Genomic DNA, 57,671 nt, shown 5'->3' with positions numbered 1-57,671 from the left:
AACTGCTGAAGAAGAACGGCGCCGAGGCGCAGTCCGCCGTCATCTACGCGAAGTCCGCCTCGATCGTCGACCCCGACTTCGTGTGGAAGCGCACCGACCAGTGGATCGTCTTCCCCTGGTCCGCCGAACCCCCGGTCGAGCCCTCGAAGTAAGCCGATCTCGGAGCGACGTTTGCAGGACCGGGCAGCGATGAGTGCGCAGACGACAACGGCGCGGATCGACATCTCCGCACCGTGCGGAACCGTGCGCGCGGTCGTCGATGACGAGATCATCCGCGCCCGCGGAATCCGCTACGCCCGTGCCGAGCGATTCGCCCCACCGGTCGACGAACCCGCCGTCGACACCATCGACGCGACGCGCCCGGGACCGGCGAGTCCGCAGCACCGCATCGACCCCAACGCCGAGTTCCGGTTCGACCAGATCGGCGGCCTCGCCACCAGCGGGGACTGCCTGCGTGTGAGCGTGACGATGCCGGCCGACGCCCTCACCTCCGAGGAGGCGCTGCCCGTTCTCGTCTGGATCCACGGCGGCGCCTACGTCTCTGGTGCCGGGGACGCCGAGATCTACGACCCCCGCGCACTCGTCACCGAGCAGCGCCTCATCGTCGTCTCCGTGACGTACCGCCTCGGCGTCCTCGGCTACCTGGGCCAGGGCCGGCCCGAGCACTCGAACCTCGGCCTCCTCGACCAGATCTCCGCGCTGCGCTGGGTGCAGAGGAACATCGCCTCCTTCGGCGGCAACCCTGACAACGTCACTATCGCCGGCCAGAGCGCCGGTGCTGATGCGTGCGCCCACCTGATGATCGCCGAGGCGACCGCCGGCCTTTTCTCGCGCGTCATCATGGCGTCGGCGCCCTTGGGGCTCTCCGGCGGCACCGAATCGATGAACTGGGCCATGGCCCGCGTCGCCCAGCGCATCCCCGCCGACGCGAGCGTGCCGGAGATCCTCGCCGCCCAGGACGAGGTCCACAAGGCCGCGCTCGTCGGCGGACTCCACGCGGGCATGTGCTTCGGCGTCCACTACGGCGCCTACCCGCTGCCCTCGCGAGCTGAGGCCGCCGCCGCATGGAAGAGCGTGGCACCTGAGTACGACGTGCTCATGACCCGCACCGAACGTGAGATCGCCTTCTTCGCCGGGTTCGTCCCCGCCTTCCACCGCCTCCACGCACGCCGGCTGACCTCACCGATGCTCGAATCGCTCATCTCCGGCATCACCTCGGCGGTCTACACGCGCGCGGCGAAGGAGTTCTACGACCGGCACCGGATGTCCGGGGGACAGGGCTCCCGTCTCCTCATCGTCTCCCGCGGCGACGGCAGCTTCTTCGACGCCGCGCACTCCGGTGACCTGCCGCTGCTCTTCCCCGGTCCCGTGTGGGACTCGAGCTTCCTCGACTACGGGACCACCGCCGAGGTGGCCGGACCTGAGCTGCGCCGGATCTGGGGCCGCTTCGCGAGAACCGGAGCGCTGCCGCGGGTGCCCGTTCCCGGGCTCATCGACATTCTCGGCTGAGGCTCCGGGCCGTCGGATCCGGGTACGTGGCCCCGCCCGATTCCAAGCCCCGTACCCCGCCTGGGTGCGGCGTCCGTCACATCGGCGGCGAAGTCTGAGAACGGGCTCGCAGCAACCCCGGCGAAACCCAACACTTTCCCAACACCCAACCCGTCCATTCGGCCAGGGTGCTGCGCGCGCGCGATTCCTACACTCGAACAGTTGCCTCCACACACTGCTCGAGGAGAACCGTGAGAGACCAGCATGGATTCGCGCCCAGGCTCACCCGCGCCTGCGTCATCATCGCCACGATCCTGGTGATGATGTTCTCTGCCGTTCCCGTCGCCCACGCAGACCCGCAGGGCGAGGATGCAGCACCGACCCCCTCGCAGTCCCCGACCCCCACTGAGGCCCCGGCACCGGCGGCCGGCGAATCTCCTGAAGAGACGGAGTCTCCCGCACGAGCGCCGCGTGCCGTGGCCCCGCAATCGGTTCCCACCCCTTCCGGCAACAATGCCGTGATCACCGTCAAAGTAGGAGGAGACCGCACCGCAGCGAACTCCGTCTCCGGACTCGCCGGCGTCACGCTGCGCCTTTACGACGGCGACTCCCGTGGGCCGTCGACCCCCGTGCGCGACAGCTGGGCCACCTGCACCTCAGATGGAGACGGCGACTGTTCGTTCGTTGTGCCGCAGACGGGAAGAGGGCTCATTTTCGGGCAGGAGAACCGTGACAAGCGATTCTGGGTCGTCCAGGAATCGACGCCGAACGGTTGGTCAGCCAACGACAAGCTCGTCATCGGCTCAGCCTCGAGCAATTCGGCTCAGCAGTACACGTTCCGGACGGGCACTCAGCTGCGTGCGGGCAGCACCTACCGCTCCGGTTCGGACTTCATGACGTCCGGGTCGCGATCGAACTCCACGAACTCGACCGGCACCTGGCAGAACAGCCGCACCAATCCGGCGCTGGAGGCCTCGTGCACCGCCGGGCTGCGCGTCGCACTCGTCCTCGATCTCTCGGGATCCGTCGCGAATTCGGGAGCGCTCGGCACCCTCAAGGACTCCGCGAAGGGGATGGTCGACGCCCTCAAGGGAACGAACTCCTCGATGGCCCTCTACACGTTCGCCTCCAACGCGCCGCGCGACTCCACCGATAGCGGTCGCAACTGGCCCTCGATGTCGATCGATCCCGGTGACAACGCGAACACGATCAAATCGCGAATCGACGCCTATGTCGCAGAGGGCGGCACCAACTGGGACAGCGGTCTGTGGCAGGTCGCGGATGCCAACGAGCAGTACGACCTCGCCGTCGTCGTCACCGATGGTCTGCCGACCTTCTCCTCCGGCAACACCTCGACCTACGGCAACGTGACGAGCTTCGACGAGATCGAAGCCGCGATCTACTCCGCCAATGCCATCAAGGCCGGTGGCAGCCGCATCATGGCTGTCGGCGTCGGCGACGGCATCCAGGGCGGCGTCGAGAACCTCGCCGCGATCTCCGGTCCCGCCGGCTACAGCGACGGCGGATCGATCAACGACGCCGACTACTTCCAAGCCGGGTGGGAGGACCTCGCGAGCCTCATGGAGAACGTCGCCAAGGGCGCCACCTGTCGAGTGGACATCGAGATCGCCAAGCAGACCCTTCCCTACGGAGCCGACAGTGCATCGCCCGGAGGTGCCGGATGGACCTTCGGGGTGACCGCCTCGGCGCCGGGAACCCTGCAGCAGGACACCCGGCAGACGACCGGAGAGAACTCGAAGGTCGGCTACCAGGTCCGCTTCTCCACACCGAAGCCCGCACAGAAGTCGAGCGTCGACATCGAGGAGATCCTCACCGATGCCCAGACCGCCGACGGCTGGACGATCGACGCCGTCGAATGCACCGTCAACGGCGCCAAGGTCAATGTCGACAAGAGCGACATCAGCCTCGACGTGACCTCCGGGGACACCGTGAAGTGCACCGTGACGAACAAGCAGACGCTCGTGCCCGGTGTCTCGATCGAGAAGAAGGCATGGGACACCCCGACCGCTGACGGACTCGACGGTGCCAAGGAGATCCCCGCCGGGGAGCGGGTGGCCGACGGCACGACGATCACGTGGACCTACCTCGTGACGAACACGGGAAAGACCCCGCTCGACGGCATCAGCGTCGTCGACGACAGACTTCCGGGCACCGCAGTCACATGCCCGAAGACCAGCCTGAACCCAGGCGAAACCATGACCTGCTCCGCCTCCGGCGCAGTGACCAAGTAAGACAGTGCAGCCGAACGGCAGCCACCCCCACAAGGAGAGAACAGTGAAGAAGCAGACCCTCGGAATCATCGCCGGAGCGGCCGGAGCAGCCCTGCTCCTCGGCGGCGGAACCTTCGCCCTCTGGTCCGACAGCGCCGAAGCCGACGGCGGACAGATCACGGCCGGCAACCTCGATGTCGCCGTCACCGAATCCGGCTGGCAGGACATCTCGGCCGACCGCGCCGACAGCCCCCACGCGATCGACCTCGCGACCTTCAGGATCATCCCGGGCGACACCGTCCAGGGCAAGTACGGCGTCGATGTCGGCCTCGAAGGCGACAACATGGTCGCGAAGCTCCAGCTTGCCGGCGGCGGAGAGCTCGAAGGCGCACTGGCCGAAGGCCTCAGCCTCACCTACACCGTCGAGGATGCCAACGGCCAGCAGATCGCCTCGGGTGACAACGCCGGCGTCGAGGTCACCCTCGTCTCGCCCGACAACACCGCACCCGGCTCCAACCAGGTCGCTGCCGGCACGGCCGTCGACGGCACCGCCGACTTCAACGTCGTCGTCACCGCCGAATTCGACGAGTCCACCCCGAACCGGGAACTCGTGCAGCAGCAGGCCGCCCTCGCCGGGTCGACCATCCAGCTCAACCAGGACCGCTGAGCCGCTGCACAGCTGACACACCCCGCCGCGGAGACGCGGCACATCTGAGAGACGCAGAGAACACACGAAGAGGAGAGCACCATGGCCCGGACCACGGGATTCGCACGCGGACTGTCGTCCGGCGTGTTCGCCATCCTCCTCATCGGCTTCCTCGCTCTCGCCGTCGCGGTCGGCGTCGTTCCGAAGGTGATGAACGGCGCGGCGCTGACCGTGCTCACGGGTTCGATGGAACCCACCTACGAACCCGGCGACATCGTCGTCTCGGTGCCTCAGGACCAGTACCGCATCGGCGACCCGGTGACGTTCCAGCCCCGCTCGAACGATCCCATGCTCATCACCCACCGCGTCGTCGCCGTCACCGACTCCGCGGACGGCCGCACCTACGTCACCCGCGGTGACGCCAACGGCGACGACGACGAACCCATCGTCGAAGCCCAGGTGATGGGCAAGGTCCTCTACTCGATCCCCAAGCTCGGGTACGTCCAGCAGGCCGTCGGCGGCAACAAGGGTCTCCTCGTCGCCGGCATCGGATTCGTCCTCATCGCCTATGCCGCCTACGCCCTCGTCTCCGGCGCGATCGAACGCCGGCGCGAGAAGAAGGACGCGGCAACGACGGCAGCCGACGCGGGCCCATCGACGATCGAGCACTCACGCACCCCCGAGACGGAGAAGACGACATGACGAGGAAGAACTGGCGACTGCCGCTCCTTGCCGCCGGCGTCCTGCTCGCCGGAACCGCAGTCGGCAGCGGCACCATGGCGCTGTGGAAGACCACAGGCACTGCCGCACCAGCAGCGATCGTCTCCGGAGACCTCGACGTCACCGCCGGTGAGACCACGTGGCGTGAGACCTCACCGGACGTCACCGACAGCGGCCGGACGATCGACCCCGACGCCTTCCTCGTCCGCCAGGGTGATTCCGTTGCGATGACCCAGGACTTCACCACCCACCTCACCGGCGACAACATGGTCGCCGGCATCACCGTCAACTGGTCGGACCCGGCTGCTCTGCCCGACGGCGTGACGGCGACCTACGAAGTGCTCGACGCCACCGGGAACCGCCTCGGTGAACCCGCACCGATCGGCACTGTGACCACGCTTGACGACCCCAGCGAACTCCTCGTCACCGATGACGCGGGACGCTCCGACGACTTCTCCGTCCGCGTCTCCCTCGACTTCGCCGACCTCGACGATCGGTTCGGCGCCGAGAGCCCCGTCCAGGTCGCCGACCTCGGACGCTTCGCCTTCACCCTCGACCAGACCCGTGAGGAGGGAGACCGACCATGACGAAGCAGCGCACAGCCGCCGTCCTCAGCGCGTTCGCGGCCCTCGGCATCCTCATCGGCGCCGGCGGAACCTCCCTCGCCCTGTGGTCGGACACCGCGCACGGCGACGGGGAGATCTCGAGCGGCTACGAACACTTCGCGGCCGGTCGCGTCGACGACGCCCAGCCGGCGAACGACGGGCGCGTCACGGTGGGCATCGGTCCCGCCGATGCCGAGACCCTCATCCGCGACGGCGAAGTCGCCATTCCCCTCCAGACGGATTCGCTCAGCCAGGGCAACAAGGGCCTGCGCTATGAGCTCACGCCGCCCGCGTGGTCCGACGGCATCTTCGGCGCCTCCGACGTCATCGTGTTCCCCGTCAGCGCACCCGGCGACTGCACCGTCGCCAACGCTCCCGCCGCACAGGGCGAGCTCACCTCGACCCCGGTGAGCGCCGACTACTCGGACACGACGACTCCGACGACCGAATACTGGTGTGTCACGGCGACGCTGACCGACAACGGCACGGTCGGCGAGTACGAGAACACGGCGACCGTCACCGCTGAGGATCCGGCAGGCACCGAGGTCGAGGCGAAGGACTCCTGGTCAGCGACGGTCGGACTCGGCCTCGACCCGAAGAAGGAGCCGACCCACGAGATCACGTTCGCCTACGAGACCTTCCGCCCCGGGGGTGAGCAGCCGTGACGCGCACTCACCTCCTCGTGGCCGGAGCAGTCGTCGCAACGAGCCTCCTGGGCGCCGGCACGCCTGCGGTCAGTGCAACCGCTGTCAACGCACCAGTGAACTCTGCTTCCGTCACCGAGTCGACCGGACTGAGCGCGCCGACCGGACTGAGCGCGTCGCACGCAGCGACCACGGCAGCGCAGGTCAGCGCCGCGGGTGCTGACCACAGCGCCGCAAGCGCTGACTACAGCAGAGCCATTCAGCTCTCGTGGGACGGCAGCAGCTACCGCGACGCGACGACGGAGAGCTTCGTCGGCTTCCCCGTCACCGTCCCCGGCGACTCGACGTCTCGCACCATCATGGTCCGCAACGACGGACCCACCGACGGAACAATGACTGTGAGCATCGTCGACGTCGAACTGCTGACCCCGACGATCGACGACGACTTCTACTCGGACCTGCTCATCGACTGGCAGACCGGTCGGTCGTCGATCCGGGACCTCGAGAGCGCAGGCACGACCCGGATCATCGAGATGCCGCTGCCCCAGGGGGAGACGACCCCGGTGACGATCGGCTACGACTTCCCCCGCGAGGCGACCTCGGGCAACAAGTCCGACGTCGGTGAGCGGCAGGGCCGGTTCGACGTGCTCTTCCAGCTCGGCGGTGACGACGCCGGGTCGGCCGGGTCCGCCGGAGCGGAGGCGGACGGCAGTGCCGATTCCGGTGGGCAGTCCGACGCGAGTGGTCAGCCCGACGCCGCCGCCGACTCCGAGGCGGCGGCGAACTCGAACGCCGGAGCAGACTCGAAAACCAGAGCCGACGCGAACGCGCGAGCCGCTGCGGCCGGCTCGGCGAACTCAGACGGCAACTCCGCGGCCGCAGGAGGCAACGGCTCCACCGCGAACGCCGACGGCAGCGGCTCCGATGCCAGCAGCGACGGCGGGTTCCTCCCGCGCACCGGTGGTGCGATGTGGTGGATGGCCGTCCTCGGCGCCGTCATCGCCGGTGCCGGTGCCGCCATGGTGCGGTTGGTCCAACGTCGCAGCAATTGAGCTTGAGCACCTGAGCTCAAACGCGCCCAGGAGCGCGCCCCGAGTCGCGGCACCGGCAGCAACTCACCGGAACATCCTGGCCACCTCGCTGCGCCGATTGAGCTGGAGCTTCCGCAGCACATTCGACACGTGATAGCGCACGGTCGCCGTAGCGACGAACAGCTCCGCAGCGATCTCCTGGTTGCTGCGCCCCTGAGCGAGGAGACGACCGATCTCCATCTCCCGGTTCGTCAGCGACGCGAGCAGATCCTGTTCGCTCTCAGCAACCGTGCTCAGGGCATCCCGGATCCCCGGCTCGTACGCCCCTGCACCGATCCTCCGCACGATCGCGAGCGCCTGATCGAGCGCCTTCCTGGCCTCCTCGCTCCGCCCGAGCCCGGCGAGGACGACACCGTAGTCGCGCAGAGTGAGCGCCCGGGGAAGCGGGAACCGATCATCGTCGAGCGCGCCTCGAAGCGGCGGAGCGCCTCGGCAACGGCATCCGACCGGTCGGACGTCGACCCGGAGACTCCACTACCAACGACGATCCGCCGGGCGCGCAGCCAGTCGACCGACCCCCAGTAGGGCTGCCAGCTCGTGCCCTCCATCTCGCCGAGGCGGTCGATGAGTGCGTCGGCCTCGGCGAACCGTTCGAGGTCGAGGAGCGCATGCGCGCGATAGTTGAGGAATCCCCGCTGGGTCCCGATGAGGCTCTTGACCTTCTCCGGGGCCGACGCTGCCAGCACGCGTTCGGGATCACCGTGGCGCGCGCCCGCTCACACGACGCCGTGATGACCATGTCCGCGGCATACGGCTGCCACTGCATGCTCGTCTGCCGGTCGGTCTGCGCCTCGAGATCGATGAAGTCCGGCACCCCGCGTGCCGCGTTGAGCCACGCATGGAGACCCGACAGCGGCAGCCGGGTCTCGACGTCGATCGTGCTGCCGCTCGACTCGGTCGCGGAGAGGACGAGTTCGGCCGCCTCGTCGAGCGACCCGGTCAGCGACGTCGCATGTGCATGGAGGAGGCGCACCGTTCCCGCACCCCACGGTTTGACGACGGATTCGAGGAGTCCGACGCCGATCCCGGCAAGAGTCCGGGCCCGACCCACCTCGCCGATCGTCATCGCGACGACCGCGAGCGGGGTGAGCGCGTCGACCTTGAACGAACTCGGCTCGAGAGCGAGCACCCGCGGGACGAGGGCATCGAGTTCGGCGATGACGGTCGCCCGGTCGGCCTCGAGGACGAGCTGCAGCAGCCGGTAGGTCTCGAGCACCATCGCGCGCCCCTGCGGCGCCACCATCCAGCGGATCCCCGGGCGGGTGACCTCCTCGGGGTCATGCGGGGCACGGGCGATCGTTGCGAGCGCGGCGTCGATGACCGGACCCAGCCGCCCGTAGTCCCGACTCCGGATGACCTCGACGACGGAGAGGTAGGCGGCATACGACTGGAGGGTGCGCACGTCCGGGTCGTCGGTCGCCTCGGCGAGGAACTGTTCGAGCCGCTCCCGCGGGAACTCCTGATCCTTGCGGTGGGCGAGCATCGTGAGGATGATGCATTCGCGGACCGGGCACTCCGGCAGCGCTTCGACCTCGGGCAGCAGGTCGAGCACGGCGTAGACCGTCTTGCCGCGCATGTTGAGCAGGATGAGCCTGATGAGCATCGTCTGCCGCGCCTCACCGGTGGCGATGTCGAGGCTGCGGCGCATGACGTCGTTGACAGCGGCGTAGCTGCGCGCGGCCACGGATTCGGCGATGAACCCGTCGACCGCCTCGGCGAGCTCATCCGTCCACTCCTCGGCTCCGCTCAACGCGTACCACATCCGGCGGAACCCGGTCGCCGACGGTGCCAGTGCGCGGTAGATCGCCTGGGCGCGCTCGCGCGGCAGCATCTGCCGCACGGCATGGGCGATGAGTGCGTGACGCGGCGCGATCGTCGACCCGAACCCGGATTCCGAGAGCACCGAGGCGGCGACGGCGGGATGAATGTCGGCGGGTTCGCCGAGGCGGTCGGCCACCTCGGCGACGATGTGCGGAGCGAGCTCCGTATCGGCACAGCAGACGATCTCGACGGCCAGCCGGGCGGCGGGGGAGAGGCCGAGGACCGGAGCGAGCAGCGGATTGTGGTCGGGGTCGACGCCGCGGATGGGGATGTCCCAGAGGAGGTGGAGCTTGTTGCGCTCCTGCGGGGTGATCCGGCGGAAGATGCTGTCGATGCCGAGGAAGGATCCGCCGGTGGCGTTGCGCAGCGATTCGGCGGTGAACGGTGAGATAGATGCGCCGAGGAGGTCGACCGCCAGCGCCTGGATCTCTGCGATCGTCAGCGCCTCGAGGACGATGTTCTCCCCCTGCGGGGAGGACTCGGCGAGGTCGGCGATGAACGAGACGGGGGCGCCGTGGACGTCGGGCAGCCGGCCGGCGACGACGATGAAGTAGCCCTGCCGCATGATCCGGGGAACGAGGTAGCGGAGCACGAGCCGGGATTCGACGTCGATCCACTGGGCGTCGTCGACGAGGACCGTCTGCAGCGGGGGCCGCTCATTGTCGGTGAGCTCGGCCATGATCTCCCGGGCGACGTCGAGCGGTGCCCGGGTGCCGTCGAGGATCCGGAACGGGGCGAGTCCCGTGCTCAGGAGTCGTTCGACGAAGCTGAAGGGCGCGTCCTTCTCGAACTCGTCGGCCGTGGCGAAGGCGACCGGTGACGTCCTGAACATCGTCTCGCCGATCCGGCGCAGCAGCCACGTCTTGCCGGTTCCCGCGAAGCCGGTGAGCATGCAGAGCATGCCGCCTTCGGTCACGGCTCGGGCGCAGATGTCCTCGACCATTCGCTCGCGTGCTCTGATCGGACTCAATGTCACTGGGGATTCCTCTGTCGTGGGGGTGTGGTCGTGGGGGAGCGCTGTCCTTCAATGATCGAACAACCGTTCACTATGTGTGAAGTGAAACACCCTGACCTCGGCATTCCGTTATCCGACCGTAATCGGTGCTCTCTCCGACGTTATCCCATGACGGCGGTCATCCACTTTCCGTGCTCACGCTACGCTGAGGGCATGGACATCGCACAGGTCTCGGCGGCGCGCATGATCTCCTCGGGTCTCGTCGGGGCCTGCGGTGATGATCCCGCCGAGGTGGTCCGCCGTCTCGCGTGCATGCAGGCCCAAGCGCTGCCGGGAGCCCTCGTGTCGATGGCGCTGCGCACCGCTTCGCAGTCCCTGCCCGCGGTGCGCGCAGCGATCGAGGACGGCCGGATCGTGCGGACGTGGACGCAGCGGGGCACCCTCCATTTCGCCGCCGCCGAGGACGTCGGCGGGATCCTCGCCCTCACCGCCCCGCGGCTGCTCAAGGCCCAGGCCGATCGCCGCGCCCACTTCGGGGTGAGCGAGCCGATGCTCGAGCAGGCGGCCGAGCTCGCCGAGACCGCGATCTCCGCGCGCGGACCGCTCAGCCGCGACGACCTCCTCGCCGAGTTCGCCCCGCTGCTCGAGGGCGTCGCTGAGGCCGACGCCTACGGTCGGCAGCGCTACCTCCTCACGACGCTGTCGATGCAGGGCCTCCTCGTCCAGTCCGGCTTCACCGCCGACGGGCAGGAGATGAGCTACGCCCTGCGCGACCGCAGTGCGGATGCAGCGATCGACACCGAGGCGGCGCTGCGCCAGTGGCTGCGCCGCTATGTCGAGAGCCACGGACCGGTCACCGTCGACGATGCGGCCCGGTGGACGGGTCTGCCGAAGACGCCCGTCCGCGCCGCCCTCCGCGCGCTCACCGACGAGGGCGCCATCGTCACCGCGACGATCGATGAGCGCGAGCACGTTCAGGCCCCCGATCTCGACGACCGCCTCGGCGAGTGTGAGGCCGCCAGCGGCACGCTCATGCTCCTGCCCGGCTTCGACGAACTCATCCTCGGCTACAAGGACCGCAGCCAGACGCTCGCTCCGGCCCACGAGAAGTCCGTGGTCCCCGGCGGCAACGGGATGTTCAAGAACACCGTCATCGACGGCACCCGGGCCCGCGGGACGTGGAAGCGCTCACCGCGGAAGACCGGACCGCGGGTGATCATCGAGCCGTTCACGGGCGAGACCGTCGACCTCGCCCGCGCCGAGGCGGCGGCACTGACCCATCCGGCGTTCGGCTGAGCGAGTGGTGAGGGAGAGGGCATGCGCGGTGGCACGGGAGAGGCCGGACCCACGCGGCCGCGGTTGAGGAGGCGCACATGAGACTGGGGATCATCGTCAATCCGCTCCACGCGCGCACGCACCGCGCCCATCACCGGCTCGTCACCCTGCTCGATCGCGTCCACGTCCGGTACCGCACGGTGTCGACGTCTGCCGTCCGGCCGGGTGCCGAGCAGGCGCGGGAGCTGGCGGATTGGGGTGCCGAGGCGGTCGTCGTCCTCGGCGGCGACGGCACCCTCCGGGCGGCCGCCCCGGCCCTGGCGATTGCGGACCTGCCGACGCTCATCATCCCGACGGGAACGGCGAACGTGTTCAGTCGGGCGCTCGGCGTGCCGAACGCCCGCGCCGGCCTCGCCCTCTGCGAGGAGTACCTCCTCGGAGCGGCGCCGACGACGGGCGTGCCGATCAGCCTCGCCGAGGGCATCGATGCCGACGGCGCGCACCGCCACGAGCACTTCCTCTCCCTCGCCGGGATCGGCGGCGATGCCCACGCTGTTGCCGGCCACCGGCGCGAATGGGGCCTGCTCGGCTATGCCCGCGGGGCCCTCGGCGCGCTCTTCGCGCCCGAGATGGACGCGCGGATCGACGGAGAGGCACTGCGTGTCTGGTCGGTCATGGGGGCGAAGGCCGCCCGCCCGGCCGGGCCGATCCCGGTGTTCCCCGGCGCCGAGGTGACCGGTGAGGACCTCGAATTCCTCGCCGTCGTCCTCGCCGCCGACTCTCCCGTGAGCCGGGTGGGAGCGTGGGCGGGCATCGGCACGTCCTGCGTGCGGGGGCACCCCGAACGCGACGAGAACATGCGCTACTGGACGGCGCGATCGGCCCGGATCTCCGTCGCCGAACCCGCACCGGTCCACCTCGACGGGGACCACCTCGGCGAGTTCAGCTCACTGCGGATGAGCACCGGTGATCTGCTCCTCGAGGTCGTCGTGCCGGCCGCGCACACTACCGACTGACGCTGCTGCTCGCAATGCGAGGTTCCGTCGGCAACGAGGGAGGGCAGCTTAACGCTGCCGCGGGCAACGCGAGATGTCGCCGGCAGTCGGGGAATACGGCCTGACTGCCGGCGGCGTAGCCTACCGTCGCCGGCGCGAGGTGCCGAAGATCCCGCGGGCGATCTCCCGGGCCGCCGTGCGGGTGAACTGCTTGAACGCCGAGGAGTTGACGACCTGAGAGAAGAGGTTGTCGTCCTTCTTCTCCGCCTTCGCGTCCTGCTGCCGCGGTGCCCGGGCACTCTCCTCGGGGAACGGGACTCGCTCGGAACCGCTGCCGGCGTCGCCGCCGGAAGTCGGAGACCCAGCAGTCTGTGACCCGGCCGTCTGTGACCCCGCAGTCTGCGAGGCCTCGGCCTCCTGCTCGGCGGCTCCCGCTTCGAGGCGCTTCGTGAGGATCTCCCGCGCCGACTCGTTGTCGATCGCGGTCCCGTACTTCTTCTGCTGGTCGGATGCGGCGACGGCGGCCTTGATCTCGTCCTCGCTCATCGGCCCGATCTTCGACTCGGGAGCCCGCACCCGCGTCGCGGCCACGGGAGTCGGCGCGCCGTCGGGGTCCATGACGGTGACGACGGCCTCGCCGATGCCGAGCGAGGTGAGCAGCGATTCGAGGTCGTAGTCGGACTTCGGGAACGTCGCGACCGTCGCCTTGAGCGCCTTCGCGTCGTTGGGGGTGTGCGCCCGCAGCTGATGCTGGATGCGGGAGCCGAGCTGCGCGAGCACGTCCTCGGGGACGTCCTTCGGCGTCTGCGTGACGAAGAAGACGCCGACGCCCTTCGACCGGATGAGGCGCACGGTCTGCGTCACCGATTCGAGGAACGCCTTCGAGGCATCGGCGAAGAGGAGGTGGGCTTCGTCGAAGAAGAAGACGAGAGCGGGCTTGTCGGCATCGCCCACCTCGGGCAGATCCTGGAAGAGATCGGCGAGCAGCCACATGAGGAACGTCGAGAACAGGGCAGGGGACTGGTTGAGCTTCTGCAGCTCGAGCACGGAGACGATGCCGGCCCCGCTGTCGTCGACGCGGAGGAGATCGGCGGTGTCGAACTCCGGTTCGCCGAAGAAGACGTCGCCGCCCTGGGCGGAGAGTTCGGCGATCTTGCGCAGGATCACCCCGACCGTCGCCTTCGACGCCCCGCCGATGCCCTCGAGCTCGGCCTTGCCCTCATCGGAGGTGAGGTAGGTGAGCACGCGCGGAGGTCGGAGAGGTCGAGGAGGGCGAGCCCGGCCTTGTCGGCGTAGTGGAAGACGAGGGAGAGCACCGACTCCTGGGTGTCGTTGAGCTCGAGCACCTTCGACAGGAGGATCGGGCCGAAGGAGGTGACGGTCGCGCGGATCGGGGTGCCGAGCCCGGAATCGCCGAGGGTGTAGAACTCCGTCGGGTTCGCCGCCGGGTCCCACTCCTGTCCGGCGGCCTCGAGCCGCTTCGTCAGCTTCTCCGAGGCGACCCCGGGCGCGCCGATGCCGGAGAGATCGCCCTTGATGTCGGAGGCGAAGACGGGGACCCCGGCCTTCGAGAGCTGCTCGGCGAGCACCTGGAGGGTGACGGTCTTGCCCGTGCCGGTGGCCCCGGCGACGAGGCCGTGGCGGTTGAGCATCGCCAGCGGAATGGAGATGGGAACGTCGGGAGCCGGTGTCTCCCCGTCGAGCGCCACCCCCAGTTCGAGGGTGGCGCCGTCGAAGGTGTATCCGTCTTTGAGCCTGGTCATCGCCTCAGTCGTCATGGCCCAATCCTCGCACGAACTCGGCGTGGAGTCTCGTGTCCGGACCCAACTCGGGGTGGAAGCTCGCCCCCCACACCGTGCCCTGCCGGACGAGGACCGGACGTCCGTGATGACTGGCGAGCACCTCGGCGCTGCCCGTCTCGACGATCTGCGGGGCCCGGATGAACGTGCCGTCGAAGTCCGGGGTCATTCCTGCGATCGTCAGCGGCGCGACGAAGGATTCGCGCTGCCGGCCGTAGGCATTGCGGGCCACGGTGACATCGAGTCCGCAGAGGCGGTCGTAACCGGCGAGCGAGTCATCGGTGAGGCGGTCGGCGAGGAGGATGAGTCCCGCGCACGTGCCGAACGTCGGCAGGCCGCCCCGGATCTCCTCGCCGAGGCGGCCGAAGAGTCCCGTGGGGGCGGCGAGGCGGACCATGGCGCTCGATTCCCCGCCGGGCAGGACGATGCCGTCGAGTCCGGGCAGATGCTCGGGGCGGGTGACCCTGCGGGTCTCGACCCCCAGGGAGCCGAGCACCGTGAGGTGCTCGCGGAACGCTCCCTGGAGGGCGAGGACGCCGACCGTCACCATCCGCGCTCGGCGAGGCGGTGCGGGGCGGGGACGTCGCCGACGTTGATGCCGACCATCGCCTCGCCGAGACCGCGGGAGGCGGCGGCGACGGCGGCGGGGTCGTCGTAGTGGGTCGTCGCCTCGACGATCGCCCGGGCGCGGGCCTCGGGGTTGCCGGACTTGAAGATGCCGGAGCCGACGAACACGCCGTCGGCGCCGAGCTGCATCATCATCGCGGCGTCGGCCGGGGTGGCGATGCCGCCGGCGACGAACGTGACGACCGGGAGGCGGCCGAGCGACGCGACCTGCTTGACGAGCGGGTAGGGGGCGGCGATCTCCTTGGCCGCGACGTAGAGCTCGTCCTCGCTCTTGGCGCCGAGCGCGCGGATCTCGGAGTTGATCGTGCGCAGGTGGCGCATCGCCTCGGAGACGTCACCGGTGCCGGCTTCGCCCTTCGAGCGGATCATCGACGCGCCTTCGGTGATGCGGCGCAGCGCTTCGCCGAGGTTCGTCGCCCCGCAGACGAACGGGACCTGGAAGACGGACTTGTCGATGTGGTTGACGTAGTCGGCGGGGGAGAGGACCTCGGACTCGTCGATGTAGTCGACGCCGAGGGTCTCGAGGATCTGCGCCTCGACGAAGTGGCCGATGCGAGCCTTGGCCATGACCGGGATCGACACGGCGCTGATGATCGATTCGATGAGGTCGGGGTCGCTCATCCGGGCGACGCCGCCCTGGGCGCGGATGTCCGCGGGCACCCGTTCGAGTGCCATGACCGCCGAGGCGCCTGCGGCCTCGGCGATGCGCGCCTGCTCCTCGTTGACGACGTCCATGATGACGCCGCCCTTGAGCATCTGGGCGAGTCCGGTGTTGAGCAGGGTCTGAGTCTCGGTCATTGCTGGGCCTTCGTTCTCCGGCGCCGGGGAGCGGCGCTCTGGTGTCGTGACTGTGGTGTCGTGCCGGACCGCGGGCGCAGATCGCCTCAGACGAGGTGTCGGCGTCGGGTCCTCAATCAGGCTAGAGCCGACAGTGGCCTAATCGCAGAGCCAGAAACGTATGAGAGTTCTGGGCCAGTTCGCTCTATGATGGTGGGATGTCCGCTGCCTCCAGCCTGCCGCGCTCGACGCGGGAGTCCCTCGACATCGCCATCGACCACGGCTCACCCCTGCCCGATCAGATCGTCGCGGGGATCAGGGACCTCGTCACCCGCGGGGAGCTGCGGCCGGGTGACCCGGTGCCCTCGAGTCGCCGGCTCGCCGGTCACCTCGGCGTCTCCCGCGGCACGATCGAGACCGCGTATGCCCAGCTCGCCGTCGAAGGCTACCTGCTGACGCGCGAGCGCGCCGCGACGATCGTCGACCCGGACCTGCCGACCGCCCTGCTGCGGCACACGGACGTGCCCGCACCGCCGTCGGCTCCGCAGCGACCGCCTCGGCGCCTCATCGACCTGCGGCCCGGCCACGGAGGTGACGATCCGCTGCGCGACCCGGCGTTCCGGCGAGCGTGGCGCGAGGCCCTCGACGTCGATCCCGGCGCCGTCGACCCGCTCGGCCAGCCGGGCACCCGGTGGGCGATCGCCGACCACCTGCGGCTCCTGCGGGGGATGAGCGTCGACCCGCGCGACATCATCGTCACGAGCGGCTCCCGCGATGGGCTCCGCCTCCTCTTCGCCTCCGGGCTCGACGGGGCGATCGGCGTGGAGAACCCGGGATTCCCGGGCCTGCGGCTCGCGATGGCCGACCGCGAGCTCCTCGCCTTCGACGTCTCCACGGGACTCGACGTCGAAGGGCTCACGGAGCTCGAGGGGCAGGTCGCGGCGGTCGTCGTCACCCCGAACCACCAGTTCCCGCACGGCGGGACGATGCCGGTGAGCACGCGCATCGCGCTGCTCACCTGGGCGGCGCGGGCCGGCGTCGTCGTCATCGAGGACGACTACGACAGCGAGGCCCGGCTCCAGCGCACCTCGGTGCCCACCCTCTTCGACCTCGCAGGCTCCCTCGACCTCGACGTCGGCGTCGTTCACATCGGAACGTTCTCCACCGTGCTCACCACGGCCGTGTCGACCGGGTACATCGTCGCCCGCGGCCGCCTCGGCGAGGCGATGAGCGCGGTCCGGACGTCATGGGGTCCTGCGATCGCCCCGGTCCTGCAGAGTGCGATCGCCGCCTACCTCGAATCCGGTGGTCTGCGGCGTCGGATCGCCCGGGGTCGCCGACGTCTGCGAGCCGCCGAGGCGGTCGTCGCCGAGGCCGGTGCGATACCCGGACTCGTCCACGAGGGGCGCACCCTCGTCATCGAGACCGACGAGGACGGGGCGCAGGCGCTGCTGCGGGAGCTCGAGGGCAGAGGCATCCGCGTCGCCTCGCTCGCCGCAGGCTGGAGCGGGGACAGCGCAGTGCGCCATGGCATCGTCATCGCCCATTCGAACGTCGAGGCGACCGTGCTCCGGTCGGTCCTCGGCCTCATCCAGACCCTCAGCGGCGAGCACCGCGAGCCGACGGCAAGTAGGATCGAACCATGAGGAAATCCGCCTATGTCATCGACGGAATCGTCAAGCTGCTGCTCGCGGCCGTTCTCGTCATCTTCCTCCCCGCTCTCGGGGCGTTCTTCCTCGTCCCGGCGTGGATCATCATCACCGCGGCGGTCCTGCTCTTCCTCAGCTCCGCCACGGAGATCTCCTACGGGGTGAGCAAGGGCACGACGACCTACCTGCGCCACATCATCATCGCCGACGTCGTCATCGTCGGTGCGGCCGTCCTCGGGATCGTCCTCGCCTCGCTCGGCAACCCGGCGGGCGGGTTCATCTGGTTCGGGCTCCTCGCCCTCGCCTCGCTCGCGATCGCCGTCGTCTTCACGACGGGCGCGAACGGACCCGACTTCGGCAAGGACTGAGCACCGCGTTTCCGGCGGCGACGCCTGCTCGCGCAGCGGGCGGACTCGCAGGACTGTCACCGTCCGGCATCCTCGATCAAGCGCTGGTGCGGATGGTGGCCCGTGCACGGCCCGCTATCCGCGCTTCCGTTTGATCGAGGGACTCGGCGCAGAAGCAGCCGCCGGCCGCGCCTCGTGACAGAGGCGCGAGGCACGCGAGACCGTGCGCGGGTCAGCGGTTGAACGCGATCGCCGCGGCGAAGCCTGCGGGTATGCCCTCGCTCAGGTCGTGGATGTCGACGTCGGGGTGCGGCGAATCGGGCGTCTCACCGGCACCGATGTAATCCATGCCGGGGTCGCGCGCCAGTCCCGTGCTCAGGGCCTTGAGGAACGCCTCCTTCCGCGCCCACACCCGCACGAAGGCCGCCGCGAGGTCGTCGGTGCCGAGCGCAGCGAGCTCCTCGCGTTCACGCGGATGGAGCAGACCGGCGGCTTCGGCGGCGACGTCATGGTCGGGGATCGCCTCGAGGTCGAGGCCGACGGGGTCCGCGGAGACGGCGACGAGGACGAGGCGACGGGCCCGGGTGATGGAGAACTCGACGTCGTCGACCCGTGGCTTGCCCGCCGAATCGAGGCGGATCTCGATCGCGGCGGGATCGGCCTCGAGCACGGCGCCGAGGACGTGCCGGAGCACCACTCGTCCGGCGGACCAGGTCGCTGCGGTCTCGGGGTCGAACTCCGCGGCGTAGTTGCGCTCCTGCGCGGTGAGCACGGAATCGTCCGCGCGTGCCCATGCGGCAAGTCCTGCCGTGTCGGCGAGGACGAGGGTGGCGGGCAGATCGGTGGGCAGGACGGTGAAGTCAGGGTGCATGGTCGGGCCGGCGGTGGGATCGGAGGGCACTGTCAGCGGCCCGCGGCCTTCTCGATCTTCTTGAGCTTGCGCCCGAGGACGAAGATCCGCACCGACCCGATGATCCCGGCGACGAGGATGCCGCCGATCGCGGCGAAGAGCATCGCCACGCCGAGCGGCAGCTGGAACTGCCAGCCGAAGTACTGGAAGTCGGCAGGCACATTGTTCTGCAGGATGAAGATGAGGAGGAGGACGACGATGACCGCGCCGAGGATGAGCGAGATCCACATGCCCGCCGACATTCCGCCGTTGCGGGTGGCCCCGGCCGCCGTGTCGCCGCGCATCTGTCCATCGCCGCGCACCGAAGTCTCACCCTGCACCGGAGTCCCACCGCGCCCGGCAGCCCCGCTGCCATCGGCTGCGGGCTGGTGACCGGGCTGGTCGTCGCCGTCGGCACCGAGCAGCGCGTTGGTCTCGGCGAGCAGTTCATCAGGCGTCTGGGCACGTCCGCGGGGGTCTTGAGAACTCATGGGGCCATCATAAACTCCTGAGCGCTCCGTGTGAGCGGAAGGGCCCCGAGAAGTCACGAGCGCCCGCATCAGCAGAGACGCCCAGCAGAGACAGCGGTGGCCGGGCACCATCGTGCCCGGCCACCGGTGAGCTCACAAGCGCAGGCTGACAGCTCAGCGCACTCGGCTCAGACCTTCTCGCGCAGCGTCTCGACGATGCGGTTGAGGGTCGGGGACGGACGCATCGCGGCATCGGCCTTCGCATCATCCGGGTTGTAGTATCCGCCGAGGTCGACCGGCGCGCCCTGCACGGCGAGGAGTTCGGCGGAGATCGCCTCGGCGTTCTTCTCGAGCTCCTCGGCGACCGGGGCGATCGCGGCGGCGAGCTCGGCGTCCTCGGTCTGGCGGGCCAGCTCCTGCGCCCAGTAGAGCGCGAGGTAGAAGTGGCTGCCGCGGTTGTCGATCTCTCCGACCTTGCGCGAGGGCGACTTGTTCTCCTCGAGGAACTTGCCGGTCGCGGCGTCGAGGGTGTCGGCGAGGACACCGGCACGGGCATTGCCGTGGACGTTGAACTCGTGGCGGAACGACTCGGCGAGGGCGAGGAACTCACCGAGGGAGTCCCAGCGCAGGTGGTTCTCCTCGACGAGCTGCTGCACGTGTTTCGGGGCGGAGCCGCCGGCTCCGGTCTCGAAGAGTCCGCCGCCGGCGATGAGCGGGACGACGGAGAGCATCTTCGCCGAGGTGCCGAGTTCGAGGATCGGGAAGAGGTCCGTGTTGTAGTCGCGGAGCACGTTGCCGGTCACGGAGATCGTGTCCTCGCCCCGGCGGATGCGGTCGATCGAGAACTGGGTGGCATCGACCGGGTTCATGATCCGGATGTCGAGGCCCTCGGTGTCGTGGTCGCCGAGGTACTCCTCGACCTTCGCCCTGAGATTGCGGTCATGGGCCCGGGCCTCGTCGAGCCAGAACACTGCAGGGGTGTTCGACAGGCGGGCGCGGGTGACGGCGAGCTTGACCCAGTCGCGGACGGGGATGTCCTTCGTCTGGCACGCGCGCCAGATGTCACCGGGGGCCACCTCGGTGCTCATGAGCACCTCACCGGCAGAATTGCGAACCTCGACGACGCCGGCTTCGGCGATCTCGAAGGTCTTGTCGTGGCTGCCGTACTCCTCGGCCTTCTGCGCCATCAGCCCGACGTTGGGCACGGTGCCCATCGTCGTCGGGTCGTACGCGCCGTTGATCCGGCAGTCGTCGATGACGGTCTGATAGATCCCGGCGTACGAGGAGTCGGGGATGACGGCCAGCGTGTCCTGCGTCTGATCGTCCTTGTCCCACATCTTGCCGCCGACGCGGATCATCGCGGGCATCGAGGCATCGACGATGACGTCGGAGGGGACGTGGAGGTTCGTCACGCCCTTGTGCGAGTTGACCATCGCCAGGGCCGGGCCCTCGGCCAGGCCCTTCTCGATGCCGGCGCGGACACCCTCGGCGACCTCGGCGGGCAGCTCGTCGAGCCCGTCGAGGATCGCGGCGAGTCCGTTGTCCGGGGTCAGCCCCGCCTCGGCGAGGGCCTCACCGTAGGTCGCGAAGACCTCGGGGAAGAACGCCTCGATGACATGGCCGAAGAGGATGGGGTCGGAGACCTTCATCATCGTCGCCTTGAGGTGGACGGAGAAGAGGATGCCCTCGTCCTTCGCGCGCTGGATCTGGGTGCGGAGGAACTCGTCGAGGGCCGCGACGTTCATCTTCGTCGCATCGACGACCTCACCGGTCAGGACTGGGAGGGACTCCTTGAGGACCTTCTCTTCGCCGGAGGCGGTGCGCAGGACGATCCGCAGGGTGTCATCGGCGGGGATGACGACGGACTGCTCATTGGCGCGGAAGTCATCGGCGTCCATCGTCGCGACGTTCGTCTGCGAATCCTTCGACCATTCGCCCATCGAATGGGGGTGCTTCTTCGCGTAGTTCTTCACGGCCTCCGGCGCGCGCCGGTCGGAGTTGCCTTCGCGGAGGACCGGGTTGACCGCTGACCCCTTGACCTTGTCGTAGCGGGCCTTGACGTCCTTGTCCGCGTCGGTCTCGGGCTCCTCCGGGTAGTCGGGGAGGTCATAGCCCTGCGACTGCAGCTCGGCGATCGTGGCCTTGAGCTGCGGAACGGAGGCGGAGATGTTCGGGAGCTTGATGATGTTCGCGTCCGGAGTCTTGGCGAGGTCGCCGAGTTCGGTGAGCGCATCGGCGACCTGCTGGTCGGCCGGGAGGCGGTCGGAGAACTGCGCGAGCACACGGGCGGCGAGAGAGATGTCCCTCGTCTCGACATCGACGCCCGCCGAGGTGGCGAAGGCTTCGATGATCGGCTTGAGTGAGTAGGTCGCCAGAAGCGGCGCTTCATCGGTGCGCGTGTAAATGATTTTGGCCATAATGATGGACTGCTCCGAATTGTCGTGGGGTTTGACCTCACCATCCTACCTTTTGCCGCCGTTGGCCCTCAGCTCCGCGTTGACGTCGGCTCGACGGTAGAGTGGCGTCCCGGCGAAGGACGCGAGACGGACGGCGAAAGAGGACACGGGTGGCGAAGCTCTACTTCCGGTACGGTGCGATGAACTCCGGCAAGTCGACGGCCCTGCTCCAGGCGGCCTTCAACTACGAGGAGCGCGGCCAGCGCGTGCTGCTCGCGAAGCCCGACATCGACACGAAGGGCGCCGATGAGATCGTCTCCCGCCTCGGCGTCACCCGCACCGTCGACTTCCTCGTCCCCGCCGGTGCCGACGTCGAGCGGATCTATGCCGAGCACGCCGACTACGTCGACCACGATGCGCTCCTCGAATCGATCGACACCCCCAAGGCGCCCGTCGCGTGCCTGCTCATCGACGAGGCGCAGTTCCTCGAACCCGAGCAGATCGACTCCCTCATGCGCATCGCCACCGAGCAGGGCGTGCCGGTGATGTGCTACGGCATCCGCACCGACTTCCGCACCCGCGCGTTCCCGGGATCGGCCCGCCTCCTCGAGATCGCCCACACCCTCGAAGAGCTCAAGACGATCTGCCGCTGCGGTCGCAAGGCGATGTTCAACGGCCGCCTCGTCGACGGGGAGTTCATCTTCGACGGCGATCAGGTCGCCATCGACGGCAACGCCGTGACCTACGAATCGCTGTGTCCGCGCTGTTACCTCGCCTACTCCGGCGGTAGGCTGTTGGCGTAGAGACCCTCCCGCCGCTGTCCGATGCGGCGGCCGCAGTGCCAGACATCTGCCGATCCCGATTCCGACGATGAGGAGCCCTCATGCGCATCGCCCTCCACGCCTTCAATGACAATCCCGGATCTCCCGCGCTCGTCTTCGGCGATGCGCTGGGCACCCGGACTCCGCTGTGGGCGGCTGTGGCCTCCCGCCTCGTCGACGACCACCAGATCTACCTCTCCGATCTGCCGGGTCACACGTACCCGGTGTCGAAGGAGGAGCTGAGCCGCGACTTCACGATCTCCGATCTCGCCGCGGGTCTCGTCACCTCGCTCGAGGACAAGGGCGTCGAGTCGTTCACCTACTGCGGCGCCTCGATCTCCGGCGGCATCGGGCTCACGCTCGCGCTCGAACACGCGCACAAGCTCACCGGGCTCATCGCGTGCGCCACGGCGCCGAAGTTCGGCACCGACGTCTCGTGGGCCGAACGCATCACCGAGGTGGAGAACGACGGCACCGCGTCCCTGCTGCCCGACACCGCTGACCGCTGGTTCGCCGCCGGCTTCCTCGAGGAGGACATCGCGACCGGGCCGGCGATCCTCACCGACCTCGCGACCGTCGACGATGCGGCCTACATCGCGTGCTGCCGCGCGCTTGCGCTCTACGACCTCGAGGGCAAGCTCGGCGGGATCACGACGCCCACCCTCTTCATGGCCGGCAGCCAGGATCCCGGCTGCACCCCCGAGGAGATGGGGAGGATGCGCGACGCCGTCGAAGGGTCGGAGCTCGCCGTCATCCCCGATTCGGCCCACCTCCTCATGGCCGAGCATCCCGAGTTCGTCGCCGACCGCATCCACTCGTTCATCGCCGGTCTCTGAGGGGGACGCCGACACCGTGCCCCGGCCGTGACCTCACGGTCGAAGACAACTGTCGTGATTGTCGTTAGGGTGGAGACACAGGCCCCGTCCGCCAGCTCGTAGAGGAGCTCACCGTGAACGACACCCCGTCGCCGCAGTCGACAGAGATCGCCGAGCAGTCACCGGGGGAGCGCGCCCCCGGCTTCCCGCTGCGGACGGTGAGAGTGCGGTGGACGGGATTCTTCCTCGGCCTCATCCTCTGCACCCTCGTCTACGCGATCATGCCCGACACCGTCGAGCACAACGCGAAGCTCACCGCCGCCGTCGCCGTCCTCATGGCCGTGTGGTGGATGACCGAGGCCCTGCCGATCCCCGCGACCTCGCTCGTGCCGCTTGTCGCATTCCCCGTCTTCGGCGCCGAGGTGGAAATGGCCGATGTCGGCGCCTCCTACGGCAATCCGATCATCTTCCTCTTCCTCGGCGGGTTCCTCATCGCCCTGGCGATGCAGCGCTGGAACCTCCACCGGCGCATCGCCCTCTTCACGCTCAGCCTCATGGGCAACAAGCCGGGACCGATGATCGCCGGCTTCATGATCGCCACCGGCTTCATGTCGATGTGGGTCTCGAACACGGCGACCGCGGTGATGATGCTGCCGATCGGCATCTCCGTGCTCATGATCGTCGCGAAGGTCGTCGGCTCGGCGATGGTGACAGGGACGACGAACACCGAGGCGGTCCCCGGCGACCGTGGATCCGCTGACGCTGCCACCGCCTCGGCGGACGGCAGCAGCACCGAGCACAACACCGGGAACGCAGGCACCCCGGACGGTTCCAGCGGCGACGGCGGCACCGGCGAGGTCGGCATCGGCCACGCCGTGAAATCGAACTTCGGCACCGCGCTCATGCTCGGCATCGCCTACGCCGCGTCGATCGGCTCGCTCGGCACGATCATCGGCACCCCGCCCAACACCTTCCTCGTCGCCTACCTCAAGGACAACCACGACATCTCGATCGGCTTCGGCCAGTGGATGCTCGTCGGCGTGCCCCTGGCCGTCGTCATGATGGCGATCGCGTGGTTCCTCCTCGTCAAGGTCCTCTTCAAGCCCGAGATCGACGAGATCCCCGGCGGCCGCGAACTCATCCGTGAGGAGATGGCCAAGCTCGGGCCGATGTCGACGGGGGAGAAGCTCGTCCTCGGGATGTTCATCCTCGCCGCGGTCAGCTGGATCTCGATCCCGCTGATCTTCGAGGACCCGCCGATCAGCGATGAGGGCATCGCGATGGTCATCGGCCTACTCCTCTTCCTCATCCCCGGCGGCGCCCACCGCGGCGTCCGCCTCCTCGACTGGGAGACCGCGGAGAAGCTGCCGTGGGGCGTCCTCCTCCTCTTCGGCGGCGGCCTCGCACTCTCCTCCCAGTTCTCGTCCTCGGGACTCACCGAATGGATCGGCGAGGTCTCGGCCGGGCTCGGGGCGCTGCCGCTCATCCTCATCGTCGCGATCCTCGCAGCCCTCATCCTCTTCCTCACCGAGCTGACCTCGAACACCGCGACCGCGGCGACCTTCATCCCCGTCGTCGGCGGTGTCGCCCTCGGGCTCCAGCTCGACCCGCTCATCCTCACGATCCCGGTGGCGCTGGCCGCGACGTGCGCGTTCATGCTCCCGGTCGCGACCCCGCCCAACGCCGTCGCCTACGGCTCGGGCTACGTGACGATCGGGCAGATGGTCAAGGGCGGCATCTGGCTCAACCTCATCGGCATCGTCCTCATCACCGCCACCGTCTACCTTCTCGCCGTCCCGGTGTTCAACATCATGCTGTGAGGACAAGCACCATTGAGGCAGACTGGTGCCCATGGCTGAACTCTTCACCCCGATGACTCTGCGCGGACTGACCATCGACAACCGGATCTGGCTGGCCCCGATGTGCCAGTACTCGTGCGAGAAGGAGGACGGCATGCCCGGCACGTGGCACCTCGTCCACCTCGGCGCGCGGGCGACCGGGGGATTCGGGCTCATCCTCACCGAGGCCTCCGCCGTCGTCTCCGAGGGCAGGATCTCCCCGCAGGACGCCGGCATCTGGAGCGACGCGCACGCCGAGGCGTGGAAGCCCGTCGTCGACTTCGTCCACTCACAGGGCACCGTGATCGGCATGCAGCTTGCGCATGCGGGCCGGAAGGCGAGCACGTACCGCCCCTTCGACGGCAACCCGCGCGGCACGGTGCCCGCTGCCGAAGGCGGTTGGCAGCCGCTGGGCGCGAGCCCGATCGCCTACCCCGGATACACCGAGCCGACGGAGATGACGGAGGCCGACATCGCCGAGGTGGTCGCCGCCTTCGCGGCGGCCGCGCGCCGGGCGATCGCCGTCGGCTTCGACCTCGTCGAACTCCACGCCGCCCACGGCTACCTGCTCCACTCGTTCCTCTCGCCCCTGTCGAACCAGCGCACCGACGGCTACGGCGGCGATCTCGCCGGCCGGGCCCGGATCCTCTACGAGACCTATGACGCCGTGCGCGAGGCCGTGGGGGAGGACGTTCCCGTGTTCGTGCGGCTCTCGGCGAGCGAGTGGGTGGAGAACGGCTTCGACATCGCCGAGGCGGTCGAGGTCTCCCGTGAGCTCGACGCCCGCGGGGTCGACGTCATCGACGTGTCCTCGGGCGGGAACTTCCCCGTCAAGGTGCCCGTCGGGCCCGGCTACCAGGTGCCGCTGTCGGCGGCGATCCGCGACGCCGGGGCGACGACGGCGACCGTCGGCCTCATCACCGAACCCGGGCAGGCCGAGACGATCCTCGCCTCGGGGCAGGCTGACGCGATCCTGCTCGCCAGGGTGGCGCTCCGCGAACCGGCATGGCCGCAGCGGGCGGCCCATGAGCTCGGCGTCGAGCCGGGACCGTATCCAGCACAGTACGTGAGGGGAAAATGGTGAACACGATCGAGACCGAACACGTCGTCATCCGATGGATCTCTGTCTCCGAGATGGAGAACAACGTCTATCTCATCACCGCCAAGGAGACCGGGGCGCAGGTCCTCATCGACGCCGCCGACGACATCGAGGCGATCGAGAGCCTGCTGGCAGCGGGAGCGGAGGACACGAGTGCCGAGCCGAGCCTGCAGGCGATCATCACGACGCACCGGCACTGGGACCACATCAGGGCGCTGCCGGAAGCGGCGAAGCGGCACCCGGATGCCATGACGATCGCCGGCGCCGCCGACGCCGAGGCGATCACCGAGGCCGAAGGCGTCGAGATCGCCCACACCGTCGATCATCTCGATGTCGGGGACTTCGGGGGATTCGTCCTCCAGGCGATCGCGCTGCGCGGGCACACACCGGGATCGATCGCGCTGCTGCTCCGCGACGGCGGACAGACGATCCTCTTCTCCGGGGACTCGCTCTTCCCCGGTGGTCCGGGCAAGACGTGGAGTCCCGAGGACTTCACCTCACTCATGGACGATCTCGAGGAGAGGGTCTTCGAGCAGCTGCCCGATGACACGCAGGTGCTGCCCGGCCACGGTGCCCCGACGACGCTCGGTGCCGAGCGCGGCCAGCTGGGTCAGTGGCGCGAACGCGGGTGGTGACTGACTCCGACAGCGGTGACCGAGGGTCGATCAACATCACCAGCTCGGGACGGCGGTGAAGCCGATGATCGCCCACCCGATCGCGACGGCGAGGACGATGATGACCTCGATGTTCCAGCGCTCGGTGATCGTGCGCTCTCCCCGTGGGTTGGACAGCTGCTCGTCGCCGAGCCCGCGGAAGTGATCGAGCACGCCGTCGACGGCAGGGTTGGGGTTGTCGACGAGGCGCCGCGCGCCGGCGGCATCCTTCTCCATCTTCTTCCCGCGACCGGCGAGCGGCCATGAGGAGAATGTCTTCTCACGCGTCTCGACGCCGAGGCCGAAGTGCGTGTCGAAGCCGTCGACGAGGTTCCACGGCACCGTCACCGTCTTGAGCGGATTGACGAGCACGATGTCCCGGGGCCGCAGCTCGACCCGGGGGAAGCGGTAGAGCATCCACGCGCCGATGAAGAGCAGCACGGGAATCCCCGCGATCGCCAGGCCGCGCAGGGTGAGGTCACCGACGACGATCGAGCCGACGCCGATGACGGCGATGATCGCGATGAGACCGAAGAGCACCGTCGATCCCGTGGTTCTCACAATTCGGGTCTCATGGGGTGTCATCTCACTGTCAGCCATCTGAACATCCTATCCATTGAGACTTTCAATTCGATGTATGTGAGCTGTGTCTCGAAACGGTAACGATTACTCAATCTGCTCAGAATGTGGACTCGGTCACAGAGCACAGTGAATTAACTTTGAGGCAATCCATGTGAAAACATGAACGCGGTCACACTCCCGATGGTGGGACGAGTGGTCGGAACGCATCCCGAAACCGGGATGCGGGCACGATGGGCGCGAGCCCAGAGAACAACAAGGAGAGAACGTGAACAAGCGCTTCCTCGCAGCCGGAGCCTCAGTTGCCGCAGCGGCAATGGTGCTTTCTGCCTGCACCCCTCCCGGTGGCGGTAACGACGACCAGGCCTCGGAGAACCAAGTTCTCAACGTCGGGTGGAACCAGGCGTTCACCACGATGAACAACATGACTTCGTACGGCAATGCGACCGCCAACGCGAACCTGCTGTACATGATGAACGACAACTTCGGTTACTACGACGACAAGCTTGAGACCCAGACCGGTGATCTGGGCACCATCGAGAAGGTCTCCGATGATCCGCTCAAGGTCAAGTACACGTTCAACGACAACGCGACGTGGTCGGATGGCACGCCTGTCGATGCGGCTGACCTCGCCCTGACGTGGGCTGCTCGTTCGACCCACTTCAACACGGTCGATGAGAACAACAACGACGACGGCACCGTGAAGGAGAATGCCGACGGCACCGTCTACTTCGACTCCTCTGTGGTCGGATCCCAGCTCATCGAGGAATTCCCCGAGATCTCCGAAGACGGCAAGGAAGCGACCTTCACGTACACCAAGCCCTACGCAGACTGGGCAGTCGATATGGGCTTCGGGTCTGACGGAGTGGGCCTGCCTGCGCACATCGTGGCAAAGAAAGCTCTGGGAATCGAGGATCCTGCTGAAGCCAAGCAGGCGATCCTCGATGCCATCAAGAATGATGACAAGTCGGCGCTGTCGAAGATTTCGAACTCGTGGAACAGTGACTTCAACTTCGCGTCGATGCCTGACGACGAAGACCTCCTGGTTCACAACGGTCCGTACAAGATGACAGACTTCGTCGAGGGTCAGTACCTCACGATGGAGCTCGATCCGAACTACTCCGGTCCGAAGAAGCCGAAGGTCAACACGGTCACCATCCGCTACAACGGTGACCCGATGGCCATGGTTCAGGCCGTTGAGAACGGTGAAGTCGATCTGACCCAGCCCCAGTCGAGCGCGGACGTGCTGGAAGCGGCCCAGGCGATCGATGGAGTCAACGTCGACACCGGTGATGACGCTACTTATGAGCACGTCGACCTCACCTTCAACAACGCTGGTCCCTTCGACCCCGAGTCATACGGCGGCGACGAGGAGAAGGCGAAGAAGGTTCGCCAGGCGATCCTCAAGACGATCCCCCGTCAGGAGATCGTCGACAAGATCATCAAGCCGCTCAACCCCGATGCTGTCGTCCGTGACTCCTTCAATCAGGTGCCCGGTTCGCCGATGTACGAAGAGATCGTGTCCGGAAGCGGAATCGAAGAGTACGACCAGGTCGACATCGAGGGCGCGAAGCAGCTGCTCGAAGAAGTCGGCGGCGAGATCAAGCCGGTCCGCATCATGTATGACAACACGAACTCGCGTCGTCAGCAGGAGTTCCAGCTCATCAAGGAGTCCGCTGAACAGGCCGGCTTCACGATCGAGGATGTCGGTGACGTCAACTGGTCGGCTCGCCTCGGCGACGGATCGTACGACCTCGCTCTCTTCGGCTGGCAGTCGACGACGACGGGCATCACGAACTCGGATTCGAACTACCGCACCAAGTCGCAGAACAACTATGGCGGGTACTCGAACCCGGAGACCGACAAGGTTCTCGACGAACTGCTGGTCGCGCCGCCCGAAGACGGTGCGAAGCTCTCGACCGAGCTGGAGAAGCAACTCGTCGATTCCGCATTCGGTCTGCCGATCTTCCAGTTCCCGGGTCTGACGATCTATCGTGACTCGGTGTCCGGGGTCAGCAACACGACGGTCGCGCCGACTGTCTTCTGGAACTACTGGGATTGGGAGAAGGCGGCCAACTGATTCGCACCTGTTGCGAATGGTCCTTCACCACTCCAGTCACTGTGGGGGTCACATCAGTGATCCCCACAGTGGCGTTCTCGCACAGACTGAATCGGACACACCATGATCAAATTCATTCTCAGGCGCCTGCTGTCGACGGTGCTCGTTCTGCTCGTCGTCACGTTCGTCCTCTACCTGCTGCTCAACGTGGCCCTCGACTTCTTCTGGGACCTGCGCTCGAGCACGTCCCCGAACATCGAAGCTCTCTTCGAGGCAAGGCGCCGTCTTCTCGATCTCGACACCCCGGCCGTCGTCCGCTACTTCAAGTGGCTCGCCGGCGCGGGAGGATGCCTCATCGGTCAGTGTGACCTCGGCATCGCGTGGAAGAGCGGCCAGGAAGTCACCACGCTGTTGCAGGGTGCGATCGTCAACACGATCAAGCTCATCACCGCGTCGACGATCGTCGCCATCATCCTCGGCATCGCCGTCGGCATGGTCTCCGCGATCCGCCAGTACTCTGGCTTCGACTACTTCATCACCTTCGTCTCGTTCCTCCTCTACTCGCTGCCCGTCTTCTGGGTCGCGGTGCTGCTCAAGCAGTACGGAGCCATCGAGATCAACAACTTCATCAACGACCCGACGCTGACCAGCTGGTGGCCGATCATCATCGGCTCCGCGGCCATGGGACTCTTCTGGATGGGCGCCCTCGGCGGCGGAAAGAAGAGGCGCATCATCACCTTCGTGGCGGCGACACTTGTCACCTTCGGCACGATCTACTACATCCTCGCGAGCGGGTGGCTCCAGCAGCCGACGATCGGCGTCGTCGGTGTCATTCTCATCGGCGTCGGTGCCGCGATCGTCATGACCTTCCTCTCGACGGGTCTGAAGAACAAGCGCGTGCTCTACGCCTCACTGACGATCGCCGTCATCGGAGCGCTCCTCTACATGCCGCTCCAATACCTCTTCTACTACCAGGAGATGAACTGGCTGTGGATGTTCGGCCTCCTGGTCGTCGCCATCGGCGTGGCGATCGCCGTCGGCCTCGCGTTCCGCGGACCGGATCCGTGGGACACCGTGCGGACGACGTTCTTCACCACCCTCATCATCGCGGTGACGATCTTCGCCGACCGCGTGCTCCAGGGGTGGACCGAATACTCGAACAGTCCCGCGATCAACAACCGCCCGATCGCGACGATCGGTGCCTCGGCCCCGAACGTCGACGGCGATTTCTGGATCACGAATCTCGACACGTTCACACACCTCCTGCTGCCGTCGATCGCCCTCATCCTCATCTCGTTCGCGTCGTACACGCGCTACACCCGCGGGTCGATGCTCGAGGTCATGGGGCAGGACTACATCCGCACGGCGCGGGCCAAAGGCCTCAATGAGCGCACGGTGATCATGCGCCATGCGCTGCGCAATGCGCTGCTGCCGTTGGCCTCGATCATCCCGGTCGACATCATCACGATGATCGGCGGTGCCGTGATCACGGAGTCGATCTTCGGCTGGAACGGCATGGGCAAGCTCTTCATCGACTCGATGAGGCAGTCCGAGCTCGATCCGATCATGGCCTACATCCTCATCACGGGCATCCTCGCGATCGTCGCCAACCTCGTCGCGGACTTCCTCTACGCAGTCCTCGACCCGAGAATTCGAGTGAACGCATGAGCATCGACAACAAGAACAAGGACGCGATCGACGACCTCGCGGAGGTCGGCGACAACGCGATTGAATCCAAAGAGACCGAAGGTCTGAGCCAGGGCAAGATCGTTCTGCGCAAGTTCGTTCGCCACAAGGGTGCGATGGCCGGATTGGCTGTGTTCATCTTCGTCGCCATCTTCGCCTTCACAGCCCAGGGCTTCGGCCCGATACCCGGGTGGTGGATCTTCAATCACACGGCATCGGGGCCGATCGTCAATCCCGGCGGTGCCCCGACGTGGAGTCTGTCGAACATCTTCTCTCCCGGTGAGCACCCGTTCGGCCAGGACGAGATCGGCCGCGACAACTTCGCCCGCGTGATGAAGGGCACCCAGATCTCGATCATGGTCATGCTCATCATCGGTGTGGTGTCGCTGATCATCGGCACGATCGTCGGGGCACTGGCCGGCTACTACCGCGGCTGGGTCGATTCGGTGCTCATGCGCATCACCGACGGCTTCATCATCCTGCCGACGATCGTCGTCGGCGCGATCCTCGGCAAGCTCGTCTCGGGCACCGGCGGAGCACTGCTCGGCCTGGTCCTCGGTGCGATCCTCTGGACCGGTCTCGCCCGACTCGTCCGCGGTGACTTCCTCTCGCTGCGCGAACGCGAGTTCGTCGACTCGGCGAAGGTCGCCGGCGCCAGCGACTTCCGGATCATGTTCAAGCACATGATCCCCAATGCGATGGGTGTCATCATCGTCAACACGACGCTGCTGATGAGCCAGGCGATCGTCCTCGAGGCCTCGCTGAGCTTCCTCGGCTTCGGCATCGCACCGCCCGACATCTCCCTCGGTCAGCTCATCAGCGAGTACCAGACCTCGTTCGCGACGCGTCCGTGGCTGTTCTGGTGGCCCGGCTTCTTCATCATCATCATCGCGCTCTGCGTGAACTTCATCGGCGACGGTCTGCGCGATGCGTTCGACCCGCGGATGAAGACGATCCCGAGCTGGCGGAAGATGAAGAAGGCCGAGCGCATGGCGAAGAAGGGGGACAAGTGATGACCGCACAGACCACAGCGGAGGCGACCGCCTCGGCGAAGTCACCGATCCTCGACGTCACGGACCTGGGAGTGAACTTCTGGGTCAGCGACGAATGGTGGATGGCGGCCGAAGGACTGACCTACACGGTCAACGCGGGCGAAGTGCTCGCGATCGTCGGTGAGTCCGGTTCGGGCAAATCGCAGTCGAGCATGTCCCTGCTCGGTCTGCTGCCGTCCAACGGACGAGCCACGGGGTCGGCGAAGCTCGGCGACACGGAGCTCATCGGACTGCCGCAGGAGCGCATGCAGCACATCCGCGGCAACGACATCTCGGTGATCTTCCAGGAGCCGATGACCGCGCTCAACCCGGTCTACACGGCAGGCTTCCAGATCGTCGAGACGCTGCGCGTGCACATGAACATGGGGCCGACCGAGGCGAAGGAGCGCGCTCTCGAGCTCATGCGCCTCGTCGAGATCCCCGATCCCGAGGAGCGGTTCCACTCGTTCCCGCACCAGCTCTCGGGCGGTCAGCGGCAGCGCATCATGATCGCGCAGGCGCTGGCGTGCCAGCCGAAGCTGCTCATCGCCGATGAGCCGACGACGGCGCTCGACGTCACGGTGCAGGCCGAGATCCTCAAGCTCATGCGTGAACTCAAGTCGAAGCTCGACGCCGGCATCATCCTCATCACGCACGACATGGGCGTGGTGGCGGACATGGCCGACCGCATCATCGTCATGCGGGCGGGCAAGGTCGTCGAGTCGGGCACCGCCGATGAGATCTTCTACAACCCGCAGCATCCGTACACGAAGCAGCTCCTCGAGGCGGTGCCCCACCTCGGCACCGAGATCGAGGGCGAGGCCTTCGGCACGGATCTGGGGGACGTCGAGGTCGCGCTCCACGACCTCGAGGAGGCCGAGGCGGACGAGTCCGGAGGCGACGACCTCGGCGCGGGATCGCTGGCCGATGATGACGCGGAGGCCACGTCCGCCTCGACCGGTGAGGCCGACCACCCTCTGATCGAGATGGACTCGACGGAGACGTACTACCATCCGGGGTCGCAGGCGGACTTCTCGAAGCCCTCTGCCCTCCAGCTGCGCGACGTCGCCATCGAGTACCCGGCGCTCGGTCGGAAGAAGGCCTTCCGGGCCGCCCACCACATCAATCTCTCGATCGCTCCCGGAGAGGTCGTCGGCCTCGTCGGCGAGTCCGGGTCGGGCAAGACGACGATCGGCCGTGCCGCGCTCGGACTCCTGCCCACGGTCGAGGGCGACATGCTCGTGGGTGGAAAGAGCATCAAGGGGCTGTCGAACAAGCAGCTGCGGCCGCTGCGCAAAGAGGTCGGGATCGTGTTCCAGGATCCCGGCTCCTCGCTCAACCCGCGTCTGCCCGTCGGCGAGTCGATCGGCGAGCCGCTCTACCTCCACGAGGGGATGAAGGGCCCGGCGCTCAACAAGAAGGTCGAAGAGCTCCTCCACGCCGTGGAGCTGCCGACGTCGATGCGCAACCGCTACCCGCACGAGCTCTCGGGCGGTCAGCGCCAGCGCATCGGCATCGCCAGGGCGCTGAGCCTGCGGCCCAAGCTGCTCATCGCCGATGAGCCGACCTCGGCCCTCGACGTCTCCGTGCAGGCGAAGGTCCTCGACCTCTTCGAGAGCCTGCAGGCGCTCTACGGGTTCGCGTGCCTGTTCATCAGCCACGACCTCGCCGTCGTCGAACGCATCGCCTCGCGCATCGCGGTGATGCGCCACGGCTACCTCGTCGAGATCGGGCAGAGCTCGCAGGTCGTCGCCAACCCCGTCCACCCGTACACGCAGCGGCTGCTCTCCGCGGTTCCGGTTCCGGATCCCAAGGAGCAGCGCAAGCGCCGGGAGGCCAGGGACGCCGTGCTCGAAGCGACGATGGACGCATAAGGGCGACCACCTCGGTGCCGGTGAGGCGGATCCGACGCGATGTCGAACGCGATGTCGAGGCGGATCCGCCTCGCTGGCTTCTCCGGCGATAGTCCCAGGCGATCTTTTAGTCGCTGGCACGCGCCCTGCCGAGTTGATGTCATCCGCCTGTGAATGGGGAAGGGCGGTGGTGCGTATAATTGAGTGTCGGGTCCGTACCGGACCATTCTCCCTACCTTCAAAAGGCTATTGATGACTGAAGCTCCCATGCGCCGGGAAAACCGCCGCAACGTGGCAATCGTCGCCCACGTCGACCACGGCAAGACCACTCTGGTCGACGCCATGCTCCGGCAGACCGGTGTGTTCAACGAGCACGGTGACTTCGCCGAACGCGTGATGGACTCCGGCGACCTCGAGCGGGAGAAGGGGATCACGATCCTCGCGAAGAACACCTCGGTGCTCTACAACGGCCCCTCGGCCGGCGACGAGCCGATCGTCATCAACGTCATCGACACCCCGGGCCACGCCGACTTCGGCGGTGAGGTCGAACGCGGCCTGTCGATGGTCGACGGCGTCGTCCTCCTCGTCGACGCCTCCGAGGGACCGCTGCCGCAGACGCGCTTCGTCCTCCGCAAGGCCCTGGCCGCGAAGCTGCCGGTCATCCTCGTCATCAACAAGACCGACCGCGCCGATGCCCGCATCGACGGCGTCGTCGAGGACTCCCAGGATCTCCTCCTCGGACTCGCCTCCGACCTCGCCGACGAGGTCCCCGACCTCGACGTCGACTCCGTCCTCGACGTGCCCGTCGTCTTCGCCGCCGCGAAGGTCGGCGCCGCCTCGCTCGACCAGCCCGCCGACGGCGAGGCCCCGGACAACCCGGACCTCGAGCCGCTGTTCAAGACGATCATCGAGACGATCCCGGCCCCGGAGATCAACGCCGACGGCATCCTCCAGGCGCACGTGACGAACCTCGACGCCTCGCCGTTCCTCGGCCGTCTCGCCCTGCTGCGCATCTTCGGCGGCACGCTGAAGAAGGGCCAGCAGGTCGCCTGGGCCCGCGGCGACGCGATCAGCTCGGTGAAGATCACCGAACTCCTCGAGACCCAGGGTCTCGACCGGGTTCCCGCCACCGAGGCCTCCGCCGGTGACATCGTCGCCGTCGCCGGCATCCCCGACATCATGATCGGCGACACGCTCACCGACATCGACAACCCGAAGCCGATGCCGGCGATCGTCATCGACGATCCCGCGATCTCGATGACCATCGGCATCAACACCTCGCCGCTGGCCGGTCGCGAGAAGGGCACGAAGGTCACCGCCCGCATGGTCAAGGACCGCCTCGACGCCGAGCTCGTCGCAACGTCAGCCTCAAGGTGCTGCCCACCGAGCGTCCCGACGCGTGGGAGGTCCAGGGCCGCGGCGAACTCGCGCTGGCCATCCTCGTCGAGCAGATGCGCCGTGAGGGCTTCGAGCTCACCGTCGGCAAGCCCCAGGTCGTGACGAAGACCGTCGACGGCAAGGTCCACGAACCCTTCGAGGACCTCACGATCGACGTTCCGGAGGACTACCTCGGCGCCGTCACCCAGCTCATGGCCAGCCGCAAGGGCGTCATGTCGACGATGACGAACCACGGCACCGGCTGGGTGCGCATGGAGTTCACCGTCCCCGCCCGCGGCCTCATCGGCTTCCGCACGCGGTTCCTCACCGAGACCCGCGGCACCGGCATCGCGAACTCGATCTCCGCCGGATACGGTCCGTGGGCCGGGCACATCGAGTTCCGCACGAACGGCTCGCTCGTGGCCGACCGCGCCGGCGCCGTCACCCCGTACGCGATGATCAACCTCCAGGAGCGCGGCTCGTTCTTCGTGCAGCCGACCTCCGAGGTCTACGAGGGCCAGATCGTCGGTGAGAACTCGCGCGCCGATGACATGGACGTCAATATCACGAAGGAGAAGAAGCTGACGAACATGCGCTCGGCCTCCGCGGACTCCTTCGAGAACCTCGTCCCGCCGCGCAAGCTCACCCTCGAGGAGAGCCTCGAATTCGCCCGCGAGGACGAATGCGTCGAGGTCACTCCGAGCGCCGTGCGCATCCGCAAGGTCGAACTCGACCAGAAGGAACGCGCGAAGAACTACGCGAAGCTGCGCCGCCAGAACGCATGAGTGTCACCCCGCGCATCCTCTTCGTGCACGCTCATCCCGATGATGAGACGATCGCGACAGGGGGCACGATCGCCGAACTGGTCGCCGAGGGCGACCAGGTGACAGTGCTGACCGCAACCCGGGGAGAGGGCGGGGAGGTCATCCCGCCCGAACTCCGCGGACTCGAAGGCGATCGAGCCGGCCTCGCCGAGGTGCGGGAGACGGAGATCGCGGCGGCCATGCGCGCGCTCGGCGTCACCGATCACCGGTTCCTCGGCACTCGCCGAGGCGGTGCGGCGACCCTGCCCGAGCGTCGCTTCGAGGATTCGGGGATGGCCTGGGGGAGCGACGGCCACGCCGTTCCCGCCCCGACGATGCCCGCGGGGGCGCTCTGCGCGGCAGCGGTCGATGACGTCGCCGGCTACATCGCGGCCGTCATCGACGAGGTCCGCCCGCATGCCGTCATCACGTATGCGGCCAACGGCGGCTACGGCCACCCGGACCACGTCCGCGTCCACGACGCGACCGTGGCTGCCGTCGAGGCGGCGACGTGGACGACGGGTCGCCTCCTCTTCGTCGAGGTGCCCGCCGAGGTGGCCCGTGCCGCCTTCGACCCCGCTCAGCCCGGATTCGCCGAGTCCGGGTTCGCGCCCGCGCAGACGATCCCGACGAAGGCCCCGAGCGGGCCGATCGCCGTGGCCCAGGACGTCACGGGCTCCCGGCCGGCGCAGCAGGCGGCGCTGTCGGCCCACCGCACGCAGGTCAGCGTCGGCGGAGACTTCTATGCGCTGTCCAACGGAGTGGGCACGAAGCTGCCCGACCACGAGTACTACTCGATCGGTGCGGGCACGCCGATCCCCGCCGAGACCGTGCAGGCGGGACCCGCTCTGCATGTGCTTGCCGGGCTCGACCTCGAAGCCATCGAGGACGAGAACGCCCTCGCCGGTCGCCGGCGCCGTCGGGAACCGAAGAAGCCCGGTGTCCTCGCGTTCATCCACGCGGGGCTGCTCGGGCTGCTCATCGGCTTCCTCGGCGGACTCCAGCACCTCAATGTCTCGGTCGTCCGCCTCGGCGAGCAACCGGTCATCCTTCCCTGGGGACTGGCCCTGGCGCTGCTCATGGCGGTCGCCGGACTCTGGCACCTCAAAACGATGTATCGCAGCACCGGGCCCATGCTCGTCGCTGCGATCGTCATCGCTCTCCTCTCGTATATCCTCGGTCAGCCGCAGTGGCTGCCGGGTGCCGACACCATCGTCACAGGCACCCTGCGGTCAGTTGTCTGGCTGCTCGGCCCCATGATCGTCGCCGCGGTCTTCGCCTTCACCCCTGTGATGGGACGGGAGAAGCGCCGCGCGGGACGCACACGCTGAAGTTGGAAGACTGATGTCCACTCCCACCCTCTCCGGCGGCACCCCCGAATCCGGTGCCGAAACCGATAAGCGACGCAGCCGCCGCCCCTGGCTCATCGCCCTGTTCGTCGTGCTCGGCCTCGCCGTGGTCTACCTCCTCCTCGGGCTCTTCAGCGGCCGCATCGTCGCCCCCGGCACCACCGTGGCCGGGGTCGACATCGGCGGCAAGAGCGCAAGCGATGCGAGCACGACCCTCGAGGACGCCCTCGCCGACCCGATGACGCAGGACATCGAGCTCACCGCCGGCGAGTCGACGGCGACGCTCAAACCCGGGGACGCCGGCATCGGCGTCGATGTCGACGGGACGGTCGCCCGGGTCACCGGATTCACGCTCAACCCCACGATCCTCTGGGACCGGCTCTTCGGCGACGACGAGGTCTCACCCGTCGTCACCGTCGACGAGCAGGCGTTCACCCCCGCCGCGGAAGACGCCGCCCAGGCCCTCAAGGTCGACCCCGCCAACGCCGAGGTCACCTACGACAAGACGACGCCGACGGTCAAGGACGGCGTCGTCGGACAGACCGTCGAACCTGACGCGATCCGCACGGCGATCACCTCGGAGTGGCTGCAGCAGGACGGGCCGCTGGCGGTCGAGGCGACGAACGAGGACCCCGACATCACGACCGCGGAGGCCGAGGAGGTCGCCCAGGGATTCGCCACCGACGCCGTCGCCGGCGACGTCACGGTCAAGGCCGTGCCCGGCAAGGACGCGGACTCCGACGTCAAGGGCGGGGACCTCACGATCGCCCCCGAGACGATCGCGGACACCCTGAGCTTCACCCCGAAGGACTCCGCCCTCGTGCCGGAGTTCGACGCGAAGGAGCTGCAGAAGCAGGCGCTCGACGAGAACACGGAGATCGGCCGCCCCGCCAAGGACGCGACGTATGAGATCGTCGACGGCAAACCGAAGGTCGTCGCATCCGAGACCGGCATCGGCATCAAGGCCGACGACCTCTCGAAGGCCGTCACCGACGCGATCAACGGGGACAGTGCGGCCGCCGAGGTGACCCTGGCCTCCGTCGACCCCGAGTTCACGACCGAGGACGCGGAGAAGGCCGACGTCTCCCAGGTCGTCTCCGAGTTCAGCACCCCCTACGACTCCGACCCGAACCGCGACAACAACCTCCGCGTGGCCTCGAAGGAGGTCTCGGGCACCGTGCTCCAGCCCGGTGAGCAGTTCTCCCTCAACGACACCCTCGGTCAGCGCACTGCGGCCAACGGCTACAAGCCCGCCGGAGTGATCTCGGAAGGGCAGATGAAGGAGGACTTCGGCGGGGGAGTCTCACAGGTGTCGACGACGCTGTTCAACGCCGCGTTCTTCGCCGGCTTCTCCCTCGACGAGCACCAGGCGCATTCGCGCTACATCTCGCGCTACCCCGAGGGGCGGGAGACGACGCTCGACTTCTCGTCGATCGATCTCAAGTTCACGAACACGTCGAAGACGCCCGTCGTCCTCGACATGTACCTGGCCGACGGCAAGGTGAATGCGAAGGTCTTCGGCGTCAAGACCCTCGATGTCTCCTCCGATTCCTCCGGCCGCTACGCCTTCACCTCTCCGGCGACGGTGACGGAGTCGGGATCCTCGTGCAAGCCGCAGTCTCCGCGTGAGGGCTGGTCGATCAAGATCACCCGCACGATGAAGGAGATTGCCACGGGCAAGACGACGAAGGACTCCTTCGTCACGACCTACCGCCCCGTCAACAAGGTCGAGTGCAAGTAGGCGGGTGACTCTGCGGGTCGGCTGAAGCCGGATCCGCTTGTGCCGGGCCGGCTCAGCCGCGCCAGGTCGACTGAGGTCGGCGCGATTTGGGCCTTCCGGGCCGGGTACGTTTGTGTCGGGCCCGCTCAGCCGCGGCTGGCGAACCAGTACCGGTGGCGGATGCTCGCCCCGAGGGAGCCGAAGAGCTCGAGCGAGGCCGTGTTGCCCGCTTCGACATCGACGAGGTACGACCGCACTCCGCGCTGGGAGAGCAGCGCGGCGGCCGCCCGGACGACCGCGCGCCCGGCGCCGCGGCGACGCAGGTCGGGGCGCGTGACGAGGTTGGTGATGACGCCCCACTTGCTGCGCTCGACGACCCGGCAGGTCGCGACCATCGTCTGCGAACCGTCGGGGTGCTGAGCCCATGCGGTGACGAACTGGCACGGGTCGTCGGCTTCGATGAGAGCCCGGAGGGCCTCGGCGGAGCCGGGATCGCGCTCACTCGTCCATGCCGCATAGTGCAGCGGACTCGGGGTCTCCGTGACGTCGATGACGAGGCCGGGAGCAGCCGCCTCGGCGGGTCCGGCGGCACCACCGGCCGCCTCGGCGGTGGATCCGGTGAGCAGATGCACGGTCTCCGAGGCGGTGTACCCGCGGTCCGAGAGCAGCGGGCCGAGGCCCGCGCACACGGGGTCGAGGCCGGCGGAGTCATCGGACGAGTAGATCTGGACGACCGGCGGACGGTTCCTGGCGGCATACCATGCTTCGACGGCGTCGAGGCCGTCCTCCCAGCTCAGCCCCGTCTCCGAGACGGGCAGGGCGCTGTTGGCCCGCCGGGTCACCGACTCCGAGCTGCGCAGCAGCCAGCCCTTCTGGAGGAGGCCGACGTCATCGCCGTCGTCGCTGCGGGATTCGTTGCGGAGGTTCTCCGCGTTGAGCCACGAGACGTCGGCGGGCAGCCAGGCCGCCGCCGAGATCCGGCGCAGGTCGACGGCGGAGACGATCTCGTGTATGCGGCCGGAGCGGGTCGGGGCCGGGGGGACCTCGTGGACGAGGAGGATCTGGTCGCGGAGGATGCGCACGGGACCGCGCTTCGTGTCGATCCCGACGCGGGTCTCATCGGCAGCGGTGACGACGCCGAGCGCGTCGGAGGTCGCATGGCTGTCTCCGGGGTCGAGCGAGTAGCGCACGACGACTCTCTTCCCGGGCTGCAGATCGTCCACGGAGTCCCTTCCCTCATCCTGTGATTCCTCAGTCCACCCTAGAGCAGACGGCGGCGGGCCGGGCGCAGGCGTGACCGAGACCACGGGGGTGCGGGGACCTCCCTGGGAGACTGGGCACGTGCTCAGGGCGTATGGTGGACTGGAGAGAACGACTTCAGTTTCCCGAGGAGCGCGAATCCGTGACGTACATCATCGCCCAGCCCTGCGTTGACGTGAAGGACAAGGCCTGCATCGACGAATGTCCGGTCGACTGCATCTACGAGGGGAGCGCTCCCTCTACATCCACCCCGACGAGTGCGTCGACTGCGGCGCGTGTGAGCCCGTGTGCCCCGTCGAAGCGATCTACTACGAGGACGACGTCCCCGAGGAATGGTCGGAGTACTACAAGGCCAACGTCGAGTTCTTCGACGACATCGGTTCGCCCGGCGGTGCCGCGAAGCTCGGCAACACCGGCAAGGACCACGCGATCATCTCCGTCCTGCCGCCGCAGAACGGCTGAGGTGGACCGCCGCTTCGGGCTCGATCTGCCCGACTATCCGTGGGACAAGCTCACCGCGTACCGGGCTCGGGCCGCCGAGCATCCCGGCGGGGTCTGCGACCTCTCGATCGGCACCCCTGTCGACCCGACGCCGCAGGTCATCGAGGACGCGCTGGCCGCGGCCGGTGATGCCCACGGCTACCCGACGACGACGGGCACCGATGAGCTGCGCGCCGCGATCGCCGGCTGGTACGACACCTGGCACGGCGTTACCGTCGACCCCGCCACCGAGGTGCTCCCGACCATCGGGTCGAAGGAGTTCGTCGCGTGGCTGCCGACCCTGCTCGGCCTGCGGCAGCTGAGTCTGAGCGTCGCGTGCCCGCATGCGGCGTACCCCACCTACGAGATGGGGGCGACGATCGCCGGGGTCGACTGCGTCCGCCTCGACGCCGCTGAGATCCTCGCCGGTGCCTCGCTGGAGGCCATCGGCCTGCTCTGGCTCAACACCCCCGGCAATCCCACCGGCGCCGTCCTCGATCGGGACACCCTCGCCGAGGTGGTCCGCCGTGCCCGCGCAGCCGGAGTCGTCGTCGCCTCCGACGAGTGCTACGGCCTCCTCAACTGGGTCTCCGACGATCCCGCGCCGAGCGTGCTGTCAGTGACCGAGGGTGACCACTCCGGGGTGCTCAGCGTCTACTCGATGTCGAAGCAGTCGAATCTCGCCGGCTACCGTGCCGCGTTCGTCGCCGGCGACGCCGAGCTCATCGGCGATCTGACGAAGACGCGGAAGCACGCGGGCATGATCGTGCCCGCGCCGATCCAGGCGGCGATGGTCGCCGGACTGCGCGATGTCGACCACGTCGTCGAGCAGAAGGAGCGCTACCGGGCCGGCGCGATCGGCTGCGTCCGGCGCTCGAGAGCTTCGGATTCCGCATCGACGACTCCGAGGCCGGCCTCTATCTGTGGGCGACGGCCGGGGTCGACTGCTGGGAATCGATCGGCGCACTCGCCGATCTCGGGATCGTCGCGGCCGGCCGCGTTCTACGGCGATGCCGCCGCCTCGCATGTGCGGATTGCGCTGACGGCGACGGACGAGCGCATCGACGAGGCCGCGCAGAGGCTGCTCGCCGCCGCGGAATGAGGTCGCTCAGGCCGCTCTGATTTCACCCAGCCGCAACATGTCTGACCAGGTAGGACATGTTACCGGTCAGTATGCACTGGGTGCAGTGATTTTTCGAATCCTCAGGGAGTGGGTAGTCTTTGAGGGAACTGTGCAAGACGCCCCAAGAAGTTCTTGGGGTGGGTCGACGGTGAGGAGAACATATGCCGACCGAAGCGAATCTCAGGATTGCCGATACGGACCTGGCACTGCCAGAAGTGCCGGCCACTGAGGGCAACAACGGATATCGCATCGGCTCTCTGCTCAAGGAGACCGGAGCCGTCACCTATGACCCGGGATTCGGCAACACCGCATCGACCTCCTCGGCGATCACCTACATCGACGGCAACGCCGGCGTTCTGCAGTACCGGGGCTATCCGATCGAGCAGCTCGCGGAGAAGTCGAACTTCGTCGAAGTCTGCTACCTCCTCATCCACGGCGAACTGCCCACTCAGGAGCAGTACGATGCCTTCGATTCGCGTCTGCGCAAGCACACGATCGTCCACGAGGATCTGCGTCGGTTCTTCCGTGCGTTCCCCTACGATGCGCACCCGATGCCCATGGTTTCAGCCGCTGTAGCGGCTTTGTCGACTTTCTACCAAGATGACCTCGATGTTTTTGACGAGGAGCAGGTCGACACCTCGTCCTACCGGCTGCTCGCGAAGATGCCGACGATCGCGGCGCTCGCGCACCGGAAGAACATGGGCCTGCCCGTCATCCACCCGGACAATTCGCTCAGCCTCGTGGAGAACTTCCTCCGGGTGAACTTCGGTGTGCCGTCCGAGCCCTACGAGCCGGACCCGCTGGCGGTCAAGGCGATGGATCAGCTCTTCATCCTCCACGCCGATCACGAGCAGAACTGCTCGACGTCGACCGTCCGCCTCGTCGGCTCCGCTCAGGCGAACATCTTCCAGTCGATCTCCGCGGGCATCAACGCCCTGGCCGGCCCCCTGCACGGCGGTGCGAACTCGGCGGTGCTCGAGATGCTCCAGTCGATCGCGGCCTCCGACGACGGTCCGAAGAAGTTCATGGAGCGCGTGAAGAACAAGGAAGAGGGCGTGCGCCTCATGGGCTTCGGCCACCGGGTGTACAAGAACTACGACCCGCGCGCGAAGATCATCAAGAAGACCGCCGACGAGGTGCTCGCCCGCAACGGCGGCGACCCGCTGCTCGAGCTCGCGATGCAGCTCGAGGAGATCGCGCTGGCCGACGACTACTTCGTCGAGCGCAAGCTCTACCCGAACGTCGACTTCTACACCGGTCTGATCTACAAGGCGCTCGGCTTCCCGACGAACATGTTCACGGTGCTCTTCTCCGTCGGTCGTCTCCCGGGCTGGATCGCCCAGTGGCGCGAGATGATCAACGATCCCGAGACGCGCATCGGCCGTCCCCGTCAGGTCTACACCGGCGCGGTCTCCCGCGACTACGAGGACATCAGCGAGCGCTGAGTTTCTCTCTCCACTCCAGCAGCCCTCCGGTTGCTCCGCCACCGTCCGTGGCTGAGTGCCCGGAGGGCTGCTGTCGTGTGGGGTGATCGCGGTGCCGATCGCAACCCGCGGCGCCGCTCACCACCCGGCACGCTGGAACTCACCGCAGCTCCGACCACAACCCTGAGTGCCGCACACAACCTGCATCGCGATACACACCGCGTGGCTTCGCACACACACCGCGGAGTCGCTTGACCTACGCGTGCACGGGGTGTGTGTGAGGCTCCGGGGGCGGGGCTGCCGGAGCGGCTGCCGAATTCGCGCCCCGCAAGCCGTTGAACAACCCGGAGTGCGATACACAACGCTTCGCGCGATACACACCGCGTGGCTTCGCACGCACACCGCGGAGTCGCGTCTCCTACGCCCGCACGGGTTGTGTGTGAACCTCCGGGGGCGGGGCTGCCAAAGCGGCCGCCCTCATCCGCGGTCGTTCGTCCTTCCGCCGGCCCGGCCCGGCCGGGCAGCGCAGCGAAACAGCCCTCCGGCACCGAGGCGATTGCTCGGTTCCGGAGGGCTGCCCACGACCCGATCGGCGTGGGTGCGAATCGAGGCGCCGTCTTTCAGCGACCGCCCCGGACCTCAGTGGAGGTCGGGGTTGAGCTCGATGCCCTTGGCCGAACGCGCGATCGCCTCGACGGCACCGGTGACGGAATTGCGGCGGAAGAGGATGTTGTTCGCTCCGCTGAGCTCCGAGGCCTTGACGACCCGCTCGTCGTCGCCGAGCACACTCAAGCGCGTGCCGGCGGTGAGATAGAGGCCGGCCTCGACGATGCAGTCGTCGCCGATCGAGATGCCGACACCGGAGTTCGCGCCGAGCAGGCTGCCCGTGCCGATCGAGATGCGGTGCGTGCCGCCCCCGGAGAGCGTGCCCATGATCGAGGCCCCGCCGCCGACGTCCGACCCGTCGCCGACGACGACGCCCTGCGAGATGCGTCCCTCGACCATCGCCGAGCCCAGGGTGCCGGCGTTGAAGTTGACGAAGCCCTCATGCATGACCGTCGTGCCCGGGGCCAGATGCGCGCCGAGGCGGACCCGGTCGGCGTCGCCGATGCGCACTCCGGAGGGGATGACGAAGTCCGTCATCCGCGGGAACTTGTCGAGGCCGAAGACCGCGACGGGGCCGTTGGCGAGCAGCTTCGCGCGGGTGGCCTCGAAGCCCTCGGGCGAGCAGGCGCCCGCCGAGGTCCACACGACGTTGGCGATGTGACCGAAGATGCCGTCGAGGTTGACGTCGTTGGGCACGACGATGCGGTGGGAGAGCGCGTGGAGGCGGAGGTAGACATCGGCCGCCGAGGCGGGCGCTTCGTCGAGGTCGATCGTCGTCGTCACCACGGTCGTCGTCGTTCCCCGGGCCGGATCCTCTCCGGTCAGCGCGTCGAGTCCGTCCTCGGACGCGAGGGCGGTGGCGGCCGCCTCGGCGTCGGTGAAATCGTCGGCGACGCTCAGGGTCGGGTACCAGACGGAGAGGACGGTGTTCTCATGCTGCGTGGCGAGTCCACGCGCGGAAACGATGCGTTGTGTCATGACCGCAAGCCTAGTCGGTGACCGCGGTACTAGGCTAAGCCGTATGACCGCTCATCCACCTGCTGAGACCACATCCGCCTTCGTTCCCGACGGTGACCTCGGCGAGTATCTGCTCGCCGCCATCGACGATCCGGGCGAGCTCACGGGCCGGCTGTGCGCGATCGAATCCGTCTCCGGCAACGAGGCGGCGATCACCGATGCCGTCGAGGCCGTGCTGCAGACGATCAGCGCCGGGGACGGCCCTGACCTGGAGATCCTCCGCGACGGCGACACGATCGTCGCCCGCACCCGGCTCGGGCGCAGCGAGCGCATCGTCGTCGCCGGTCACCTCGACACCGTCCCCGTCGAAGGCAATCTCCCGCCCCTGCGCTTCGTCGGCACCGCCGCCGGCCCCGCGGGAGAGAGTGCCGAGCCGCACCCCGGCCAGGGCGCACCGGGGGCGTCTCCCGCCGAGGCGGCCGTCCCCGCAGAGGACATCGTCTGGGGCCGTGGGGCCTGCGATATGAAGGCGGGCGTGGCGATGCAGCTCGTCACCGCGGCAGCCCTGCGCAACCCGACGCGCGACGTCAGCTGGGTCTTCTACGACCACGAGGAGGTCGACGCCGCGCTCAACGGCCTCGGCCGTGTCGCCCGGAACCACCCGGACTGGTTGGACGGGGACTTCGCGATCCTCGGCGAACCCTCGAACGCGAGCGTCGAGGGCGGCTGCAACGGCACGATCCGCGTCGACGTCACGACCCACGGTGTGCGGGCGCATTCGGCGCGGGCCTTCATGGGCGTCAACGCCATCCACGCCGCCGCCGAGGTGCTCACCCGCCTCGCCGACCACGTGTCCGAGACAGTCACCGTCGACGGACTCGACTACCGCGAATCCCTGTCGGCCGTGGCGATCAGCGGGGGAGTCGCCGGCAATGTCGTCCCCGACGAATGCCGGGTCTCCGTCAACTACCGGTTCGCGCCGTCGAAGTCGGCGGCCGAGGCCGAGGGCTTCCTCCGTGAGCTCTTCACCGGCTTCGACGTCGTCGTCACCGATGCCGCGGAAGGCGCCCGGCCCGGACTCGACCGGCCGATCGCGCAGGACTTCCTCACAGCCCTCGGCGCCGAACCCGCCGCGAAGCTCGGATGGACCGATGTCTCGCGCTTCAGCGCGCTCGGAGTGCCGGCGGTGAATTTCGGCCCGGGCAACCCTCTGTATGCTCACAAGTCAGACGAGCATGTCAGGGTCCGGGAAGTGGAGGACGCGACCCGGGCGCTCGTGAGCTACCTCGAGGAGGGGTGAGACCGATGTCGACACACTCAGGCACACCGGCACAGGCACGATCCGACGCCGGACCGCAGGGTTCTGGACCGCAGGAGAGCGCACCGGCGCAGGACGGCGCACCACCGCAGGCCGACGCCGCACCACAGGCCGACGGCACTGCGTCCCAGGCCGATGCCTCGCAGATGGACGCCTCGCCGCAGAATGACGCCCCACCCCAGCCTGAGCCCGGCGAGGACCCGCAGTTCTACAGCAAGGGCCCGCTGCGCCTGCGCGGCTCCCAGGTGCCGACGACGACGACTGATCAGCGTCTCCTCGAATCGCGCGGACCGTCGAACTGGGTCCATGAGGATCCGTGGCGGGTGATGCGCATCCAGGCCGAGTTCGTCGAGGGCTTCGGCTCGCTCGCCGAAGTCGGCCCCGCCGTCTCGATCTTCGGCTCCGCCCGGCTCGGCCCGCAGACGCAGGCCTACAACGACGCCCGGGAGATCGCGCGCCGGCTCGCGGAGAACGGCAATGCGATCATCACCGGCGGGGGACCGGGCATCATGGAGGCCGGCAACCTCGGTGCGATGGAGGCCGGGGGAGTCTCGATCGGCCTCGGCATCGAGCTGCCCTTCGAATCCGGCCTCAACGACTACGTCGAACTCGGCGTGAACTTCCGGTACTTCTTCGTCCGCAAGACGATGTTCCTCAAGTACTCGCGCGGCTTCGTCGTCATGCCCGGCGGCTTCGGCACCCTCGATGAGCTCTTCGAGGCCTTCACCCTCGTCCAGACCGGCAAGGTCACCTCGTTCCCCGTCGTCCTCTTCGGCACCGCGTACTGGTCGGGCCTCGTCGAGTGGATCAGGAGCACGCTGCTGGCCTCGGGCACGATCTCGGACACCGACCTCGACCTCTTCATCCTCACCGACGACATCGACGAGGTCGTCGCCCACATCGGCCCCGGCGGCTCCATCCCCGACGCCCCCGTGGGCGGCGCGGGCCCCGAACAGTGAGGGACCGCGCGCAGGCCCGACCCAGCGGCTCCGCCCTACCGGTCCGTGCCCGCAGCGTCCTCGACGACGCCCGGCCCGGTGCTCCCGTCATCATGGCCGTGGTCAACCGGACGACGGATTCGTTCTACGAATCCGCGGCGACCTTAGGCGGTGCGCTGGCCGCCGTCGATGCCGCCGCCGAGGCGGGGGCGCGGATCGTCGACATCGGCGGAGTCCGCGCCGGTCGGGGGAGGGAGATCTCCGTGGCCGAGGAGATCGACCGCGTCGCCCCGGCCGTCACCGCCGTCCGGGAGCGCCATCCCGGCCTCCTCATCAGCGTCGACACGTGGCGCGCCGAGGTGGCCGAGGCCGTCTGCGCGGCCGGCGCGGGCCTCCTCAACGACACCTGGGCCGGTGCTGATCCCCGTGTCGCCGAGGTGGCGGCCGCCTTCGACGTCGGCCTCGTGTGCTCCCACACCGGTGGCCTGACCCCGCGCACCGACGCCCATCGCAGCCGCTACGGCCTCCATGCCGGCGAGGTCGTCACCGACGCCGTCGCCGGGGTCGTCGCCCTCGCCGAGGCGGCCCAGCGGGCCGGGGTCGCTCCGGAGCGCATCGTCATCGACCCGACCCCGGACTTCGGGAAGAACACCTATCACTCGCTGCGCCTGCTGCGGGAGCTCACCCGCTTCCGCGACACCGGCTACCCGGTGCTGCTGGCGATCTCCCGGAAGGACTTCATCGGGGAGACGATCGGCGCGGCCGGACCCGCCGACCGACTGCACGGGACGATCGCGGCGACGGCACTGGCGGTCGAACGGGGCGCGGCGATCATCCGCGCCCACGACGTGGCGGCGACCGCCGACGCGATCGCCGTGACGCTCGCGATCACCGGTGAGGCGCAGCCGCGGCACACGGTCCGCGGCCTCCGCTGAGACAGGCCTCCGCTGAGAGGGTTCGCACACGCCGACCTCCGGCGATGCTCAGGGTCGATGTGAAATGATGGTCCCATGCCATTGTGGATTGTCATCGGGGTCGCGGCGGCGATCTTCGTTCTCGTCATCGTCCTTGCCGCATCCTTCGAGCTCTTCAGCTCCGAGGCCGCCGAGGAGACCGATGCTGTGGCCGCCCCGCTGTCCGGCGACTTCACTGTCGAGGACGTCGATGAGCTGAGGTTCCGGCCGGCCCTGCGGGGGTACCGGATGGACGAGGTCGATGCGGCGATCGGCCGACTGCGCGAGCGCATCAGCGAACTGGAAGCCGCGCACCGTTAAGCGATGAGCAGACCCGCAGACCTCCCCGGCATCACCCTCGTCCCCGAACTCTTCAACTCCTCCCGCCTCCACCGGGCCGGCGTCCTCTTCCTCCAGCTCCCGCTGTGGCTGCAGGCGCTGACCGTCTACGTCGCCTCCCGGATCGTGAGCATCTCGATCTTCGCCGCGGTGCTGCGCCGGCAGGAGGTCGCCGGCTGGTCGTCGAGCCCGGTGACGACGACGCTCGGCGACTTCCTCAACTTCTGGGACTCCGCATGGTACGCGCGCGTCGCAAGCGAGGGGTATCCCGCCACCCTGCCGGTCACCGAGACCGGTGACATCATCCAGAATCAGTGGGCCTTCTATCCGCTCCACCCGGCGATCACCGGGGAGATCGCGCGTCTGACCGGACTGAGCTACGAGGTCATCTCCCCGCTCGTGTCGACGATCGCCGCGGGCCTGGCCTCGATCGTCATCCTCACGCTCTTCCGCAAGTTCGTCCCGCCCGGCCAGGCGCTCACCGCACTCGCATTCGTCATGGTCTTCCCGCCCGCGGCGGTGTTCTCCACCGGCTACGCCGAATCGCTCACCCTCCTGCTCCAGGCCCTGGCCCTCCTCTTCGTCGTCGAACGCCGCTACCTCACGGCGATCCCCGTCGTCATCCTCATGGACCTCTCCCGGCCCATCGGCGTGGCGTTCTCGTTCTTCATGCTCTTCGTGCTCATCGACCGCTTCCTCCGCCGCCGGACCGATCCGTACCCGCTCGGGGAGGTCGTGCGCTCGTGGACGCTCGGCGTGCTCTCGTGCGTCGCGGCTCTTCTCCACCCCATCCATGCGTGGCTGACGACGGGGTCGATAACGGCCTACACCGACACCGAGGCGGCCTGGCACACCGGGACATCGTCGTACTTCGTCCAATGGCTGGGGGCGGCCAATGGCCTCGTCGGTCCGTTCGGACCGCTCCTCCTCTTCGGCGTCATCGCCGGAATGCTCGCCCTCATCTTCTCGCCCGCGGGTGCGCGGATGGGCCGGACGCTGCAGCTCTTCTGCACCGCCTACGGGCTCTACCTGCTCATCTTCTTCACCCCGCAGACCTCGACTCTGCGCCTGCTGCTGCCGCTCTTCCCGATCGCGCTGACCCTGGCGGCGGTGCGCTCGCGCGGGTACCGCGTCGTCGTCATCGCGGCGTTCATCATGCTCCAGATCGTCTGGGTGGGCTACCTCTGGCACTTCACTCCGCCGTCCGACCTGCCGCCGTGATCTGCGACAATTTCGGCAAGTGTCCCCGTGCGAGTGCGGTTCATGGAATAATCGGACTATCACAGTGGGCTGATCGTGTGATCTGTTCACTCTGTTCAAACAACGAAAGGTTGCGCCCACATGGCAGCTCAGAAACCCCGCACCGGCGACGGACCTCTGGAAGTCACCAAGGAAGGCCGCGGCATGGTCATGCGGCTTCCGGTGGAGGGCGGTGGCCGACTCGTGATCGAGCTCAGCGCTGACGAAGCGACGGCTCTGCACGACACCCTCGCGGAGACCCTGGGCATCTGACCGGCAGCACAGCCCGCATGAGAAGCAGCAGAGACGATTCGTCTCTGCTGCTTCTCTGTCTCTGCCGCTTATCTGCCCATCGGGGAGCCTGGCCTGCGAGTGCGGGAATGGGTCAGCGCCACGTCTTCTGCACGGCCAGCAGGCCCTCGCCGATCGGCAGCAGGACGCGTTCGAGGCGCTCCTGAGCGGCCAGCCGGTTGAGCAGACCCCGTGCCGCCTGCGTGCGCGCGGACCGGTCGACGGGGTCGGCGACGCTGCCGGCGAGCAGCGTCTGGTTGATGACGAGGAGCCCCTGAGCGTCGAGGAGACGCAGCGCCGGTTCGATCATCCGCTCGAGCCCGACGGGGTCGACGTCGAGGAAGACGAGGTCATAGGCGCTCGGGGCGAGGCGGAGGAGGACATCCTCGGCGCGTCCGCTCATCAGTCGCAGCCGCCCGGGACGGATGCCGGCAAGGTCGATGAGGTCGCGGGCGGCACCCTGCGCGGTGGAGTTCGTATCGATCGAGGTGAGTATCCCGGCGTTCGGCATGCCGCGCAGAAGTGCGAGCGTCGACGTTCCGGTTCCTGTGCCGACCTCGACTGCGGCGACGGGGCCGAGGAGGCGCGCGAGCAGGGTGAGGGTGGCCGAGGTCGTCTGCGACACCGGGCTGATCCCGTACTCGTGGGAGAGGGTCCGGGCGGCGTCGAGCAGCGCGTCAGGTCCGTTGTACTGCTCGGCGAACGTCACATCACCGGCATGCTCACGTGACAATCGACCCCTCGCTTTCCGCTGCTGCTCAACCGTCAGTCTAACCGCTCCTCTGGGTCTCTTCCGTGGCGCGCCCACAACGCGTCGAGATCCTCTGGGCTGAGAAACGCCGAGGTGAGCGCCTTCTCCAGGGTGTGAGCGGTGGCTTCGGCCCGCCAGTGGTCCCGGGCGCGTCCGAGCAGCGGTGCCGGCAGGGAACCGGCGGCGTTGACGACGCGCCACCAGGTGACGTTCGCCCCGTACTCCTTCATCACACGGCCCACGTAGCGGGGCGAGCAGGAGGCGACGACGCCGACGGTGCCGTAGCTGACGACGCGGCCGGACGGCACGAGTTCGACGATGCGCAGCACGCGTTCGACGACGACCTCGTCCACGGCTTCTCTCCTTGCGAACGGGGACACGACCTGAGAACGAGCATACTTCTCAGCGGCGTTAGAATGGAGATCATGTTTGGCGTCAACGGCACCGAGATGGTCATCCTCGTGATCGTCGCTCTCGTAGTGATCGGCCCCAAACGCCTCCCCGAATACGCCCAGAAGCTGCGCGACCTCGTGCGCCAGCTCCGCCGCATGGCCGAGGGTGCGAAGGACAACGTCAAACGCGACTTCGGCGACGACTTCAAGGACGTCGACTGGCAGAAGCTCGACCCGCGCCAGTACGATCCGCGTCGCATCGTCCGCGAGGCCCTCGTCGAAGAGGATTCGGCGATCCGTGAGGCCAAGCGCCGCGAGGAGCTCGCCGCTCCCGCCGCCCAGGACGACACGGAGGACCCGAATGGCGCTGCAGGAACCGGTGCTGCGGGGAGAGCTGCAGGTGGCGCTGCCGGTGCCGCCGGGGGAGCTGCCGCAGCGGCTTCGCCGATCGAGCGGTTCCAGGCGCAGCATGTGCGCCGCAATCGCGCCGAGGCGGCCCCCTTCGACTCCGAAGCCACCTGACTGAGCCCCTCGTCTCCACTGCACTGCCGCCTCAGCGCCACCCCGAGCCGTTGCTCGCAGGCCGGCTGCTGCCCGCCGACCGTCCGCTGCACGCCGACCGCTGTTGAGCACAGACCAATGGCCCCGTCACCGACGTGACGGGGCCATTGCTCTGTGTGCTCAGCGCGCCCGCGAGCAGCTGATCCTGCACGGCTGACCGCCTCAGCGCCTGACCGGCTGCAATGCTCCTGCGCGCAGCGCGCCTCAGTTGCGGTGGACCGCGGGATGCTCGGGGTTCGAGCACAGCGCCGTGGAGTACCCGCGGCAGAAGTACTCGGCTCCGCTCTCCATCGTCTTCTCCGAGAAGAGATCGGACACGGTCACGGCGTAGAGCCCCTCGTCCGCGATGGTCTTGAACACCTCCGGTGCCGCATCGATCGTCGTCGGATGGATCGAGTGCATGAGCACGACCGAGCCGGGCTTCGCCGCGGCGCGGACGGCGTCGACGATCATCGACGCGCTCTTGTGCCGCCAGTCCTCGGTGTCGACGTCCCACATGATCGCCGGATGGTCGATGGCCTTCGCCGAGGCCTTCGACATCGCACCGTAGGGCGGGCGCATGACGGTGACCTTGCCGCCGCCGGCCTTCTCGATCGCCTTGTCGGTGTCGCCGATCTGCTTCTTCACCGCCTCAGGGCTCTCCTTCGACAGCTGCGGGTGGCTCCACGAGTGGTTGCCGAGCTCGTGTCCGGCCTCAGCCATGCGACCGACGACCCCGGGATTGTGCTCGACGTTCTTGCCGAGGAGGAAGTACGTGAGACGGATCTTCGCGTCCTTCGCATCGGCGAGCAGCTTGTCCTCGATCGACGTCTCTCCCGGACCGTCGTCGTAGGTCAGGGCCACGCACGGCAGCAGGGCGCACGAGTAGTCGGGATCGCGCTCATCGGCCCCCTGCGGCAGGTTGACGGGGGTGTGCAGCGCTGTCGTCACCGTCCGGCCGAGAGCGGTGAGATCGTCGGTGTCCACCGGCTCGCCGCCGACGGTGAGCGCACCGTTCTCATCGGCGCCGATCGCGCCCGGGTCCGTCTTCGCCGTGAAGAGGTCGGCGGCCTCGACGGTCGTGTCCTCGGCGAGGTCCGTGACGAACACCGTCGTCGCTGCGGCCGGCGCCGAGGCGGGCGTCGAGCTCGGGGCGGGCGTCGAGGTGCCCGGGACGCCGAGCTGCGGGCTCTTCGGTGCGCGGTTCTCCGTCACGGCGCTGACGAGGTAGTCACCGCCGGCGGCGAGGACGCGGTTGCTGTAGTCGACTTCCCCGCCGGTGGTGCCGGGGGTATTCGCCGAGGCGGTCGGCTGCGTCGATGTCGAGGCGGTCGGGTTCGCTGCGGGTGCGGTGAACCTCGAGGCCTCCCACCGCTCGGAGGGGTCGGTGACGACGGGGCTGAAGGCCTTGCGGTCGCCGAACGCGCCGGCGGATTCGAAGCCGCCGAGGACGACCTTCTCCGTGGCGGCGGCCAGGGACTTCGCACCGGGCAGACCGAAGAGGTGCGCATCGGAGCTCGGCGTCGTCTTCGCATCGACGACAGCGTAGCTGCGCAGGGCCGACGTGAGCGTCTGCAGATTGTCCTCGGCGTCGACCGCTGCGCCTGAGACGCGGACGAGCCGTCACGGGTGCCGTCGGCGACGACGCAGCCCGACAGCAGGGTGAGGGCAGCGGAGACGGCGGTGAGGGCGGCGAGGGGACGCAGGGCACGGCGACGCGAAGGGAATGTCAAAGAGAGGTCCTAAAAGCGACTGTGGGGGATGCTCGCCGTCCAGTCTAAAGGACCGCCCTGACACGCTCACGACAGCGGCAGTGAAGCCTCTCACCTGCTCTGATGGGTCTCACCAGCACTGACGGGGACGCTGCGGGAGCGTCGTGAGACAGATCTCAGGGCAGAGATCACACCGGAGTTGCACGATTGTGATCACCGATGACGAGCAGTGACAACGATGTGACGTGATCGTCGGCGTGTCGTCACACAGGGCTGAGGCCGAGCGAGCGTCCCGAGAGGCCGCGCGAGCGCTGCGCGAGGCGCTCGGCCAGCGAGTCGAACGCCTGCGCGGCAGGGGAGTCGGGGCGGCTGAGCACGACGGGCGTGCCCGCATCGGAGCCCTCCCGCACGAGCGTGTCGAGGGGGATCTGGGTGAGCAGCTCCACCTCGGTGTTCGTCGTCGCGGCGAGATTCTCGGCCACGGTCTGCCCGCCGCCGGTGCCGAAGACGTCCATCCGGGTGCCGTCGGGCAGCTCCATCCACGACATGTTCTCGATGACCCCGGCGATCGGCTGGTTCGTCTGCGTGGCGATCGCGCCGGCCCGCTCGGCGACCTGCGCCGAGGCCTGCTGCGGGGTGGTGATGACGAGGAGTTCGGAGTTCGGCAGCAGCTGCGCCACGGAGATCGCTATGTCGCCGGTGCCCGGGGGCAGGTCGAGGAGCAGGATGTCGAGGTCGCCCCAGAAGACATCCGTGAGGAACTGCTGGAGGGCGCGGTGGAGCATCGGTCCCCGCCACACGACGGCCTGGTTGCCGGGGACGAACATCCCGATGCTCATCACCTTCACGTCGTGGGCGACCTGGGGGATGATCATGTCGTCGACCCGGGTGGGCTGCCCGGACAGGCCGAGCATCGTCGGGATCGAGAAGCCGTAGATGTCGGCGTCGACGAGACCCACGCGCAGGCCCTTCGCGGCCAGCGCCGCGGCGAGGTTGGCCGTCACCGAGGACTTGCCGACCCCGCCCTTGCCGGAGGCGACGGCATAGACCTTCGTCAGGGACTCCGGCTTCGCGAACGGCACCTCCCGGGTGCCGCCGGGGCCCTGGAGCTTCTCCCGCATCGCGGTGCGCTGTTCGGGAGTCATCGTCCCGAGCTCGACGACCACCTCGGTGACGCCCTCGAGCCGGCCCACGGCCGCCTCGGTGTCGCGGGTGATCGTGTCCTTGAGCGGGCAGCCGGAGATCGTGAGGAGAACGGTGACGGTGACGGTGCCGCCGTCGACGGCGATGTCGGAGACCATGTCGAGGTCGACGATGTTGCGCCGGATCTCCGGGTCGATGACGGTGGTGAGGGCCTCCCTCACGGCGTCGATGGTCAGGGCGCTGCTCATCAGCGGCCTCCCTTCGTGTCGCGCGGGCTGTGGTCGTCTGCTCCGCCGCTGTCCTTGGCGGCGTCCTCTTCGAGCTCCTTGAGCAGATCTTTGAGCTCGGAGCGGATGAAGTCGCGGGTGGCGACCTCGCGCATCGCGATGCGCAGGGCCGCGACCTCACGGGCGAGGTATTCGGTGTCGGCGAGGTTGCGCTCGGCCCGCTGCCGGTCGTGCTCGAACTCGACGCGGTCGCGGTCGGCGCTGCGGTTCTCGGCGAGCAGGATGAGCGGGGCCGCGTACGAGGCCTGCAGGGAGAGGATGAGGGTGAGCAGGGTGAAGTTGAGCGAACGCGGATCGAACTGCACCGCCTCGGGCAGCAGCGTGTTCCACAGCAGCCACACGGCACAGAACACCGTCATCCCGACGAGGAACGCCGGGGTGCCCATGAAGCGGGCGAACGCCTCGGCGCCGCGGCCGAAGGTCTCCGGGGAGATCGCGAACCGGGGCAGCTTGCGCTTCGAGGAGCGGGGGACGTCGAAATCGTCGGTCGGCATGGTTACCCCCTTCTGTGGTCGTCGCGGCCGGTCGTGCGCCAGTCCTCGGGCAGCAGCTCGTCGAGGACGTCATCGACGGTGACGACGCCGATGAGTCGGTCGTTCTCATCGGTGATCGGCACCGACACCAGATTGTACGCCGCGAGGAACTTCGTCACCTCGGCCAGCGGGGTGTCCGGCGGCATCGGGTCGACCTCGGTGTCGAGCATGATGCCGACCGCCTCGTGCGGCGGATGGCGCAGCATCTCCTGGATGTGGACGAGGCCGAGGTACTTGCCGGTCGGGGTCTCGATGGGCTGGCGGCACACGAAGATCGCCGCGGCGAGCGCCGGCGGGAGGTCCTCGCGGCGGACGTGGGCGAGCGCCTCGGCGACGGTCGTCTCCGGGGTGAGGATGACCGGTTCGGTCGTCATCAGACCACCGGCGGTGTGCTCGTCGTAGGAGAGCAGGGTGCGCACGTCCTCGGCGTCGTCGGGCTCCATGAGCGTGAGGAACCGCTCGGCCTGTTCGTCGGTGAGCTCGCCGAGGAGGTCGGCGGCGTCGTCGGGCTCCATCTCCTCGAGGACGACGACGGCTCTCTCCGTGTCGAGGGCGGAGAGGAGTTCGACCTGGGTCTCGTCCGGCAGCTCCTCGATGACGTCGGCGAGGCGTTCGTCGTCGAGGGCGCGGGCGACCTGGAGACGGCGCTCGGGCGTCATCTCGAAGAGGACGTCGGCGAGGTCGGCCGGCTTCGTGTCCTGGTACGCGGCGATGAGCTGCGTGGCTTCCTGATCGTGGGCGGAGTCCGCGGGATGGTCGGCGTCCGTCCACGAGATCTGCATCGTCTCCCCGCGCCGGCGGAAGGCGGAGAAGGCGCTGCTGCGCTCCTGGACGCGACGGACGAAGAGGCGGGTGACCTCCCAGTCGCGGTTGACCTGCTGCTCGATGCCGACGTCCTCGATCTGGACGGGGGAGTCGTCCTCGCGCAGGCGCAGGCGGCGGTCGAGGAGGTCGTTGACGACGAGGGTCTCCGAGCGGCGCTGCTCGAACCGGCGCATGTTGACGAGTCCCGTGGTGATGACCTGACCGGCGTCGATCGAGGTCACCCTCCCCATCGGCACGAACACCCGGCGGCGTCCGGGCACCTCGACGACGAGCCCGATGACGCGCGGGTACTGGCGCATCGTCGTGCGGTAGACGATGACGACGTCGCGCACGCGGCCCACCTGATCGCCGAGGGGGTCGAAGACCGGGGCGGAGATGAGGCGGGCGACGAAGACGCGTTTCGAGGAGCCACTCATATCCTCAAGCCTACTTCGTGGTCACGCCCTGGGCGGCGTCGTCCACATCACGTCCCGGTCGCCAAGTCGTCTTGTCGCCGGACTGCAGGATTCGCCGGCAGCGTCGTCGGACCGTGTCAGCGAGTGCAGGTGTGCCTGATGCACCGTCCGGCCGTGCCGCCGAGGTGGATCCGGCTCGAATGCGCGCGAGATTTCGAGCGCGATCCACCTCGCTGCCGACCTGAGCAGCCTATGGAAGGTGGCGGGGCGGGCCCGGTCGATGGGGCGTCTGCCCGGGCGCTGTTGCGGCGTTCGCACGGCCGTTGCTCAGGGAATGGCGGCGAAGGCGGCCGTGAACTCGGGCGCGAGGTCGGTCAGGGTCGGCGGCTGGTCCCACGACGGGTCGACGGGGACGGCGCTGACGGCGGCGTCGACCATGGCGAGGGTGATCGCATCGGCCGCGCGCGTGGATCGAGACGAGGTCGGGTGTCGCCTCGGCGGCCAACGGCACCGTGCCCGTGCTGATGGCGAACACCGTATCCCCGTCGAAGTGGGTGTGGGAGGGCAGGATCGCTCGGGAGATGCCGGCGTGGCCGCTCGCGGCCATCCGCGTTGCCTGCGCCGAGTCGAGGGCGGCATCGGTCGCGACGACGGCCAGGGTCGTATTCGTCGCCGAGGTGGCTGCCCCGGAGTCCCCGACATCCTCGCTCTCGGGATCTGCCGCGGTCTCCGGCATCGGCAGCCCGGGCACGGGAGGAAGGTCCCACCCGAATGCGCGGAGGAGGGGAGAGGCCCAGAGGGTGCCGTCCGGGGTGCCGATGGTCCCGAGCGCGTTGAGTGCGACGAGGGCTGCGACGGTGTGTCCGCTGGGCAGGCGCAGCGCGAACGACCCGAGGCCGCCGCGCATCGTCTGAAACCCGATCCGCGCACCGCTGGCCCCGCCGACGCTGCCTCTCACGCTGGGGGGCGCGGTCCGCGCCGCCACTCGCGCCCGCGCCGCCTGTCGGGTCCGGGCCGTCTCTCGAGTCCTCGCCGACAGCGCGGCCAGTGCCGGCCG

At 68.2% G+C, this 57,671-nt stretch carries 49 protein-coding genes and 4 pseudogenes (1 of these 53 running past the window's edge); 35 read left to right on the top strand and 18 right to left on the bottom strand.

Features of this window, described 5'->3' with window-relative positions; translation table 11 throughout:
* From AC2W7K_RS14725 to AC2W7K_RS14690, 8 genes are all read left to right on the top strand, one after another.
* Positions 1 to 152 carry the end of a phosphoribosyltransferase gene (locus AC2W7K_RS14725; RefSeq protein WP_137825613.1) on the top strand. 358 nt of this gene lie to the left of the window's left edge, so the window shows 152 of its 510 coding nt (coding positions 359–510); the start codon falls outside the window, past its left edge; it ends in the stop codon at positions 150 to 152.
* A gap of 37 nt (positions 153 to 189) precedes the next feature.
* Positions 190 to 1,509, top strand: coding sequence for a carboxylesterase family protein (locus AC2W7K_RS14720; RefSeq protein ID WP_486006331.1), 1,320 nt, complete (start codon positions 190 to 192; stop codon positions 1,507 to 1,509).
* Between the two features lie 230 nt (positions 1,510 to 1,739).
* Positions 1,740 to 3,740 (top strand): vWA domain-containing protein, encoded by a 2,001-nt coding sequence (locus AC2W7K_RS14715; protein WP_486006330.1) that lies wholly within the window; start codon positions 1,740 to 1,742, stop codon positions 3,738 to 3,740.
* A 43-nt stretch (positions 3,741 to 3,783) separates the two neighbouring features.
* A complete protein-coding gene (locus AC2W7K_RS14710) occupies positions 3,784 to 4,386 on the top strand; it encodes an alternate-type signal peptide domain-containing protein (protein ID WP_198498517.1) in 603 nt (200 codons plus the stop codon).
* A gap of 81 nt (positions 4,387 to 4,467) precedes the next feature.
* Positions 4,468 to 5,067 (top strand): signal peptidase I, encoded by a 600-nt coding sequence (locus AC2W7K_RS14705; protein ID WP_486006329.1) that lies wholly within the window; start codon positions 4,468 to 4,470, stop codon positions 5,065 to 5,067.
* Positions 5,064 to 5,672: a hypothetical protein gene (locus AC2W7K_RS14700; RefSeq protein ID WP_486006328.1), complete on the top strand. Its 609-nt coding sequence runs from the start codon at positions 5,064 to 5,066 to the stop codon at positions 5,670 to 5,672. Before AC2W7K_RS14705 ends, AC2W7K_RS14700 begins: the two co-directional genes overlap by 4 nt.
* Positions 5,669 to 6,355, top strand: a complete 687-nt coding sequence (locus AC2W7K_RS14695) for a hypothetical protein (RefSeq protein WP_486006327.1) — start codon at positions 5,669 to 5,671, stop codon at positions 6,353 to 6,355. The genes AC2W7K_RS14700 and AC2W7K_RS14695 overlap by 4 nt, the downstream gene beginning before the upstream one ends.
* Before the next feature lie 95 nt (positions 6,356 to 6,450).
* Positions 6,451 to 7,386, top strand: a complete 936-nt coding sequence (locus AC2W7K_RS14690) for a hypothetical protein (protein WP_486006326.1) — start codon at positions 6,451 to 6,453, stop codon at positions 7,384 to 7,386.
* Between the two features lie 63 nt (positions 7,387 to 7,449).
* Here the strand turns inward: AC2W7K_RS14690 and AC2W7K_RS14685 are convergent, their stop codons facing one another.
* Both AC2W7K_RS14685 and AC2W7K_RS14680 read right to left on the bottom strand, forming a co-directional pair.
* The gene (locus tag AC2W7K_RS14685) at positions 7,450 to 7,710 is read right to left on the bottom strand and encodes a response regulator transcription factor (RefSeq protein ID WP_486006325.1); all 261 of its coding nucleotides are present in this window, start codon (positions 7,708 to 7,710) and stop codon (positions 7,450 to 7,452) included.
* Between the two features lie 109 nt (positions 7,711 to 7,819).
* Positions 7,820 to 10,189 (bottom strand): hypothetical protein, encoded by a 2,370-nt coding sequence (locus AC2W7K_RS14680; protein WP_486006324.1) that lies wholly within the window; start codon positions 10,187 to 10,189, stop codon positions 7,820 to 7,822.
* A 225-nt stretch (positions 10,190 to 10,414) separates the two neighbouring features.
* On the opposite strand from AC2W7K_RS14680, the gene AC2W7K_RS14675 reads away from it, so the two are divergent.
* Both AC2W7K_RS14675 and AC2W7K_RS14670 read left to right on the top strand, forming a co-directional pair.
* Positions 10,415 to 11,497 carry a winged helix DNA-binding domain-containing protein gene (locus AC2W7K_RS14675; RefSeq protein WP_198498523.1) on the top strand — a complete coding sequence of 361 codons (1,083 nt, stop codon included), beginning with the start codon at positions 10,415 to 10,417 and terminating at the stop codon, positions 11,495 to 11,497.
* Positions 11,498 to 11,574: 77 nt separating this feature from the next.
* On the top strand, positions 11,575 to 12,492 hold the full coding sequence (locus AC2W7K_RS14670) for a diacylglycerol/lipid kinase family protein (protein WP_198498524.1): 918 nt from the start codon (positions 11,575 to 11,577) through the stop codon (positions 12,490 to 12,492).
* Between the two features lie 120 nt (positions 12,493 to 12,612).
* Here AC2W7K_RS14670 and AC2W7K_RS14665 read toward each other — a convergent pair.
* From AC2W7K_RS14665 to pdxS, 3 genes and pseudogenes are all read right to left on the bottom strand, one after another.
* Positions 12,613 to 14,249, bottom strand: a pseudogene (locus AC2W7K_RS14665) (helicase HerA-like domain-containing protein).
* Positions 14,239 to 14,820: a pyridoxal 5'-phosphate synthase glutaminase subunit PdxT gene (pdxT, locus tag AC2W7K_RS14660; RefSeq protein WP_198498526.1), complete on the bottom strand. Its 582-nt coding sequence runs from the start codon at positions 14,818 to 14,820 to the stop codon at positions 14,239 to 14,241. The pseudogene AC2W7K_RS14665 and the gene pdxT overlap by 11 nt, the downstream one beginning before the upstream one ends.
* Positions 14,814 to 15,695: a pyridoxal 5'-phosphate synthase lyase subunit PdxS gene (pdxS, locus tag AC2W7K_RS14655; protein WP_198498527.1), complete on the bottom strand. Its 882-nt coding sequence runs from the start codon at positions 15,693 to 15,695 to the stop codon at positions 14,814 to 14,816. The genes pdxT and pdxS overlap by 7 nt, the downstream gene beginning before the upstream one ends.
* Positions 15,696 to 15,892: 197 nt before the next feature.
* Between pdxS and pdxR the strand changes: the two genes are divergently transcribed.
* A complete protein-coding gene (pdxR, locus tag AC2W7K_RS14650; RefSeq protein ID WP_198498528.1) occupies positions 15,893 to 17,320 on the top strand; it encodes a MocR-like pyridoxine biosynthesis transcription factor PdxR in 1,428 nt (475 codons plus the stop codon).
* Positions 17,317 to 17,691: a hypothetical protein gene (locus tag AC2W7K_RS14645; protein WP_198498529.1), complete on the top strand. Its 375-nt coding sequence runs from the start codon at positions 17,317 to 17,319 to the stop codon at positions 17,689 to 17,691. Before pdxR ends, AC2W7K_RS14645 begins: the two co-directional genes overlap by 4 nt.
* A gap of 211 nt (positions 17,692 to 17,902) precedes the next feature.
* Here AC2W7K_RS14645 and AC2W7K_RS14640 read toward each other — a convergent pair whose 3' ends face one another.
* The 3 genes from AC2W7K_RS14640 to AC2W7K_RS14630 all read right to left on the bottom strand — a co-directional run bounded on the left by AC2W7K_RS14640 (position 17,903) and on the right by AC2W7K_RS14630 (position 21,446).
* A complete protein-coding gene (locus AC2W7K_RS14640; protein ID WP_232623563.1) occupies positions 17,903 to 18,571 on the bottom strand; it encodes a 4'-phosphopantetheinyl transferase family protein in 669 nt (222 codons plus the stop codon).
* 2 nt (positions 18,572 to 18,573) lie between these two features.
* Complete coding sequence (locus AC2W7K_RS14635; protein WP_198498530.1) at positions 18,574 to 19,050, bottom strand: LapA family protein; 477 nt, start codon at positions 19,048 to 19,050, stop codon at positions 18,574 to 18,576.
* Positions 19,051 to 19,217: 167 nt separating this feature from the next.
* Positions 19,218 to 21,446 (bottom strand): NADP-dependent isocitrate dehydrogenase, encoded by a 2,229-nt coding sequence (locus AC2W7K_RS14630; RefSeq protein WP_198498531.1) that lies wholly within the window; start codon positions 21,444 to 21,446, stop codon positions 19,218 to 19,220.
* A 149-nt stretch (positions 21,447 to 21,595) separates the two neighbouring features.
* Here AC2W7K_RS14630 and AC2W7K_RS14625 point away from each other — a divergent pair, with 149 nt between their 5' ends.
* The 5 genes from AC2W7K_RS14625 to AC2W7K_RS14605 all read left to right on the top strand — a co-directional run bounded on the left by AC2W7K_RS14625 (position 21,596) and on the right by AC2W7K_RS14605 (position 26,633).
* Positions 21,596 to 22,228, top strand: coding sequence for a thymidine kinase (locus AC2W7K_RS14625; RefSeq protein WP_198498532.1), 633 nt, complete (start codon positions 21,596 to 21,598; stop codon positions 22,226 to 22,228).
* An 80-nt stretch (positions 22,229 to 22,308) separates the two neighbouring features.
* Complete coding sequence (locus tag AC2W7K_RS14620) at positions 22,309 to 23,082, top strand: alpha/beta fold hydrolase (RefSeq protein WP_344249843.1); 774 nt, start codon at positions 22,309 to 22,311, stop codon at positions 23,080 to 23,082.
* Between the two features lie 113 nt (positions 23,083 to 23,195).
* Entirely contained in the window at positions 23,196 to 24,881 is a 1,686-nt protein-coding gene (locus AC2W7K_RS14615; RefSeq protein WP_198498534.1) for an SLC13 family permease, read from the top strand.
* A 31-nt stretch (positions 24,882 to 24,912) separates the two neighbouring features.
* Positions 24,913 to 25,983: an NADH:flavin oxidoreductase/NADH oxidase gene (locus tag AC2W7K_RS14610; RefSeq protein WP_198498535.1), complete on the top strand. Its 1,071-nt coding sequence runs from the start codon at positions 24,913 to 24,915 to the stop codon at positions 25,981 to 25,983.
* Positions 25,977 to 26,633, top strand: coding sequence for an MBL fold metallo-hydrolase (locus tag AC2W7K_RS14605; protein WP_344249840.1), 657 nt, complete (start codon positions 25,977 to 25,979; stop codon positions 26,631 to 26,633). The genes AC2W7K_RS14610 and AC2W7K_RS14605 overlap by 7 nt, the downstream gene beginning before the upstream one ends.
* Positions 26,634 to 26,669: 36 nt before the next feature.
* Here the strand turns inward: AC2W7K_RS14605 and AC2W7K_RS14600 are convergent, their stop codons facing one another.
* Positions 26,670 to 27,251 (bottom strand): hypothetical protein, encoded by a 582-nt coding sequence (locus AC2W7K_RS14600; protein ID WP_198498537.1) that lies wholly within the window; start codon positions 27,249 to 27,251, stop codon positions 26,670 to 26,672.
* Positions 27,252 to 27,498: 247 nt separating this feature from the next.
* Here AC2W7K_RS14600 and AC2W7K_RS14595 point away from each other — a divergent pair, with 247 nt between their 5' ends.
* From AC2W7K_RS14595 to AC2W7K_RS14565, 7 genes and pseudogenes are all read left to right on the top strand, one after another.
* Positions 27,499 to 29,310, top strand: coding sequence for an ABC transporter family substrate-binding protein (locus AC2W7K_RS14595; RefSeq protein WP_198498538.1), 1,812 nt, complete (start codon positions 27,499 to 27,501; stop codon positions 29,308 to 29,310).
* Positions 29,311 to 29,412: 102 nt separating this feature from the next.
* Positions 29,413 to 30,957: an ABC transporter permease gene (locus tag AC2W7K_RS14590; protein WP_198498539.1), complete on the top strand. Its 1,545-nt coding sequence runs from the start codon at positions 29,413 to 29,415 to the stop codon at positions 30,955 to 30,957.
* On the top strand, positions 30,954 to 31,988 hold the full coding sequence (locus AC2W7K_RS14585; protein WP_198498540.1) for an ABC transporter permease: 1,035 nt from the start codon (positions 30,954 to 30,956) through the stop codon (positions 31,986 to 31,988). The genes AC2W7K_RS14590 and AC2W7K_RS14585 overlap by 4 nt, the downstream gene beginning before the upstream one ends.
* Positions 31,988 to 33,880, top strand: a complete 1,893-nt coding sequence (locus AC2W7K_RS14580; RefSeq protein WP_198498541.1) for an ABC transporter ATP-binding protein — start codon at positions 31,988 to 31,990, stop codon at positions 33,878 to 33,880. The genes AC2W7K_RS14585 and AC2W7K_RS14580 overlap by 1 nt, the downstream gene beginning before the upstream one ends.
* A 231-nt stretch (positions 33,881 to 34,111) precedes the next feature.
* Positions 34,112 to 36,021: pseudogene (gene typA / locus AC2W7K_RS14575) on the top strand (translational GTPase TypA).
* Positions 36,018 to 37,370 carry a PIG-L family deacetylase gene (locus tag AC2W7K_RS14570; RefSeq protein WP_198498543.1) on the top strand — a complete coding sequence of 451 codons (1,353 nt, stop codon included), beginning with the start codon at positions 36,018 to 36,020 and terminating at the stop codon, positions 37,368 to 37,370. Before typA ends, AC2W7K_RS14570 begins: the two are co-directional and overlap by 4 nt.
* 13 nt (positions 37,371 to 37,383) lie before the next feature.
* On the top strand, positions 37,384 to 39,129 hold the full coding sequence (locus tag AC2W7K_RS14565) for a VanW family protein (protein ID WP_198498544.1): 1,746 nt from the start codon (positions 37,384 to 37,386) through the stop codon (positions 39,127 to 39,129).
* A 125-nt stretch (positions 39,130 to 39,254) separates the two neighbouring features.
* Here AC2W7K_RS14565 and AC2W7K_RS14560 read toward each other — a convergent pair whose 3' ends face one another.
* The gene (locus tag AC2W7K_RS14560) at positions 39,255 to 40,331 is read right to left on the bottom strand and encodes a GNAT family N-acetyltransferase (RefSeq protein WP_486006323.1); all 1,077 of its coding nucleotides are present in this window, start codon (positions 40,329 to 40,331) and stop codon (positions 39,255 to 39,257) included.
* 179 nt (positions 40,332 to 40,510) lie between these two features.
* On the opposite strand from AC2W7K_RS14560, the pseudogene fdxA reads away from it, so the two are divergent.
* From fdxA to AC2W7K_RS14545, 3 genes and pseudogenes are all read left to right on the top strand, one after another.
* Positions 40,511 to 40,830, top strand: a pseudogene (gene fdxA, locus AC2W7K_RS14555) (ferredoxin).
* Between the two features lies 1 nt (position 40,831).
* A pseudogene (gene dapC, locus AC2W7K_RS14550) lies at positions 40,832 to 41,950 on the top strand (succinyldiaminopimelate transaminase).
* A 182-nt stretch (positions 41,951 to 42,132) separates the two neighbouring features.
* Positions 42,133 to 43,416 (top strand): citrate synthase, encoded by a 1,284-nt coding sequence (locus AC2W7K_RS14545; protein WP_137825579.1) that lies wholly within the window; start codon positions 42,133 to 42,135, stop codon positions 43,414 to 43,416.
* A 618-nt stretch (positions 43,417 to 44,034) separates the two neighbouring features.
* Here AC2W7K_RS14545 and dapD read toward each other — a convergent pair.
* A complete protein-coding gene (dapD, locus tag AC2W7K_RS14540) occupies positions 44,035 to 44,979 on the bottom strand; it encodes a 2,3,4,5-tetrahydropyridine-2,6-dicarboxylate N-succinyltransferase (protein ID WP_198498547.1) in 945 nt (314 codons plus the stop codon).
* 43 nt (positions 44,980 to 45,022) lie between these two features.
* Here dapD and dapE point away from each other — a divergent pair, with 43 nt between their 5' ends.
* From dapE to AC2W7K_RS14510, 6 genes are all read left to right on the top strand, one after another.
* The gene (gene dapE / locus AC2W7K_RS14535; RefSeq protein WP_198498548.1) at positions 45,023 to 46,258 is read left to right on the top strand and encodes a succinyl-diaminopimelate desuccinylase; all 1,236 of its coding nucleotides are present in this window, start codon (positions 45,023 to 45,025) and stop codon (positions 46,256 to 46,258) included.
* Between the two features lie 164 nt (positions 46,259 to 46,422).
* The gene (locus tag AC2W7K_RS14530; RefSeq protein WP_198500945.1) at positions 46,423 to 47,235 is read left to right on the top strand and encodes an LOG family protein; all 813 of its coding nucleotides are present in this window, start codon (positions 46,423 to 46,425) and stop codon (positions 47,233 to 47,235) included.
* Positions 47,232 to 48,149 (top strand): dihydropteroate synthase, encoded by a 918-nt coding sequence (gene folP / locus AC2W7K_RS14525; RefSeq protein WP_232623564.1) that lies wholly within the window; start codon positions 47,232 to 47,234, stop codon positions 48,147 to 48,149. Before AC2W7K_RS14530 ends, folP begins: the two co-directional genes overlap by 4 nt.
* Before the next feature lie 75 nt (positions 48,150 to 48,224).
* Positions 48,225 to 48,488 (top strand): DivIVA domain-containing protein, encoded by a 264-nt coding sequence (locus AC2W7K_RS14520; protein WP_198498549.1) that lies wholly within the window; start codon positions 48,225 to 48,227, stop codon positions 48,486 to 48,488.
* Between the two features lie 3 nt (positions 48,489 to 48,491).
* The gene (locus AC2W7K_RS14515; protein WP_344249830.1) at positions 48,492 to 49,727 is read left to right on the top strand and encodes a hypothetical protein; all 1,236 of its coding nucleotides are present in this window, start codon (positions 48,492 to 48,494) and stop codon (positions 49,725 to 49,727) included.
* 120 nt (positions 49,728 to 49,847) lie between these two features.
* Entirely contained in the window at positions 49,848 to 50,018 is a 171-nt protein-coding gene (locus AC2W7K_RS14510; RefSeq protein ID WP_009375197.1) for a DUF3117 domain-containing protein, read from the top strand.
* Between the two features lie 112 nt (positions 50,019 to 50,130).
* Here AC2W7K_RS14510 and AC2W7K_RS14505 read toward each other — a convergent pair whose 3' ends face one another.
* Together AC2W7K_RS14505 and AC2W7K_RS14500 are read right to left on the bottom strand one after the other, a co-directional pair.
* Entirely contained in the window at positions 50,131 to 50,769 is a 639-nt protein-coding gene (locus AC2W7K_RS14505) for an O-methyltransferase (protein WP_211977799.1), read from the bottom strand.
* Positions 50,770 to 50,801: 32 nt separating this feature from the next.
* A complete protein-coding gene (locus AC2W7K_RS14500; protein WP_344249818.1) occupies positions 50,802 to 51,140 on the bottom strand; it encodes an MGMT family protein in 339 nt (112 codons plus the stop codon).
* Positions 51,141 to 51,212: 72 nt separating this feature from the next.
* Between AC2W7K_RS14500 and AC2W7K_RS14495 the strand changes: the two genes are divergently transcribed.
* A complete protein-coding gene (locus tag AC2W7K_RS14495) occupies positions 51,213 to 51,701 on the top strand; it encodes a twin-arginine translocase TatA/TatE family subunit (RefSeq protein ID WP_344249816.1) in 489 nt (162 codons plus the stop codon).
* 243 nt (positions 51,702 to 51,944) lie between these two features.
* Here AC2W7K_RS14495 and AC2W7K_RS14490 read toward each other — a convergent pair whose 3' ends face one another.
* Positions 51,945 to 52,934 carry a polysaccharide deacetylase family protein gene (locus tag AC2W7K_RS14490; RefSeq protein ID WP_486006322.1) on the bottom strand — a complete coding sequence of 330 codons (990 nt, stop codon included), beginning with the start codon at positions 52,932 to 52,934 and terminating at the stop codon, positions 51,945 to 51,947.
* A gap of 64 nt (positions 52,935 to 52,998) precedes the next feature.
* Here AC2W7K_RS14490 and AC2W7K_RS14485 point away from each other — a divergent pair, with 64 nt between their 5' ends.
* Positions 52,999 to 53,268, top strand: a complete 270-nt coding sequence (locus AC2W7K_RS14485) for a hypothetical protein (RefSeq protein ID WP_486006321.1) — start codon at positions 52,999 to 53,001, stop codon at positions 53,266 to 53,268.
* 426 nt (positions 53,269 to 53,694) lie between these two features.
* On the opposite strand, the gene AC2W7K_RS14480 is transcribed toward AC2W7K_RS14485, so the two are convergent.
* The 4 genes from AC2W7K_RS14480 to AC2W7K_RS14465 all read right to left on the bottom strand — a co-directional run.
* On the bottom strand, positions 53,695 to 54,822 hold the full coding sequence (locus AC2W7K_RS14480) for an Mrp/NBP35 family ATP-binding protein (protein WP_344249812.1): 1,128 nt from the start codon (positions 54,820 to 54,822) through the stop codon (positions 53,695 to 53,697).
* Positions 54,822 to 55,355, bottom strand: a complete 534-nt coding sequence (locus AC2W7K_RS14475) for a DUF1003 domain-containing protein (RefSeq protein ID WP_198498556.1) — start codon at positions 55,353 to 55,355, stop codon at positions 54,822 to 54,824. The genes AC2W7K_RS14480 and AC2W7K_RS14475 overlap by 1 nt, the downstream gene beginning before the upstream one ends.
* A 2-nt stretch (positions 55,356 to 55,357) precedes the next feature.
* Complete coding sequence (locus AC2W7K_RS14470; RefSeq protein WP_198498557.1) at positions 55,358 to 56,635, bottom strand: magnesium transporter MgtE N-terminal domain-containing protein; 1,278 nt, start codon at positions 56,633 to 56,635, stop codon at positions 55,358 to 55,360.
* Positions 56,636 to 56,864: 229 nt separating this feature from the next.
* On the bottom strand, positions 56,865 to 57,671 hold an 807-nt coding region (locus tag AC2W7K_RS14465; protein ID WP_486006320.1), incomplete at its 5' end, for a P1 family peptidase.

This window comes from Brevibacterium sp. LAARM2_SD2 (genome assembly GCF_057364785.1).
This window is presented reverse-complemented; position numbering and strand designations above follow the sequence as displayed.

Bases quoted from the DNA above. Each gene is read 5' to 3' on its own strand.
- AC2W7K_RS14590 (WP_198498539.1), top strand. From the start codon at position 29,413: ATGATCAAATTCATTCTCAGGCGCCTGCTGTCGACGGTGCTCGTTCTG.
- AC2W7K_RS14470 (WP_198498557.1), bottom strand. From the start codon at position 56,635: ATGAGTGGCTCCTCGAAACGCGTCTTCGTCGCCCGCCTCATCTCCGCC.
- AC2W7K_RS14700 (WP_486006328.1), top strand. From the start codon at position 5,064: ATGACGAGGAAGAACTGGCGACTGCCGCTCCTTGCCGCCGGCGTCCTG.
- pdxT (WP_198498526.1), bottom strand. From the start codon at position 14,820: ATGGTGACGGTCGGCGTCCTCGCCCTCCAGGGAGCGTTCCGCGAGCAC.
- AC2W7K_RS14580 (WP_198498541.1), top strand. From the start codon at position 31,988: ATGACCGCACAGACCACAGCGGAGGCGACCGCCTCGGCGAAGTCACCG.
- AC2W7K_RS14510 (WP_009375197.1), top strand. From the start codon at position 49,848: ATGGCAGCTCAGAAACCCCGCACCGGCGACGGACCTCTGGAAGTCACC.
- dapD (WP_198498547.1), bottom strand. From the start codon at position 44,979: ATGACACAACGCATCGTTTCCGCGCGTGGACTCGCCACGCAGCATGAG.
- AC2W7K_RS14675 (WP_198498523.1), top strand. From the start codon at position 10,415: ATGGACATCGCACAGGTCTCGGCGGCGCGCATGATCTCCTCGGGTCTC.
- AC2W7K_RS14635 (WP_198498530.1), bottom strand. From the start codon at position 19,050: ATGAGTTCTCAAGACCCCCGCGGACGTGCCCAGACGCCTGATGAACTG.
- AC2W7K_RS14720 (WP_486006331.1), top strand. From the start codon at position 190: ATGAGTGCGCAGACGACAACGGCGCGGATCGACATCTCCGCACCGTGC.
- AC2W7K_RS14545 (WP_137825579.1), top strand. From the start codon at position 42,133: ATGCCGACCGAAGCGAATCTCAGGATTGCCGATACGGACCTGGCACTG.
- pdxS (WP_198498527.1), bottom strand. From the start codon at position 15,695: ATGACCGAGACTCAGACCCTGCTCAACACCGGACTCGCCCAGATGCTC.
- AC2W7K_RS14680 (WP_486006324.1), bottom strand. From the start codon at position 10,189: ATGGTCGAGGACATCTGCGCCCGAGCCGTGACCGAAGGCGGCATGCTC.
- AC2W7K_RS14475 (WP_198498556.1), bottom strand. From the start codon at position 55,355: ATGCCGACCGACGATTTCGACGTCCCCCGCTCCTCGAAGCGCAAGCTG.
- pdxR (WP_198498528.1), top strand. From the start codon at position 15,893: ATGTCCGCTGCCTCCAGCCTGCCGCGCTCGACGCGGGAGTCCCTCGAC.
- AC2W7K_RS14495 (WP_344249816.1), top strand. From the start codon at position 51,213: ATGTTTGGCGTCAACGGCACCGAGATGGTCATCCTCGTGATCGTCGCT.
- AC2W7K_RS14600 (WP_198498537.1), bottom strand. From the start codon at position 27,251: ATGGCTGACAGTGAGATGACACCCCATGAGACCCGAATTGTGAGAACC.
- dapE (WP_198498548.1), top strand. From the start codon at position 45,023: ATGACCGCTCATCCACCTGCTGAGACCACATCCGCCTTCGTTCCCGAC.
- AC2W7K_RS14695 (WP_486006327.1), top strand. From the start codon at position 5,669: ATGACGAAGCAGCGCACAGCCGCCGTCCTCAGCGCGTTCGCGGCCCTC.
- AC2W7K_RS14605 (WP_344249840.1), top strand. From the start codon at position 25,977: ATGGTGAACACGATCGAGACCGAACACGTCGTCATCCGATGGATCTCT.
- AC2W7K_RS14565 (WP_198498544.1), top strand. From the start codon at position 37,384: ATGTCCACTCCCACCCTCTCCGGCGGCACCCCCGAATCCGGTGCCGAA.
- AC2W7K_RS14620 (WP_344249843.1), top strand. From the start codon at position 22,309: ATGCGCATCGCCCTCCACGCCTTCAATGACAATCCCGGATCTCCCGCG.
- AC2W7K_RS14705 (WP_486006329.1), top strand. From the start codon at position 4,468: ATGGCCCGGACCACGGGATTCGCACGCGGACTGTCGTCCGGCGTGTTC.
- AC2W7K_RS14515 (WP_344249830.1), top strand. From the start codon at position 48,492: ATGAGCAGACCCGCAGACCTCCCCGGCATCACCCTCGTCCCCGAACTC.
- AC2W7K_RS14610 (WP_198498535.1), top strand. From the start codon at position 24,913: ATGGCTGAACTCTTCACCCCGATGACTCTGCGCGGACTGACCATCGAC.
- AC2W7K_RS14520 (WP_198498549.1), top strand. From the start codon at position 48,225: ATGCCATTGTGGATTGTCATCGGGGTCGCGGCGGCGATCTTCGTTCTC.
- AC2W7K_RS14570 (WP_198498543.1), top strand. From the start codon at position 36,018: ATGAGTGTCACCCCGCGCATCCTCTTCGTGCACGCTCATCCCGATGAT.
- AC2W7K_RS14480 (WP_344249812.1), bottom strand. From the start codon at position 54,822: ATGAGCAGCGCCCTGACCATCGACGCCGTGAGGGAGGCCCTCACCACC.
- AC2W7K_RS14670 (WP_198498524.1), top strand. From the start codon at position 11,575: ATGAGACTGGGGATCATCGTCAATCCGCTCCACGCGCGCACGCACCGC.
- AC2W7K_RS14630 (WP_198498531.1), bottom strand. From the start codon at position 21,446: ATGGCCAAAATCATTTACACGCGCACCGATGAAGCGCCGCTTCTGGCG.
- AC2W7K_RS14645 (WP_198498529.1), top strand. From the start codon at position 17,317: ATGAGGAAATCCGCCTATGTCATCGACGGAATCGTCAAGCTGCTGCTC.
- AC2W7K_RS14530 (WP_198500945.1), top strand. From the start codon at position 46,423: ATGGACGCCTCGCCGCAGAATGACGCCCCACCCCAGCCTGAGCCCGGC.
- AC2W7K_RS14585 (WP_198498540.1), top strand. From the start codon at position 30,954: ATGAGCATCGACAACAAGAACAAGGACGCGATCGACGACCTCGCGGAG.